Annotated in this window: 31 protein-coding genes (2 of these 31 cut by a window edge); 16 read left to right on the top strand and 15 right to left on the bottom strand. The window is 47.1% G+C overall.

What is annotated here, in order from left to right:
* Together KUA49_RS03050 and KUA49_RS03045 are read right to left on the bottom strand one after the other, a co-directional pair.
* Positions 1-261, bottom strand: the beginning of a protein-coding gene (locus tag KUA49_RS03050; RefSeq protein ID WP_218413415.1) for an NADP-dependent isocitrate dehydrogenase. The gene continues 951 nt to the left of window position 1, outside the view; the window shows 261 of its 1212 coding nt (coding positions 1-261); the start codon lies at positions 259-261; its stop codon lies off the left edge, out of view.
* A 260-nt stretch (positions 262-521) separates the two neighbouring features.
* Positions 522-1370, bottom strand: coding sequence for an OmpA family protein (locus KUA49_RS03045; RefSeq protein WP_218413416.1), 849 nt, complete (start codon positions 1368-1370; stop codon positions 522-524).
* A 355-nt stretch (positions 1371-1725) separates the two neighbouring features.
* On the opposite strand from KUA49_RS03045, the gene purL reads away from it, so the two are divergent.
* The 15 genes from purL (at position 1726) to KUA49_RS02970 (ending at position 27253) form a co-directional block, all read left to right on the top strand.
* Positions 1726-5451, top strand: coding sequence for a phosphoribosylformylglycinamidine synthase (gene purL / locus KUA49_RS03040; RefSeq protein WP_218413417.1), 3726 nt, complete (start codon positions 1726-1728; stop codon positions 5449-5451).
* The gene (locus KUA49_RS03035) at positions 5452-5991 is read left to right on the top strand and encodes a chromate transporter (RefSeq protein WP_218413418.1); all 540 of its coding nucleotides are present in this window, start codon (positions 5452-5454) and stop codon (positions 5989-5991) included. It abuts the gene before it with no gap.
* 3 nt (positions 5992-5994) lie between these two features.
* The gene (locus KUA49_RS03030; protein ID WP_218413419.1) at positions 5995-6567 is read left to right on the top strand and encodes a chromate transporter; all 573 of its coding nucleotides are present in this window, start codon (positions 5995-5997) and stop codon (positions 6565-6567) included.
* 13 nt (positions 6568-6580) lie between these two features.
* Positions 6581-8305, top strand: coding sequence for an ATP-binding protein (locus KUA49_RS03025; RefSeq protein WP_218413420.1), 1725 nt, complete (start codon positions 6581-6583; stop codon positions 8303-8305).
* On the top strand, positions 8302-9015 hold the full coding sequence (locus tag KUA49_RS03020) for an outer membrane beta-barrel protein (protein ID WP_218413421.1): 714 nt from the start codon (positions 8302-8304) through the stop codon (positions 9013-9015). The genes KUA49_RS03025 and KUA49_RS03020 overlap by 4 nt, the downstream gene beginning before the upstream one ends.
* Positions 9016-9074: 59 nt before the next feature.
* On the top strand, positions 9075-10817 hold the full coding sequence (locus KUA49_RS03015) for a S41 family peptidase (RefSeq protein ID WP_218413422.1): 1743 nt from the start codon (positions 9075-9077) through the stop codon (positions 10815-10817).
* Positions 10818-10843: 26 nt separating this feature from the next.
* Positions 10844-12304, top strand: a complete 1461-nt coding sequence (locus KUA49_RS03010) for a sulfatase-like hydrolase/transferase (RefSeq protein ID WP_218413423.1) — start codon at positions 10844-10846, stop codon at positions 12302-12304.
* A 482-nt stretch (positions 12305-12786) separates the two neighbouring features.
* The gene (locus tag KUA49_RS03005; RefSeq protein ID WP_153093847.1) at positions 12787-14010 is read left to right on the top strand and encodes a transposase; all 1224 of its coding nucleotides are present in this window, start codon (positions 12787-12789) and stop codon (positions 14008-14010) included.
* A gap of 179 nt (positions 14011-14189) precedes the next feature.
* Positions 14190-14771 carry a DUF3575 domain-containing protein gene (locus tag KUA49_RS03000; protein WP_412178593.1) on the top strand — a complete coding sequence of 194 codons (582 nt, stop codon included), beginning with the start codon at positions 14190-14192 and terminating at the stop codon, positions 14769-14771.
* A gap of 60 nt (positions 14772-14831) precedes the next feature.
* Entirely contained in the window at positions 14832-16190 is a 1359-nt protein-coding gene (locus tag KUA49_RS02995; protein WP_218411874.1) for a DUF3868 domain-containing protein, read from the top strand.
* A gap of 32 nt (positions 16191-16222) precedes the next feature.
* Positions 16223-17971 carry an Mfa1 family fimbria major subunit gene (locus KUA49_RS02990; protein ID WP_218411875.1) on the top strand — a complete coding sequence of 583 codons (1749 nt, stop codon included), beginning with the start codon at positions 16223-16225 and terminating at the stop codon, positions 17969-17971.
* Positions 17972-18114: 143 nt separating this feature from the next.
* Positions 18115-19296 carry a FimB/Mfa2 family fimbrial subunit gene (locus KUA49_RS02985; protein ID WP_218411876.1) on the top strand — a complete coding sequence of 394 codons (1182 nt, stop codon included), beginning with the start codon at positions 18115-18117 and terminating at the stop codon, positions 19294-19296.
* Positions 19297-19356: 60 nt separating this feature from the next.
* Positions 19357-22122, top strand: a complete 2766-nt coding sequence (locus KUA49_RS02980; RefSeq protein WP_218411877.1) for a hypothetical protein — start codon at positions 19357-19359, stop codon at positions 22120-22122.
* 57 nt (positions 22123-22179) lie between these two features.
* A complete protein-coding gene (locus KUA49_RS02975; protein WP_218411878.1) occupies positions 22180-24561 on the top strand; it encodes a BACON domain-containing protein in 2382 nt (793 codons plus the stop codon).
* 250 nt (positions 24562-24811) lie between these two features.
* Positions 24812-27253, top strand: coding sequence for an alpha-L-arabinofuranosidase C-terminal domain-containing protein (locus KUA49_RS02970; protein ID WP_218411879.1), 2442 nt, complete (start codon positions 24812-24814; stop codon positions 27251-27253).
* 162 nt (positions 27254-27415) lie between these two features.
* On the opposite strand, the gene KUA49_RS02965 is transcribed toward KUA49_RS02970, so the two are convergent.
* The 13 genes from KUA49_RS02965 to KUA49_RS02905 all read right to left on the bottom strand — a co-directional run bounded on the left by KUA49_RS02965 (position 27416) and on the right by KUA49_RS02905 (position 55162).
* The gene (locus KUA49_RS02965; RefSeq protein ID WP_218411880.1) at positions 27416-28720 is read right to left on the bottom strand and encodes an NCS2 family permease; all 1305 of its coding nucleotides are present in this window, start codon (positions 28718-28720) and stop codon (positions 27416-27418) included.
* Positions 28721-29360: 640 nt separating this feature from the next.
* Positions 29361-30332 carry a family 43 glycosylhydrolase gene (locus KUA49_RS02960; protein ID WP_218411935.1) on the bottom strand — a complete coding sequence of 324 codons (972 nt, stop codon included), beginning with the start codon at positions 30330-30332 and terminating at the stop codon, positions 29361-29363.
* Positions 30333-30466: 134 nt separating this feature from the next.
* Complete coding sequence (locus tag KUA49_RS02955) at positions 30467-33118, bottom strand: glycoside hydrolase family 43 protein (protein ID WP_218411881.1); 2652 nt, start codon at positions 33116-33118, stop codon at positions 30467-30469.
* Between the two features lie 130 nt (positions 33119-33248).
* On the bottom strand, positions 33249-35045 hold the full coding sequence (locus KUA49_RS02950) for a hypothetical protein (RefSeq protein ID WP_218411882.1): 1797 nt from the start codon (positions 35043-35045) through the stop codon (positions 33249-33251).
* Positions 35046-35079: 34 nt separating this feature from the next.
* A complete protein-coding gene (locus KUA49_RS02945) occupies positions 35080-36837 on the bottom strand; it encodes a RagB/SusD family nutrient uptake outer membrane protein (RefSeq protein ID WP_218411883.1) in 1758 nt (585 codons plus the stop codon).
* Between the two features lie 49 nt (positions 36838-36886).
* Positions 36887-40093, bottom strand: coding sequence for a SusC/RagA family TonB-linked outer membrane protein (locus tag KUA49_RS02940; protein ID WP_218411884.1), 3207 nt, complete (start codon positions 40091-40093; stop codon positions 36887-36889).
* A gap of 370 nt (positions 40094-40463) precedes the next feature.
* Positions 40464-43421 carry a two-component regulator propeller domain-containing protein gene (locus tag KUA49_RS02935; RefSeq protein WP_218411885.1) on the bottom strand — a complete coding sequence of 986 codons (2958 nt, stop codon included), beginning with the start codon at positions 43419-43421 and terminating at the stop codon, positions 40464-40466.
* Positions 43422-43543: 122 nt separating this feature from the next.
* Positions 43544-45469 (bottom strand): glycoside hydrolase family 13 protein, encoded by a 1926-nt coding sequence (locus KUA49_RS02930; RefSeq protein ID WP_218411886.1) that lies wholly within the window; start codon positions 45467-45469, stop codon positions 43544-43546.
* Positions 45470-45521: 52 nt separating this feature from the next.
* Positions 45522-47492 carry a type I pullulanase gene (pulA, locus tag KUA49_RS02925; RefSeq protein ID WP_218411887.1) on the bottom strand — a complete coding sequence of 657 codons (1971 nt, stop codon included), beginning with the start codon at positions 47490-47492 and terminating at the stop codon, positions 45522-45524.
* Positions 47493-47612: 120 nt separating this feature from the next.
* On the bottom strand, positions 47613-49748 hold the full coding sequence (locus KUA49_RS02920; RefSeq protein WP_218411888.1) for a glycoside hydrolase family 97 protein: 2136 nt from the start codon (positions 49746-49748) through the stop codon (positions 47613-47615).
* A 187-nt stretch (positions 49749-49935) separates the two neighbouring features.
* A complete protein-coding gene (locus KUA49_RS02915; RefSeq protein WP_218411889.1) occupies positions 49936-52611 on the bottom strand; it encodes a 4-alpha-glucanotransferase in 2676 nt (891 codons plus the stop codon).
* Positions 52612-52776: 165 nt separating this feature from the next.
* On the bottom strand, positions 52777-54090 hold the full coding sequence (locus KUA49_RS02910; RefSeq protein ID WP_218411890.1) for an MFS transporter: 1314 nt from the start codon (positions 54088-54090) through the stop codon (positions 52777-52779).
* Between the two features lie 46 nt (positions 54091-54136).
* Complete coding sequence (locus tag KUA49_RS02905; RefSeq protein ID WP_218411891.1) at positions 54137-55162, bottom strand: LacI family DNA-binding transcriptional regulator; 1026 nt, start codon at positions 55160-55162, stop codon at positions 54137-54139.
* 286 nt (positions 55163-55448) lie between these two features.
* Between KUA49_RS02905 and KUA49_RS02900 the strand changes: the two genes are divergently transcribed.
* Positions 55449-57671, top strand: partial view of a SusC/RagA family TonB-linked outer membrane protein gene (locus tag KUA49_RS02900; RefSeq protein ID WP_218411892.1) — the 5' portion only. 861 nt of this gene lie beyond the right edge of the window; the window shows 2223 of its 3084 coding nt (coding positions 1-2223); the start codon lies at positions 55449-55451; the stop codon falls past the right edge of the window.

Genomic DNA, 57671 nt, shown 5'->3' with positions numbered 1-57671 from the left:
CTTATACTCATCCATGCGCTGTGCATTTGGGGTGATGGTAGCACACTTCACAGCCACGCCATATTTCTTGGCAGCCTCGGCAGAGTCGATGGTTACCTGGTCGTTGGTCTGGTCGCGGTAAGGCAAACCAAGGTCATAGTACTCTGACTTCAAATCTACGAAAGGCAGGATCAGTTCATCCTTGATCATCTTCCAGAGGATTCTTGTCATCTCATCGCCATCCATCTCTACCAATGGAGTCGTCATCTTAATCTTTTCCATAACAATACTATTATATAAATTAATAATTTGCAATATACACTTTATCAAGCCATCACAGGCTAATTTGATAATTTGCCTGCAAAATTACGAAAAATATCCGAAAAAAGAAAGGAATTTAATATTATTTCTAGCAAAATGATTAAAAAGAGTCTATTTTTGATATAAAAACACAAAGGCACCAGCAAGCCGGAGCCTGCTGGTGCCTTCTATATCTGCTATCAAATTATGATTCTAAAAATATCAAATTATGATTCTAAAAATTAGTTCTCCTCTGGAGCCTTGTCGATCAAGTCCATGAACTGGTCGAGCTTAGGAGTGATGATGATCTGAGTACGACGGTTGCGCATCTTGCCCACCTCTGTACTGTTGGTTGTTACAGGGTTGTACTCACCACGGCCACCAGCTGTCAAACGCTTAGGGTTCACGCCGAAGTGATCCTGCAAATACTGAACAACAGAAGCTGCACGGAGAGCAGAGAGGTCCCAGTTGTTACGGATGTTCTTCATCTTGGCACTTGTTGTGCTTACAGGCACGTTATCAGTGTTACCCTCGATGAGTACATCGTAGTCCTTGTAGTCCTGGATAATCTTGGCAATCTTGCTCAAGGTCTCCTTGGCACGGTCGTTCACCTCATAGCTACCACTCTGATAGAGCATATTGTCAGCCAAAGAGATGTAAACCACACCCTTCAACACCTGAACATCTACCTCCTTCATCTCCTCACGGCTGAGAGAACGGGTCAAGTTGTTGGTAAGAACCATGTTGAGCGAATCGCTCTTGCTCTTCACCTCAACCAAGTGGCGGATATACTGGTTGCTTTCGTTAATCTGATCAACGAGCTTCTCAATGCTGATGTTGTTCTGGTTAGCATTGGTCAAACTCTTATCGAGAGAGTTCTGCAACTTGGCATAATCCTTCTTGGTACCAGAAAGCTGCTCCTGAAGTGAAGCGAGGCGAGCCTCAGCAGCTGCCAACTTCTCCTTAGTATCCTGATAATTCTGAGTCAATTCTCTATTCTCACTCTGGCAATTCTGAAGATCCTTCTTCAATGCACAGCTTGACATCATCAAGGTGCTTGCCATCAATGCCATAATTAAAAACTTATTCATATTGCTTTCTTAATTTTAATTTCTAGTTACTATTCTATTTATGAACTCACAGTTTCGCATCTGAAAGGAAATCTTTCGAAATTCTGTCATTTGCTTTCAAAACACCGCTTTCGTGGTGCAAAGTTACTGATAAGACTCAACAAAACAATATTTGTCTAAACCATTTATAGAATTTTAACCTCTAAATCACTATTTATCACCTTTTTAACTAAAAAAAGAAAATTATTGTGTATTCTTTGCGGCAAAGTCAGAAAATTATAGTACCTTTGCAGTCGGAAAGCCAAAACATGTATCATGTGGGCTTTTTACCGAGGTAGAATGAATACATTAACAAACTTATAAAAAGAGAAATAGTATGATTCTTTTTTTCAGAACTCCATCTAAGAGTGTGATTGCGACCGAGATTGATCACAAACCATCTCAGGACGAAATCAATGAACTTTGTTGGCTTTATGGTGACGCGACTTTAGAGGACGCCCAGCAGTTGCAGGGCTTCTATGTCGGTCCACGCCGTGAAATGATTACTCCTTGGAGTACGAATGCCGTTGAGATAACTCAGAACATGAGTCTTAACGGCATTTCGCGTATTGAGGAGTACTTCCCTGTGGATAGCGAGGACGCTGAGCACGACCCTATGCTCCAGCGTATGTACAACGGTATCGGACAGGATGTGTTCACCGTGAACCACCAGCCAGAACCTATCAAGTACGTCGATGACCTCGAAAAGTACAACGAGGAAGAGGGTCTTGCCCTCAGCGAGGACGAAATGGCTTATCTCCACAAGCTGGAGAAAGAGAACGGACGCCCTCTCACCGACAGCGAAATCTTCGGTTTCGCACAGATCAACTCAGAGCACTGCCGCCACAAGATCTTCGGCGGCCAGTTTATCATCGACGGCAAGGAGATGGAGTCTTCTCTTTTCAGCATGATCAAGAAGACCACCAACGAGAACCCTAACAAGATTCTCTCTGCCTATAAGGATAATGTGGCTTTCTCTCAGGGTCCTGTTATCGAGCAGTTTGCTCCAGCCGATCAGACTACCAGCGATTTCTTCCAGGTGAAGGATATCGAGAGTGTCATCTCGCTGAAGGCTGAGACTCACAACTTCCCTACTACTGTAGAACCTTTCAACGGTGCTGCTACCGGTACGGGTGGTGAGATCCGCGACCGTATGGGTGGTGGTGTTGGTTCATGGCCTATCGCAGGTACTGCCTGCTACATGACCGCTTATCCTCGATTGAAGGATGACAACGGCAAGAGCGATGCTGAGCGCGACTGGGAAGACATCATGCCAGTGCGTAAGTGGCTCTATCAGACTCCTGAGCAGATTCTGATCAAGGCATCTAATGGTGCATCAGACTTCGGTAACAAGTTCGGCCAGCCTCTCATCACCGGTTCTGTGCTTACTTTCGAGCACGAGGAGAACGGCGAGAAGTATGCATACGATAAGGTAATCATGCTTGCTGGTGGTGTAGGCTACGGCAAGAAGCGTGACTACAAGAAGGGTGAGCCACAGAAGGGCAACAAGGTTGTCGTAGTAGGTGGTGACAACTATCGCATCGGTCTTGGTGGTGGTTCTGTTTCTTCCGTAGATACAGGCCGTTACAGCAATGGTATCGAGTTGAATGCTATTCAGCGTGCCAACCCTGAGATGCAGAAGCGTGCCTACAACCTGGTTCGTGCACTCGTTGAGAACGATGAGAACCCAGTAGTCAGCATCCACGACCACGGTTCAGCCGGTCACTTGAACTGTCTCTCTGAGTTGGTAGAAGAGTGCGGTGGCGAAATCGACATGTCTAAGTTGCCTATCGGCGACAAGACTTTGAGCGCCAAGGAAATCATCGCCAACGAGAGCCAGGAGCGCATGGGCTTGCTCATCGACGAGAAGTATATCAGCGAAGTTCAGAAGATTGCCGACCGTGAGCGTGCTCCAATGTACGTGGTTGGTGAGACTACTGGCGATGCTCACTTCAGCTTCAAGCAGGCTGACGGCGTGAAGCCATTCGACCTCGATGTAGCTCAGATGTTCGGTCATACTCCTAAGACTGTAATGGTAGATGAGACCGTAGAGCGTAAATATGAAGATGTAACTTATTCTGCAGATAACCTCGACGAGTACTTGAAGCGTGTTCTCCAGATGGAGGCTGTGGCTTGTAAAGACTGGTTGACCAACAAGGTGGACCGTTCCGTAACAGGTAAGATTGCCCGTCAGCAGGGACAGGGTCAGATTCAGTTGCCACTCTCAGACTGTGGTGTCGTAGCACTCGACTACCGTGGCGAGAAGGGTATCGTAACAGCAATGGGTCATGCTCCTCAGGCTGGTCTTGCCGATCCTAAGGCAGGTTCAGTACTCTCTGTAGCAGAGTCATTAACTAATATCGTATGGGCTCCATTGGCAGATGGTATGGACAGCATCAGCCTCTCTGCTAACTGGATGTGGCCTTGCCGCAGCCAGAAGGGTGAGGATGCCCGTCTGTATGAGGGTGTGAAGGCATTGTCTGACTTCTGCTGCGCCATCCACGTAAACGTACCAACAGGTAAGGACTCTCTCTCATTGACCCAGCAGTATCCTAACGGCGAGAAGATCATCGCTCCGGGTACCGTTATCGTAAGTGCCGGCGGTGAGGTTTCAGATGTCAAGAAGGTGGTTAGCCCTGTTCTCGTTAACGACAAGAACTCTAGCCTCTATCATATCGACTTCAGCTTCGACGAGCAGCGCCTCGGTGGTTCAGCCTTCGCACAGAGCCTGGGCAAGGTGGGCAGCGATGTTCCTACCGTAAAGAACCCAGAGTACTTCGTTGACTGCTTCAACGCCGTACAGGAGCTCATCAACCGCGGTTGGGTAATGGCTGGTCACGATATCAGTGCCGGTGGTTTGATTACAACTCTCCTCGAGATGACATTCGCCAACGTAGAGGGTGGTATGAAGATCAACCTCCACGACATCGCAGATGCCGACATCATCAAGACTCTCTTCGCTGAGAACCCAGGTGTTGTAATCCAGGTAAGCGATGCCCACAAGGACGAGTTGAAGGCATTCTTCGATGAGAACGGTATCGGTTATGCCAAGATTGGTTATCCAGCTCCTGAACTCCGCAAGATTATCATCAAGAAGGAAGGCTTCGAGCACGAGTTCGATATCGATGCATTGCGTGATGACTGGTATAAGACATCTTACCTCCTCGACCGCAAGCAGAGCATGAACGGTATGGCCAAGAAGCGTTACACCAACTATAAGAAGCAGCCTATCGAGATGAACTTCGGTTACGGCTTCAAGGGAACTCTCGCTAGCTACAGCCTCGACGCCAACCGCCGCAAGCCATCTGGCATCAAGGCAGCTATCATCCGTGAGAAGGGTACCAACGGTGAGCGTGAGATGGCATACTCTATGTATCTCGCTGGCTTCGATGTAAAGGATGTGATGATGACCGACTTGATTTCCGGTCGTGAGACCTTGGAGGATGTAAACTTCATCGTATTCTGCGGTGGTTTCTCTAACTCCGACGTTCTCGGTTCTGCCAAGGGTTGGGCTGGTGCATTCCTCTACAATCCTAAGGCTAAGGAGGCACTTGATAAGTTCTATGCCCGTGAGGATACCCTTTCACTCGGTATCTGCAACGGTTGCCAGCTGATGGTTGAGTTGAACCTCATCAATCCTGAGCACAAGCATCGTTCACACCTCTGCCACAACACATCCAAGAAGTTCGAGAGTACATTCCTCGGTTTGACTATTCCTCAGAACGACAGTGTGATGTTCGGTAGCTTGAGCGGTGATAAGCTCGGTATCTGGGTAGCTCACGGCGAGGGCCGTTTCTACTTGCCAGAGCCAGAGGATCACTACAACATCATTGCGAAGTACAACTACGCTGAGTATCCAGGTAATCCTAACGGCAGTGACTATAACGTAGCAGGTATCTGCTCTGCAGATGGTCGCCACTTGGCAATGATGCCACACTTGGAGCGTGCCATCTTCCCATGGCAGAATGCCTGGTATCCAGCAGATCGCCGCAACGACGAGGTAACTCCTTGGATTGAGGCATTTGTCAATGCACGTCAGTGGATTGAAGAAAGAGTAAAATAAATGAAATATACAGATTTATTTAAGACATTTTTGAAGATTGGCATAGTCACCTTTGGTGGTGGCTATGCCATGATTCCTATTATAGAATCCGAAGTCGTTGACAAGCATCATTGGATGACGAAGGAGGAATTCTTGGATGCCATCGCCACTACCCAGGTTTGTCCGGGAGCCTTGGCCATCAACATGAGTTCCCTGCTCGGATATAAGTTGGCAAAGATACCGGGAGCCATCGTCTGCACCCTCGGCGCTTCGTTGCCATCATTTCTTATTATCTTGGCGATAGCTATATTTTTCCATCAGTTTGAAGACAACAAGGTGGTGGCTGCCCTGTTTGCAGGCATCCGTCCTGCCGTGGTGGCATTGATAGCCGTACCTACATTCTCGCTAGCCAAGAGCGCCAGGATTTCGCTCGTCAACTGCTGGATACCTATTCTCTCCGCCCTTCTGATATGGCTGGTAGGTGTCAACCCCATCTGGGTGATTATCGCCGCTGGCGTGGGAGGCTACATCTATGGACAATTCATTCAACCAACAGAATAACATATGATATTTCTTCAGCTTTTCATCGTATTTCTTCAGATAGGCATCTTCGGATTCGGAGGTGGCTATTCCATGATATCCCTGATTCAGGGACAGGTGGTAACGCAGTATCATTGGATGACGATGAAGGAGTTCACTGATGTCGTTGCCATCTCGCAGATGACACCAGGACCTATCGGCATCAATGCTGCTACCTATTGCGGCTATACCGCTGTGCACAATGCAGGCATGGGCGGTATGATGGCCATACTCGGAAGTGCCGTGGCAACCTTTGCCCTGGTTCTCCCCTCTTTGATTTTGATGATTCTTATCAGCAGAATGCTGTACAAGTATATGAAAACCTCAGCCGTTCAGAGCATCTTCATCGGTCTTCGTCCTGCCATCGTCGGCTTGGTGGGAGCCGCAGCCCTGCTCCTGATGAACGGCGAGAACTTCTCTACGCCAGCCAATCCCTGGCATTTCTATATTTCCATCGCCCTCTTCCTTGCTACCTTTATCGGCGTGAAGGTGATGAAGATCAATCCCATCCGCATGATACTCTATGCGGCATTTGCGGGGCTAGTTTTATTATATTAAACAAAATTAGACAATGACATACCCACAGGCAGATATTACCGTTCCATACGCTGTGGCGAACTTTGCAGAGATTCGCCACAAGGGATATTATTATGTGGATAAGACCAACTATATTCCACTGCTTGAGCGTTACAAAGCACCTGTTTTCCTCCGTCCTCGCAGATTCGGAAAGAGTCTGCTCGTTTCCATGTTGGCTCACTATTACGACCGCAACATGGCAACACAATTCGAGGATTTATTTGGTGGAACTTGGATTGGCGAACACCCAACAAACGAGCACAACCAATATCTCGTAGTAAGATATGACTTTTCCACAACTTCCGTTGCCAGCAAGAAGGAAGACATCGAGAAGAACTTCAATGCCGTGAATTGCAGTCCACTCCGTACATTGGTGGAACGCAACAGAGACCTTTTTGGAGATTTCAAGTTCAGAGAGGATGGCAATGCCTCCAACATGCTGATTGAAGTATGCGAGTTTATCGCTTCCCATAATCTTCCACCTCTTTATATATTAATAGATGAATACGACAACTTTACCAACCAGCTATTAGTTGTCTATAAGGATTCGCTGTACCAGAACCTGACCACAGGGGAAAGTTTCCTGCGAACATTCTTCAAGATTATCAAGGCTGGCATTGGTGAAGGAACCATCCGCACCTGTTTCTGCACAGGAGTACTGCCTGTCACCATGGATGACTTAACCAGTGGCTACAACATCGCAGAAATGTTGACACTGAAGCCTGAATTTACCAACCTATTGGGCTTTACCCATGAGGAAGCAGCCCAATATCTGAAGTATGTCATCAAGAAATATGGCCCTCAAGCCTCTTTCGAGGAATTATGGACTCTGATACTCAACAATTATGACGGTTACCACTTTTTGCCAAATGCAGAACCGTTGTTCAACTCTACCATCCTGACTTACTTCCTCAAGAACTTTGCAGAGCTGAGAGGTGGCATCCCTACGGAAATGGTAGATGAGAACCTGCGCACCGACACTAGTTGGATAAGAAGATTGACCATCACGCTTGACAATGCCAAGGAAATGCTCGACAGCCTGTTGATGGATGGAGAATTGTACTATTCACAAGCCGATTTACGCAGCAAGTTCAACAAGCAAAAGTTCTTTTCCCCAGAGTTCTACCCTATCAGCCTCTACTACTTGGGTATGACCACCCTGAAGGACAATTACAAAATGGCTTTGCCAAACTTGACGACCAAGAGCGTATATATGAGTTACTACAACGAATTGAATAGTATCAGTGACTATGCCCGTAAGTTTGTTCCTGCATACGAGGCATTTGCCAGAGACCGAGAACTGGAGCCATTATTCCGTAACTATGTTAAGGAATACTTAGGTCAGCTTCCCGCCCAGGCCTTTGACAAGATGAACGAGAATTTCATTCGCTGTTCATTTTTCGAGTTACTGAGCCGCTACCTGAGCAATTGCTATACATTCGCCATCGAACAGAACTTGCCATCAGGTCGTGCCGACTTAGTCTTGACCGGCATTCCTGGCACATCATTCCACAACGACTGCCGCATCATTGAGTTTAAATATTTCAAGTCTAAAGACGCAGGCATCGTTGATCAATTGGAAGAGGCACGCTTAGAAGATGCCCAACAAGTGAAGGCTTACGCCGCAGATATGCAGAAAGCCTATCCTCACTATCAAATAAAAGCATACGTAGCTTATATCGCAGGCAACAAGGCTTGCAAGATTTTTGAAAAGAAATGAGAAAGGTATATTTATCCATAGCCCTTGCCTTCTGCAGCCAGGGCATTCAGGCTCAGCAGACCTCCTACCGATGGAAGGTGGAGGCAGAAGCAGGCGTCAGTTGCAGCGTGCTCGATACGGATGTATCGGGCTTGTCCACCACTACCTATAAGGTGAGACCGGGAGTGGCGGCTGGTATCGGGGCGGAATATCTGGCAGTTGACAACCTGGCTGTGGGAACCGGCATCCGATTCGTACAGCGCGACTACCTGTACCAGAACCTCGGCGGCGACTCCTGGAACACCCGATACAACAACAATTTCATCAGCATCCCACTCAACGTGGGATATTATCTGATTCATAATCCCTACCACGAAAAGGGATTGTGGATCAAGCCACAGGTGGGCGTATATTACGAGTACTTCACCTCCATGCACACCAAGGGCATCTATCCGATGAACATCATGCAAGGATACAAGGGCGACGGAACCTACATCAAGTATAACACCGCCTACGATTTCAAGAAGAACGAGAACCATCTGCGCCGCAGCCTCTTTGGAGGAGAAGCCGGCATCAAGATAGGTTATTCCTTCGGAAAAATAGACGGTTCCATCGGGTATAACTTCCAATACGGTTTCTCGCATATCTACGAGGAGAAAGCCCGTACCAGCAAGACTGCCCGCCGCAACTCCAGCGTCATCACCGCTGGCATTGCCTACAAACTATTCTAGCTCCACACGCCCTGAAAGGGCAGAAGCCTTAAAAAATTCATTTAAAAGTAACAGCAGATATGAGAAGCCCTATATATAAAATAGGTGGAATCCGATTCTTCCTGGTTTTCCTGTTGTCGGCAGCATCCCTTGCGATGTCGCTGACCAGTTGTGTATCGGATAACGACGCCAACTCAAAGTCTATTTCCGATTATACCGATGCCAACGTCCGTTCATACGGCGACTTGTTTGAGATATTCTGGAGGGTGATGAACCAGCGCTATTGCGACCTCAACGAACAGGCGGGGGTCTCTTCCCTCTCCTGGGAACAGGTGTACGAAATGTACAAGCCGAAGTTTGAAGCTCTGAAAACCTTCAAGCCTTCATCAGAAAATACACAGGCTGAAATCCTGACAGACAATGCCAAGGCAAAGCAGTATTTCCAGGAAATCATGAATCAGATTATCGACCAGCATTTCTTCGTGAAAATCACCCTTCCGGTTTCCCATTCATCCACAGAAACGGTTCGGTTTGAAAGCAAACTCTACGAAAGAGAACCTATCTTCCCGATGGCTTACCACTGGGATTACACCCGCAGCCAATTAAAGGATGACGGAACAGCCTTCGGCAGTCTGGCCGATAACTTCAGCATGATGGGCGGTTTCGTGAAAGATGCCCCAGGTGTCTTCTATCTGGGATTCAGCAATTTCTATATCTCGGAAAACTGTGTCTATACCTATCATTCTGATTATCTGCCTACGAATGCTGAAAACAAGTATCATATCGACGAACAGATGATTGCCACGAAAGCCAGCGAACTGGTAACTGACCCTAATCAGATAGACCAGGCAAAGGAAGAAGCCGACCAGCTCCTGGCACAAGCCAACCAGTATCTGACTTCAGACCAGGTGAAGGCTGCCATCGCCAAGATGGAGGCTTACAATGCAAGCAAGAACTATCAGGGACTTTATCATCTCTCGTGCGCTGCCTATCAGAGCGCCCCATCTTTCATCCAGTCACTTCCAGCCTCAGCAGATAACACCGAGGCGGTAAGCATCCTGAAAGACTATCTTACCCAGAATTCCCAATATCCGGCTCTGGCTGAGGAAAAAGCCTTCCGCAACTGGATGGCGCAGCGATTGGCAGATTATCTGTGGCACGAAAGGGAATTCACCAATTTCTGGGAAGACTTGAAGTTTACCACAGGCCATGAACTGGTAGAGACCTACCGCAGCAAATTCCTGGAGCCACTGGCTAAGGGCGATATCAAGAAGCTTATTCTGGATGTGAGAAGCAATGGCGGTGGTGCCGTGGCTGATACCCGACTGCTGACCGACTTTCTGGTAACCCAGCCAGCCGTCTATGCCTACGTTCGCAAGAAGGAAGATAACAACCCATATAGCTATACCCCATGGATTCCGCAGCGAATCGCCGTTACCGGAAGCAGTCTGAAGCGAGAAATTCCTACCGCCATCCTGTTGGATAACCACAGCGCCAGTATGTCGGAGATTACCTCGCTTATTCTGAAGAGCCAGGGCAACCACGTGAAGCTCATCGGAAGAAACAGTTGCGGAGCCCAATCCATGCTGATGGATAACTCGGCAAGCAACGGCGGCTGGAAGGGAAACGTAACCAGCTATCTGTATTTCTATATGCCAACCTGCATGACCAAGGATGCACAGGGCAGACTGCTGGAAGGCGTGGGTATCACTCCCGATTATCTCCTCGACCCAATGACGGAGAATGAAATCAAGGAAATCTATCAGAATGCCGCCGGAGCCACCGACAGGGCTTTCCTGAAAGCACTCGAAATTCTGAAATAAATCAAAACAATATAAAATAAACTATCATGAACAAAACGAAACTGATCTATTGTAGCAGTTGTCTGGCTGCCGCCCTTCCGGGATTGGCAGCCAACGCAGCCTCAGCTACCCCAGAAGCCAACGGAAACAGCATCCAGAAGGCTACCCCCGACCGCCCCAACATCGTCTTCATCCTAGCCGATGACCTCGGATTGGGCGACCTCTCCTGCTATGGCAGTCAATGTATCAAGACTCCGAACATCGACCATCTAGCCGAAACGGGAACCCGATTCACGCAGAGCTATGCCGGTTCGGGAATCAGTTCGCCTTCCCGCTGCGCCCTGATGACAGGCAAGAACACGGGCAACACAACCATCCGCGACAACACCTGCACAGCCGGCGGACTGACCGGTTACAAGATTAATCCGAAAGGCGATACCACCATTGTGCGCAGAGCCAACATCCTGCCCACCGATACCACCCTCGCCACCGTGCTGAAAGCCGCAGGCTACAAAACCTGTCTGGTCAACAAGTGGCATCTCGACGGATACGACCCGAAGGCATCGCCTATCTACCGTGGCTTCGACGAATTTCACGGCTGGCTCATCAGCACCGTAGAGTCGAACTCACCCTATTATTATCCCTACAACCGGTTCGACAACGACAAGCTCATCCACATCAAGGCAAACGAGCACGACAAGCACGTGAAGCACAACACCGACATCTCTACCGATGATGCCATCAGCTTCATCAAACGCAACAGGAACCATCCATTCTTCCTCTATCTCGCCTACGATGCCCCCCACGAGCCATACATCATCGACAACACTTCGTGGTATGACGACGAAGCGTGGGATATGAACGACAAGCGATATGCCTCGCTCGTTACCCACATGGATGCAGCCATCGGCAGACTGCTGAAAACCCTGGATAAGCTGAAGCTCCGCGACAACACGCTCGTCATCTTCGCTTCGGATAACGGCGCAGCCGTGCAAGCCCCACTGAAGCTGTTCAACTGCAATGCCGGATTCCGAGGCAGAAAGGCACAGCTCTACGAAGGCGGCATCCGCGTGCCGTTCATCGTGAACCAGCCCAACCGCGTACCCGTGCAGACGCTCGACAACATCATCTACTTCCCTGATGTGATGCCTACCTTCGCAGCCCTCGCCGGTTCAGAGCAGGCACTGCCTCAAGGCTACAGCGGCATCAACATCCTGCCCCTCTTCTACGGCAAGCAGACCTATCAGGACGGTAAGCCTATCAACACCGACAACCGACTGCTCTACTGGGAATTTCCAGGCAAGCAGCGGGCAGCGAGAAAGGGCGACTGGAAATGCGTAACCATCAAGAAGAACGCTCCGCTGGAACTCTACAACCTGAAGAACGACCCTACGGAGAGTCACAACCTTGCCAAGGAACTGCCAGAAATGGTAGAAGAATTCGACAAGGAGATGAGAGCTGCCCGCAAGCCATCACCCAACTGGCCTTTGCCAGATGATGGCAAGTAACAATTGTGCATTCGTCCAAAAGACAATGAATAAGAAAAGACAGTTTTTGCTTTCGGCTGCGGATAGAGGTCTGAAGAAGGCGATGGAAGTTCTGAAATAGCCCCCAAAAGCCGGATTTTCCCGGTCTTTCATTCCTCCAATCACAAAAAAGAAATTCATCAAAAAAACAACGTTTCATAAGCGAAGGTGTGCAACTTACACCCTCGCTTTTTATTTTCTATATATCAGGCACTTATATCATATTCACAAATTTTGTGCTCCCACACATTTTGCACAGCGATGCAAACGTTTGCATTTCATTTCCCTTGATTTCCATCACTTTTTTGAAGCATCTTTGAGAACAATACTGCGTTAAATTAATATTTAATCGTCTGTAAATCAATAACTTATATTAAGAAATGCTTATGAAAACTTAACTATAGAAAGTTGGTCAAGTCGCTGATTTTCAGTAACTTTGCAAATCACGACAAACGCAAAATTATATGAATACAGGACTTGACCAATATATGGATATCTTTAAAGATGCAGTTGAAGATTCGGCTGCAAAGTTAACAAAAAGTTTCGAGAAAATACTCATCGAGGTGATAATTTTGTTCATGGTAATACCAAGAAAGATAAATTTCACCCAAATGGGGAGGTATGGCTCGCATGTTGAGCAAACCTATCGCAACGCATTCGGCTTAAAAAAGTCGAAAAGCATTGACTGGCTCAAACTTAATGTCTCACTTGCCAAGCGCTTCTTTGGTAAACAGGGAAGATGGGCTATTGCCATTGATCCCAGCTACATCAGCAAAGCTGGCAAGAAGACTCCACATATCGGTCGTTTTTGGTCGGGATGTGCACAGTCTGTTAAACATGGTCTCGAAATCATGGGTATTGGCCTCATTGATATTGATGCCAAAGACTGCATGATGTTAAAAGCACACCAGTCGCTAAGTAATAAAGAACTGAGTCTTAGAAACAAGACTATGGTAGATTTCTATATCAGCGTCATTAAGCGTTACCGCAAGGAACTTCTTAAACTCTCAACCCTCATAGTTGCAGATGCTTACTTCTCTACAAGTACATTTGTTAATGGGATAAAGAAAGAAGGGTTCTCTTTGATAAGCCGCTTTCGTGACAATGCTTGTCTCTTTTATGTCTATGCTGGTCCACGTACTGGAAAACGTGGTCGCCCCAAGACCAAGGATGGCAAGATTGATATGAAGAATCTTGACCTCACTCGAATGGAGAAGATGGAGATGAAAGATATAGAAGGAACAGCTTATACTTTGATAGCCTATTCCAAGGCACTCAGGTGTAAAGTTAGACTTGTCATCTGGCAGATGCCGAATGGCAAGAAGAAACTATTCTTCTCTACAGACACCTCACTTTCGGGTGAAGAAGTACTTCTTTATTATAGAACCAGGTTCCAGATCGAATTTTGCTTTCGTGACGCCAAAGGCTATACTGGTCTTATGGACTGCCAGGCTCGCGATAAGTGGAAACTCGATTTTGCTTTCAATGCTTCGTTCACATCACTAAATGTTGCCAAGGTAACTATGAAGGAGATGGGAATGGAATATTCTATGTCTTCATTCAAGTCACTGATGACCAATATTTATCTGGTGAAACGAATTTTTAAAGCAAGCGGGTACACCCCGAACCGAACTTTAATTAGCAAGATTTTCAAAGATCTCTCGTGCTTACAGCGTATAGCTGCTTAGCACATTATTGAATTATTAACGAACTATTGTGAGAAAATCATCCTATATTTGCAACCGAAAAGGAAACCCGGCGACATTCATTTTGTTACAAGGGTAAACCTGAGATAATAAGTAAATGACAATAATAAGAATAAGCAACTAACATTATCCTTAAGTAAGAAAATCAACAGAGTAAAAATATGATGAAGAAGCAGAGATTGTTCAAACGAACACCGATGTTATTGCTGCTGATTCTCTCAACAGTAGTAACCCGAGCGCAGGAGGTAGCGCTGAAGACCAACCTGCTTGGTCTGGCAACCACCTCGCTCAATGCTGGTCTAGAAATAGGCACGGGCAAGAAGAGCACTTTTCAGCTTTTCGGCGCCCTGAATCCCTGGAAGTTCTCAGGCGACAAGAAATTGCGCTACTGGAACGTAATGCCAGAGTACCGCTGGTACACCTGCCAGAAATTTGGAGGCCACTTCTTCGGCATCCATGCCCTTGGAGGTGAATACAACGTAAAAAATGTGGACCTGCCTTTCGGCATCTTGCCAAAGACAGAGAAAGGAAGACATTACGAAGGCTGGTATGTCGGTGGTGGTCTCACCTACGGATACCAATGGCTGCTGTCTGAGCATCTCAATCTCGAAGGATCCATCGGATTAGGATACATCTACAGCCCATACAAGCTTTACGGAAGATGTGACAAATGTCTTAACGAGGACCACCGCAACTATGTAGGTCCAACTAAAGCCGCCCTTTCCCTGATATACGCATTCTAGAAACAATATCACCGAGATAGCGAAAAACAAAATCAAACCCTCTTTTACAAGATGAAGAATATGAAGAAAATGAAGCTTTATGCGGTCATTTCGCCCCTTTGCATTCTGTTTGCACAGAGCGCATTGACTGTCCAAGCCCAGAAGATAGATGATTCGCAGCTACGGTTGGCTGGAGGCAAGATTCTGATAGACAGCGTCTTGACACAGAAGAAGAGCGACAGTCTGAAGGTTGCTTTCCGACTCCATCTCGATAGTCTGCAGCTCAAATCAGAGCAACAGCTGGTTTTCACTCCGCTTATTGCCGGAGAAGATACCATCGCCCTGAATCCCATTATCATCAATGGCAAAAACCAGAACATCAGATACCTGCGCAAAAGCAGCAAACTGAAAAACAGCCAGGCAGTGGTAGTGAGACGCAGGAATGATACCGAACAGCAGGTGCTCTTCTCGCAGACCCTTCCCTACAGGAAGTGGATGAAGGCTTTCAACCTCTCCATGACGGAAGACCTCTGCGGATGCGGCAACCTGATGGATCAGGATACCACCCAGATGGCGGTCATCAACCCAATACCCAAGATTGGTCGCGACCATTACGTGAAGCCAAAGGCTGAAGCCATCAAGGTGAGAGCCGAAAAGGGTGAAGCTTACCTGAGCTTCAAGCTCAACAAGAGCGATATCCTCGCCGACTTCCGTGAGAATGCCACAGAGCTGAGAAAGATTACATCCACCATCGACCTCGTAAAGAACGACAAGGATGTGAGCATCACCAATATCGATATTCATGGCTATGCGTCGCCGGATGGTCCTTACGACAACAATGTGCGACTCGCCAACAACCGTGCGGCTGCCCTGCGCAATTATGTATGCAATCTCTACACTATCGATAAAAAGCTCTTCACCTATCACGCCACCCCGGAAGACTGGGAAGGATTCAAGAAGAAGGTGGGAGCCAGCAACTTAGCCGATAAGTCTGCCATCCTTGCCGTTGCCAACTCATCCTTGGCACCCGATGCAAAGGACCAGAAAATCAAGAAGCTTTATCCGGCTAGCTATCGCTACATCATGAGTGAGATTTATCCTCGTTTGCGCCACAGCGACTATACGGTAACCTATACCGTTCGTCCTTTCGACATTGAGGAGGCAAAGGTAATCCTGAAGACCAAGCCTCAGCAGTTGTCATTACAGGAGATGTATCTGGTGGCACAGACCTATGAGCCTGGTTCTCCAGAGTTCAACGAGGTATTTGATATTGCCGTCCGTCTCTTCCCGGATGATGAGACAGCCAATCTCAATGCCGCCTGCACAGATTTGCAGAAAGGCGACCTCGTAACTGCCGAGAAACATCTTGCCAAGGCAGGAAACTCGAAGGAGGCTGAGCGTATCAGAAAGATCTACGAGGAAATGAAGGCGGAACAATAAAAGTAATAACTAACAATAAAATCACATCAATTATGAGAATTAAACATTTCTTTGGATTGGCAGTTTTGGCTGCTATGACTGCTAGTTGCTCTAGCAACAACGACTTAGTAAATGGTGGTAATGGTTCAAGTGAGAATGTATCAGGTGCAAGCTATGCATCTTTCTCTATCAACTTGCCTACAACAAGTGGAACACGTGCAGATGATACACCATCAGGTTCACCATCATTTGAGAATGGTGACAAGAATGAGTATGCTGTTAAGGATGCAACTCTTCTTCTCTTCCAGAAAAATGCTACTACTGGTGCCTATGAATACAAGGAAGCTGTAGAACTTGGTAATATGGAGCCTTGGACATCAAGCGACGCAACTGGTATTACCACAACAGCCAAGTTGACTGCCAAACTTAATAATGCTAAAGTTGGCGCAAATGATTATTATGCTCTTATTGTTCTTAATAACCATACAACAACAGCTGCAAAAATCAATTTTCCTACTAAAAACCAATCATTTGCTGAGTGGAGCAAAATAGCTGCTAACGCAACTGACAAATACTCGGAGTATGACAATGGTTTCTTTATGGCTAATGCTCCTATGTATGTTGCCAATGAAACTCCTACAACTCTTGTAGCGATTAAGAATATTTGTGCTTCTAAGCAGCAAGCTGAGAATTCAGAGGCTACTACAGTATATGTAGAGCGTGGTCTTGCTAAGGTTTCTCTTGAAGATGGTTCTGAAAAAAAGCACGTTGATATTACAAGTGGCAACTATAATGGTGACAAGGTTGACATTACTGGTTGGACTCTTGACGTTACCAACACCAAGACATTCCCTGTACATGTAACTGCTTCTGATGATTTGTGGCCAGATATTTGGAAGGAAACTGTTACTCCTGCTGCTAAAAATGGTGCAACAATGGATCGTTTCCATGACAAGCGTGGAGAGTTCCCACGCGTATATTGGGGAGTAGATCCTAACTACAAGAAAGATTTAGCTAATGTTGCCGCTTGCGAAGGCGAGTTTAACCTGGTAGCAAACCAAACAGACCTATCAAAAGCGTTTAAGACTGGTGAGGAAGCCAAGAAGCCTCAGTACTGCCTTGAGAATACTTTCGACATTGATCACATGGTGCAGGGTCAGACAACACGAGTTTTGTTCTCTGCTAAGTACACACCTGATGGTTTTACAGATGGAGAGACTTTCTACAAGATGGGTAACAGCTCTCAGTTGTGGAATGCTGATAAGGTAAAGGCTCAGATTCAGGCTAAGGCTATGGAGGTTCTTAAAGAGGCTGAAGCTTCAAAGGTAACTGTAACGCTTGATGCTACTGAAAATGACTTGACAAAGCCAGGAGTTCATTTTGTTGCCGCTGCTAATGTTACTCATGTTGGAGGAGATGCTCTTAAACCTGCTGAGGTTAATCAGCTCAATGAAAAGCTCGGCTTTAAGGCTGCAACTCCAACAGAAGCAGCTGTTGGTTTGTCTACTTTCGCGAGTGGTGTTTCTTACTACATAGCACGTGTAAAGCACTTCGGCGATGACCTTACTAAGTGGGAAGCCGGTAATGATACATACAACAGTAACAATGCCAACTGGCTTGGTCGCTACGGTGTTCTCCGTAACAACTGGTATGAGCTTTCTGTACATAGCGTTAGTGGTCCTGGTTATCCTGACGTTCCTAAGGTTAATCCTACAGATCCCGACGACGTTAACGATCAGTACATCAACGTAGAGGTTAAGATCCTCAAGTGGGCTAAGCGTTCACAGAAGATAGATTTGTAATAGCGTAATAACTACGAAAGGCGGAGCTTAGGCTCCCGCCTTCGTTAAAACATACGAGTTGTGTTTTCTGCTTCACCATAGTGGAAGCTAGAAACACAACCTGATATTCTGAAACATTATATTGATAATAACCAAAAAGCATCATGGCAAACAATAAGTTACATAGTTGGATCAAGAATATACGCATGGAATGGGGATTCGACAGCTTGGCAGCTATCAGCCGCACGGCAGCATTCAGCAGCATCGTCGCTCTCGGCAGCATGCTCAGCAGCTGCAACGACTTGATGCACGACGACCTCCCTTCTTGCGATATGGGAGTTGACCTGCAGTTCAAGTACGACTACAACGTGCAACGTGCCGACATGTTCAATGATCATGTAGGCGGAGTTAGCGTGTTCGTATATGATCAGCAGGGTAAATTCATCACTCGCCAAGATGCCTACAACAGTGCGACATCGCAGCCGCTGAAAGACCATAACTATACCATGCGCCTGAATCTGGAACCGGGCAAATATCGCTTCGCCACCTTCGCCTTCCAGAAGAAATACGAAGAAACCCGTACGCATAATGGAGCCAAATTCCAAATCGCCATTCCCCAGGTAGGCAGCGACATCAAGGATTTGAATGTAAGGCTCGACCGCACCAGTCCGAATCGCCAGAATGCCCAAAGCCCTGACGGCAACGACCCGGAGGATAATCCAGCTGTCGTAGAGAATCAATCTCTCCCACTCGACACACTCTGGCAGGGACTCAGCGACCATCTCGTAGAAGTAAAAGACTTACAGGTAACAAAACATACCATCAGCCTCGTCAGAGATACCAAGCAGCTCACCGTCCGACTGCACCAGCTCAACGAGCCTACCAACATCAATGCCGACGACTTCAGTTATCAGATAACCGATGCCAACGGCTACATCAACTACGACAATTCCCTCCTCCCCGACGAGGAGTTAAGATACACTCCATACAAGACATGGACCACCGAATTCAAGGATCAAGATGGCAAAGTAACAGAACGAACAGCCATCGCAGCCCTGATGTTCAGTAGAGTCGTACTTCATCCCGTAACCGAGAATGACAAGAATGCGATACTGAGCATCTGGAATAAGAAGACGGGCGAAGAGGTGGTCCGCATCAACCTAGCCGATTGTCTCGCCCAAGGCAGAGGAGCCTTCGAGAACATGAACTATTCGGCACAGGAGTTCCTGGATAGAGAATACGACTACAAGCTCGACTTCTTCCTCAAAGGCGACCAGTGGCAGTATATGCAACTCGGCATCTCCATCCTCGACTGGAGCAAGCGCATACAGCGTGTCGACTTATAATCGTAAATCATTCATCGAGATGGAAGCATCGAGATGGAAAAAGTAAAAGGTAAAGTTATCATGAGAAGATTTCATATCTATATAGGTTTCATAGTTTGGTTGTTGACTAGTTTATTTGCAGTTAGTTGTAATGACGAGTTGGAGGGTAACGGATATACCCCCAACTCGTCAAGCAACCTGCACGTGCTGGTACCAACCGTGCTCAGTGCGAACGGCAAGGCTTTCAGCGGCAGTTCCTCTGATGTACCTACCTATAATGCCACAGTAGATGAATGCCAGATCAATGATCTTCGCCTCTACGCCTTTCCTGTAAATAATCACGGAAAGCTGGTAGCAGAGAATCTTCCTGCGCCATTGGCAAGCATGATGCTGGATGAGAACATTGCCAATTACCAGCTCACCATCGAGCCAGGAACTTATCATATTTATGTAGTTGCCAATATGAGTGATGTATTGAGCAATCAGACTATTGAGAAAGAAGATGATCTCAAAAAGGAAATACTGAATTATGGTTTCGGAACAAAGCCAGGTATGCCTGTTTGCACGAATATCCCGATGATATACGAGCCAAAGGATATCAACGGCAAAACTGAAGAAACAGAAATCAAGGCAACAGATAAATCAGCAACTGTTATCGCAAATCTGAAGTTCACCTGTGTCAAGGTAAAGTTGAATCTCATTTTCGATCCTGCTGAAGCAACTGTATTCAGCGGCAAAAGTTTTTCAATCAAGAACATTCTTGCGCAGCAGTTATCTCCAAGCACTTCTCTCTGCTGGGACGGAAAATTCAGCCAGTCTCAGGTTTCTGATGACTATGCAAAAGGCTTTGATAGCAAGGAATATGAGGTTAACTCTACCAGCAACAGCAATGGCCTTTACTATCAAGGTGATGCGTGGACACGAAATGATGATAACGCAAATATAAACGACCAAGATGTAATCACCCTTAAAAAAGGAGTAACAGGCTCTGCCAATCCAACAAACGCCGCAGCCAAATGGCTTTTCCAGGGTACTTACTATTTGCCGGAGAGATACATCGCCAATGCTTCCCAGCAGTCACGACTGGCTATTGGAGGAAGCATCAATGGAAATATCGACAACAAGTATATCATTCCATTAGGTCACAAGCAGAATGAAAGTTCTACTACAGAGCTTCCAACCTTCCCTCGTGGCACCTACTACGAGATTATCGGCAACATCAAGAGTCTGGGAAACGCGACCCTCGACTGTAATGTGAGCGTAAAGGACTGGACTCCTGTAACGATAGATGCCGACTTCAACCATACTACTTTGTGGGTAAGCAAGACGAAGGCGAGCGTAACATCTACCACGGCAGACTCCATCGACTATAAGTCGAACGTAATGCTGACAGAGGCTAATTTCGGTTGCGATGAAAAGGTAACAACATCCAGTGGTGAGAAAGATGTGATTGTGTTGAGCAAGCTAGATGCAATGAAGAATCATAGAATCACATTCAACATCAACAAGGACATTCAGTTCTCCGACTATAAAGGCAACTACAAGGGTACGGCAAAGGTTTGGATTAAGGCAGGTAACATCAGGAAGTATCTCGATGTAGCCTATGATGCCTCTCCTTATTTTGAGGTAAATCCACAGGAAGTAACCATCTATTGGGGTAGCGACAACAACACCAAGATAGTACAGTTTAAGACCAACCTCGGCGGTTTGGTTTTCACCAATAACGTAACCTCCACCGTAGGCAAGTCAACCATTCAGGCATCTTGTGACAATCCTTATACTCCAGAAGGAACCTTCAAGATTGTGGCAACCAGTGACCCTATTACCACGACTGTACATTACCTCACTGTGCAGCCAAAGGAACCTGCAGAAGGCTTCGACTTTGTCAAGAAAATCAAGGTAACGGTAAAGCCTGCCGTAGGTAACTATCGTATCAACTTCCGTGCCATCAACGACCGCGCACATTATAAAGGAGGTAATGGAACTGATAATTATGAGGGTACACTTGAAGAAAAAAAGGAAGAGACTTTTAATGGAAATACCAACTGGGCAGATGGATGGTTTGAATCTGCATGGGATAAGAACCGAATTTACACATCTCAACCAGACAATCATTATGTCTATGTCTATACCCAGATTGGTGAGACTACTGGAAATGAAGTCAACTCTCCTGTTTGGAAATTTACAGGAAACTGGCCTGGTGATAAAATGAATCCGGATAATACGAATGTGGGGTGGTATTACAAGGACTTCAAGAAGGATGTCAAGGCGGAAAATACAGATTTTGGAGCTACGGGAACAAAACCCATCAAGCCTGGTGAAACATTGATTATGTTCAGTAACAATCACAATACGAACGTAGGTTATACGCTTCATCGTTGCCCTCACCACTTGGAACCAGGTATTCCTCTCTTCGACTATGAGGATCGAGAGGGTTGGATTGTCTATGTTCCAACATCAGATCCTATTTGGAACATATATGATGTCATGCCAACTATTGAGAACATCAAGTTTACCATTTACACCAAATTCCAGACTTACGGATGGTTCAATGTATATGGTGTCGCCAATGGCAAAAATGGTGATGACAATAATAAAGAGCGCGAGTCTTTTACCATCTATGATACAGCGGGTAAAAGTTGGTCATGCGAGAATTTGAATAATGGTTGGTATAAGACTGTGATTACCCTCAAGGCTGTTAAGGGAAACCACGAGAAGGACATCAGAATCAAAAAAGCCGATAATGATGAACAAGGCGTCCTGCTTTTCAATGGCAACAGCTATGAGAAGCATAGTGACACAGGTTATTACGATGGCTCCTCTTGGCACGCTGGCAAGCCATTCTGATGTGAAATAAATAAGATTAGTATCAGATTTGAACACTGTTATAAATCAGTTTAAGCAATGAAGAAGATCAAACATTTAATGATATGGATAGGATTGCTCCTCAGCCTTGTTTCCTGCAAGGATACGATGGAGGCTATCGGACTCGGCGGGGATGAAATCCCTGCCGAGGGACTTGTCTTGACCCTTCAATTGACCAACTTCACCAAGCAACAGATTGGTACAAGAGCGGGGACCTCGGAGACAGTCAAATCGCTCTGCGCTGTGTTCTATGGAGATAATAACGAATACTTAGGCAAGGCAGATTGCAATTCTACCTTATCACAGCAGTCTGATGGCAGCTACAAGGTAAAGATAACCAATGTACCTGCTGGTACCAAGAATGTACATCTTGTAGCCAATGCCAGCGACATGACGGAGAGCGAGGCACAAGACTTGCAGTCTCTCACTGCTGCTAAGGAGAGAGACCCTCAGCTTGATGCCCCTATTTGCTGGGGTGAAATTTCAATAGATAAACTTTTGGAAGCTAATCCTTCTGTGACGATGTTGCGCCAATGCGCCAAGATTAGTTTGGAGATAGACAATAGCATCCAGAGTAATTTCACCAATGCAGGCTTGTACGTCTATAACATGGCAAACAAGGCAGCCATAGCTCCTGCCAAATATATTGAGCCTACGACCGATGACTTGGCAGAATCTACTGATCTCAGTGAGGAAGCCAACCCATTGGGCGGCGGTACCGCAACCACCGTGGCAGTAAATGAAACTTCTGCAGGCAAGGCAATGGTGATCATCAAGGCGAAATATAAGAAAAGTGAAGAAGAAGATTATAGAGAAGGATATTATAAGGTGGCACTCTACAAGAATGACAAAAAGGCCCAATATGCCTTGCTCCGCAACCACCATTATACCATCAAGGTAACCAAGGTAAACGACTATGGCTTCTCTACGATTGATGAGGCTAAGAAGAGTCAGCCAGAGAATAGACTGGAAGTAGAGGTGCGGGACGATAACCCTGAAATCACCCAAATGATAGCTTGCAAAGACTATGAACTGGGAGTGAGCGATTATCAGGAGATAAATGCAAACACAACAGAGGCTACCGTAACCATTGTTACTACCTTGCCAAAGGCAACGAGTAGTGATGGTAAGCTATATGGTGTCAAGGAAAATAATGCTTGGATAACCGCTTGGCAGCAAGAGACCGAGAATGATATATCAGAGACAAGCAGATCTTCTAAAGGCAAGAAATATACCTTGAAGCTTACGCTTAAAAAGAATAACCAATCAGAGAATCCACGTACAGGAACCATCACCGTTACTTCTGGCGACCTTTCTCTTGATATAACCATCAAGCAGACGGGCTTCGATTTCAGAAAAGAAGATCCTGATAGAACCGTTACCATGCAGTATAATAACTCCCCCGTAGCTCCCAACTATTTCAAATGGTTGGACGAGGATGTGCAAGGCATCACTCCTGAAGAAATGCAAGGGGCTGTGAGAAATGATGGTTTGCATTTCTGCGTGGGAACAGCAAATATCACGTATCTTATCCCTAAACTAGATAAAGATATTATTATTAAAAAGGATAATAAAATCAATGTGGAAGAAGATAATGGTAAATGGAAGGTAAGCCTTACCAATACTACGGCAAGCAAGGATTTGTGGAAGTCTTCATTTACCATCATCAACAAGGCTGGCATCAAGATCACCTATCCTGTTTATCATACTGGTATCTTCCATAAGATAGATGAGTCTTCCAAGATATATACTGATTATCAGCTGACAGAAAACGGGGATAACACGAAGAAGGTGAAGGGCTGGTTCTATTATGGTGTGGTAAAGGTACAGGGAAAGAAGGCCGATGAAACCACCACTACTTATTATATGTTAGACCGCAACCTAGGTGCATCCAACAATGGTTACTATGCCCCAGATGTGGTGGCACTGGAAAAGAACAACAAAGCCATTGGTGGCTATTTCTGTATCTCTGAAAAAAAGAGCACCAGCGATGCCACTCAGGATCTCTCCAGCACCTTGGCACCAACAGGCTATACCATTCCAACTGATGCCGTGTTCGAAGAATTAGTTAATGCAGGCAATCTGGAGGTGGTACCACAGTCCACATCGTTAGGAGAAACCTACAACTGCGTGCGTATCAAGACGGTGGATTCCGAGTTGCCATACATCTATCTGCCTATGGGTGGATTCTTGGAGGGCGAGAGCCATAAGAACCCTATCCATGTGAATCTCTGGACCAAGACTTTGCTGTCAGGTACGCAGGGCTTCAGTGCCGATAGTCCTGAATATGGTTTCTGGTATAGATACTTTGATGTTTACAACAAGAGGATAGGATTATCCAATATGAGATTCGTGAGTGGTAGCAACGGCAATAACAATGGCCGCTACAAGGCGATGCCAATACGCCTGATTCTGGAATAAACGAAAGCGAATTATGATACTAGCGTACTAATCAACCTGCAGAGAGATAAAAAGGTGGATTTTCAGCAGAAAATCCACCTTTTACACTATATTCTCCGTTTTGTCCACCTCTTTTCTGTATATTTTGTGTACTTTTGCAGCTGTGTATGAATCGCAGCAGGAAGTAACTTCCAAAAGCTGCAGCTTCATACTACCAGCAAATAACAAGCAACAAAATAAAAACAAACCTGAAAATAAACAATTAATGACAATGAATAAGAAAAGACAGTTTTTGCTTTCGACTGTGCTCGCCACAACGCTGGCTGCCAACGCCCAAGTAACCATCCATGTAGATGCCTCAAATCCAGGCGTCAAGGTTTCACCTAATTTATATGGTATCTTCTTCGAGGATATCAACCATGCTGCCGATGGCGGTCTCTATGCCGAACTCATCAGCAACCGCTCCTTTGAGGATGATGACAAGAACATCCCTACCTGGAAGACTGCGGCTCAGGAAGGTGCAAAGATCCAGACACAACTCATCAACAAGGGTCTGCTCAACAATGCACAGGGCAAGGCTCTCCAGCTTACCATTGCGACAAAGCCTGCTGCCACAGCCTCTCTCATCAACGAGGGTTTCTGGGGCATCAACGCCGTTCAGGGCAGAACCTATAAGCTCTCTTTCTGGGCAAAGGGTAGCTACAAAGGCGGATTGAAGGCTCGACTCACCAACGCCAAGGGCGACAAGGTGTATGCAGAAACTGCACTTAATGCCAAGGTTGGCAAGAAGTGGACTAAATATACAGCAGAACTCACAGCCAATGCCAACGATGCAAAGGCACAGTTTGAACTCGTAGCCAACGGAAAGGGTACCATCGTTCTGGATGTGGTAAGCCTCTTCCCTCCTACTTTCAAGAATCGCGAGAACGGCTTGCGCCCTGATTTGGCTCAGCTTCTCTATAACATCCATCCTAAGTTCGTCCGCTTCCCAGGCGGTTGCTACGTAGAGGGACAGGAGTCTCCTGAGAATGCATTCCACTGGGAGAAGACCATCGGTCCTATCGAAGAGCGTCCGGGACATAAGAACGTGAACTGGCGTTACCGCACCAGCGACGGTATGGGATTCGATGAGTATCTGCAGTTGGCTGAGGATTTGAACGCCAAGCCTCTCTATGTAGTAAACGTAGGTTTGTGGCACGGCGGCATGACTCCGGTAGATAGCATCCAGCCTTGGATTGACGAGTGCATGAATGCCCTGGAGTATGCCAACGGTCCTGTTACCTCTAAATATGGTGCCCTGCGTGCCAAGAATGGTCATCCGGAACCATACAACATCGAATATCTGGAGATTGGTAATGAGAACAACCAGCCAGACCCTCGCCAGCAGAGCGACCATTACTACGAGCGCTTCAAGAAGTTCAAGGATGCCGTATTGGCGAAATATCCTAAGATGCACCTCATCGGCAACGTGGTAGCCTGGGGCGATGACAACCCTAAGTGGGAAAGCCAGGAGAGCGTGGAACTGCTCGATGAGCACTACTACAGAAACCCAGCCTGGTTTGCCGAGAACTTCAACAAGTATGATAACTACGACCGCAAGGGCAGCGAGATTTATGTAGGCGAATATGCCGTAACCCAGGGCTTCGGCAATATGGGTTCGCTCGATGCAGCACTCGGTGAGGCTGTCTATATGATGGGCATCGAGAACAACTCCGACATCGTGACCATGGCATCCTACGCTCCTATCTTCGCCAACCTCAACAACCGTATGTGGGCACCGGACATGATTCAATATACATCTGATAAGGTATTCGGAACTCCATCTTACTACGTTCAGAACGTGATGGCGAACAACATCGGTACCCGTGTATTGAAGGTGAACCAGGAGAATCCATACAAGTATGAGCAGACCCAGGTGAAGCCAGCCATCTGCCGTGTGGGTATGGGAACATGGGGCACCCAGGTTTCTTTCGAGGACAAGGGCTACAGCGATGAGAACGGCAAGGCACTGCCAATGACGATGCAGGAGTTGCCTACCGATATCCGTGGACAGTGGAAGGCAGACGGCAGCCTCATCAAGCAGACCAGCAACGAGGAAAGCTGCATCCGTCTGAATCCGGGCGAGATTACCAGCAACGGTTATATATATAAGGTACGCGCGAAGAAAGATGCCGGAAACGAAGGTTTCCTCATCATCTTCAACTACGTGGATAAGAACAACTACTGCTGGTTGAACCTTGGTGGCTGGAACAACACCCAGCACGGCGTGGAGTCGATCGTGAATGGTGCCAAGAGCCAGATTGCTACCTGTCCAGGCAAGATTGAAACCGGCAAGTGGTATGATATCGAGCTGAAGGTGGTAGGCGACAGCATCTATGCCAAGTTGGATGGCAAGGAGGTATTCGCCACCAAGTTGAAGGCGAACACCCTTCCTGGTATCTTCTCTACAGCCACCCTCGATGAGAAGACTGGCGAGGTAATCCTGAAGATTGCCAACACCAGCACCGAGCACACCACAGCGAAGATCAATCTTCAGGGCAAGGAGATTAAGGATGGCAAGCTCATTCGCCTTTCTGCCAAAAACGGCTTAGAGGAGAACACCATCGATAATCCTACCAACATCTATCCTGTAGAAAATTACGTAACTACAGAAAAGAATGGTGCCACAGTAGAGATTCCAGCTAGCTCTCTGAACATCATCAGATTGAAGTAAGCAACAAGATTAAAACAACAAACTACATCCAGGGCATCAGCCCTGGATATACCCAATATATTGATACATTTTTTGAATAGTTGATAGATAGTTAGTTAGAAATGAAGAAGGCGGCAACCTGCGTGATGCAGATTGCCGCCAATTGTTTTATCTATCGTTGATTTATCCGAAAGCATAATTGATGAGCAGGAAGACGCTCAGGATATAGAGCGTAAGATTCAAATCCTTGAACTTACCCACCATCATCTTGATCAATACATAACTCAGAATGCCGAGGCAGATGCCATCGGCGATGCTGTAGCAGAGCACCATCGTAATCATCGTGATGAAGGCTGGGAACGATTCTGAAATATCCTCCAACTCAATCTTCTTGAACGAATCAATCATCAATACACCCACCATTACCAGGGCGCCACTGGTGGCTGCACTCGGAATCAGCAGGAAGATAGGAGCTAAAAAGATGCTCAGGATAAACATCAAACCCACAAAGAAAGATGTCAAACCCGACTTTCCACCCTCGGCAACTCCCGAAGCACTCTCCACATAAGTGGTAATGGTAGAGCTACCCAGCAGGGCACCGGCTGTGGTACCGATGGCATCACTCATCATCGCCTCCTTTACGCCCGGAATCTCACCCTTTTCATTCTCCTTGATACCCAACTTGGAAACCAGTCCCAACACCGTTCCGATGGTATCGAAGATGTTGACAAGCAACAGGGAGAAAACCACCATAAACATCTTTGGTGTAAAGAAGCCCGAGAAATCGAACTGGCAGAAGATTGGAGCAATGCTGTGAGGTGTAGATACCGGCATCCAGTTGTCAGAGAACTGGGTTACACCCATCGGAATACCAATCAAGGTAGAGATGATGATGGCGATGAACAGGGAGCCCTTCACTCTTCTCGCCATCAGACAGCCACAGAGCAGGATGCTGATGAGACCCAGGATACTAACTGGTGTAAACTTGCCAAGCTGCACGAAAGTATCCGCATTGGCAGTAATGATGCCCGCATTCTTCAAACCGATAAAGGCGATAAACATACCAATACCTGCCGAAATGGCGAATCGAAGGTTCTTCGGAATACACTCCAATATCTTATCGCGGATATTGAGGAAGGTGATGGCAAGGAAGATGATACCCTCTACGAGCAACACTGCCAATGCCTGCTGCCAGGTCAATCCCATTGCCTGACAAAGGGTGAAGGCGAAGAAGGCATTCAGTCCCATGCTGGGAGCCTGGGCAAAAGGCAGTTTTGCCATGAAAGCCAGCAGGAAGGTGGCGATGGCAGAAGCGATGGCTGTGGCAGTAAAGAGAGCGCCCTTGTCCATGCCTGTGGTGGCAAGGATGGTAGGGTTTACTGCCAGGATGTAACACATGGTCAAGAAGGTTGTCATACCAGCTATCAACTCAGTCTTAACCGTAGTAGTCTTCGGGTCGAAGCCCAACAATGCTTTTAATTTATTCATTTCTTATATTGCGATTGATTTTTCTCTATTTTATTTATTTCCTCTATTTTATTCTTTTTTTCTCTATTTTCTCTATTAACTCTATTTTTCTCTATTTTATTTTCCCCATTTCCACAACCCAGTCGCGTTATTTTTCGGAGCGCACAAAAATAAGAAAAAATAATGAAGAACGCCTTATTTTACATAAACAAATCATCCAGAGTTACTGATGCCTTGAATATATCGGAATAGTCATTACCCACCAGTTCTGCTATTTCCTTTTTTTCTACCTATAATTTCACACATAATCATACCCAATTGGTTCGCTGCAAATATACAACTAATTTCGGAAATAGCGAAAGAAAATAGCGTTTATTTCGCTACGAAACCGTTTTTTTATCGCTCGTAGCGGAATAAACACTATTTTAACCCGGTTTTAACACTTCAATTCTATACTCATAGAAATCTAATCATAAACCGATAAAGATTGGTGAACTTCCAAAAAGCTTTTATTACCAATAAAAAAGTTCTTATCCTTAGTAGAAAGTTATGTTCAAAAGCTCTGAACTTATGTTCAAAGGCTTTGAACATAAGTTCAGAGCTTTTGAATACACATTCAAAGGTTATGAATATAACTTTCTACTATGGATAAGAACTTTTTTTATTCTAATGTTAACCATCCATCATTAGTCCAATTGATTTTCTTCTGAACCAGAATGCTGGCACCATTCTTCGGCACACTGTAACCATGGCAGAAGAAGTAATCGCCATCGGGGAAGGAGTAGGCTGAGCAATGACCCATCGCCTCATATTCCTTCTTATCACCTTCAAGCAGCAAGGTGCCACCGCCATTGCGCATATCCTTGCCTTCTTTATCCAAATAAGGACCAGCCACCTTCCTGCTCCTGCCTACGGCAACACGATAGTTGCTCTTGATGCCACGGCAGCAGTAATCCCAGCTCACGAAGAGATAGTAATAGCCACCATGCTTCATGATGAAAGGAGCCTCGATGGCATTGGTGCCGGCAAACTTAGAGGTTGGATTCGGTTCTGCTGATGCATCGCCCACGGCATGACGGCGGGCAATGGTCTGAGGCTTGGCACCCTTCTTGACATGCATCGTCTTCTTATCCAACTTAATCATCTGGATACCATCCCAGAAAGACCCCCAGGTAAGCCATGGATTTCCCTTCTCATCAACGATGAAATTTGGGTCGATGGCATTCCAGTTGTCTCTATCACCCTTAGAGGCAACGAGGCAGCCCTCATCCTTCCATCCATCCTTATCAGATAAGGAGGTATTGCTCAGCAAACCGATGGCAGAAGTATTCTTGCCAAAAGTGGAACAGGAATAAGCCAAATACCATTTGTTCTTGAAACGGATAACATCCGGAGCCCAGATATGGGTTTCAAAGCCCGGCACACTATCATGCGTCCATGCCGGAATTTCCTCATTCTTCAGCACGCCTTCCCTACTTAAAGTCCAATGCTTGCGGTCGGTGGATGTCATCTGCGTGATGCCATGTCCCGTACAGTAGAGATAGTACTTGCCATTCTCATACGCCATCACGGGGTCGTGTACCATCGGTGTATCCACTACAAGGGGGTTCTGGGGAGCCAGCTGCGCCTTCATTTCGGCATTCGCGTTAACAGCCGCCTTCATTTCGCCACCCTCTTTAACAACAGGAGCAGCAATGATCATTGCTGCTCCCAATAGAATTTTAGATATCTTCATTTGATCTTTTATATAATTCAAATATAAGAGATTTACTTGTTCACGAATTTTCTGCCGTTTACAACAACTACACCCTTGTAGCTCTTGTCTACCTGCTGACCAGCCAGGTTGTACCACTTGCCATCCGTCTTCTTCTGGAAGATGATAGGGCTTGCAATGCCTGTATCTACAAGACTAGAGCCATCGATGTAAGAGCCCTCGTTTACGAAGAACAGGTTAAGCTGGCTAGGCTTGCTGGCAATGGTGGTTGAAAACGAGTAGTTATATACCTTCTTGCTGGTAGTTGTGATTGTGGCTGTCATCTTGAAGACACCATTAGCAGCATACTCCACAGTCATTTCAACCAAAGACCCGTTCATATCATTCTTGAAGGTATCCCAAACATAATTGCTTACACACCCAGTGTTAGAATTGGTGGTATTGTTCCAATTATCACAACGGATACCGAAATACTCGGTATAGCCAGCCACACCATGTGTCTTGTTGGCACCATACAAAGCCCAGTTGCACCAGTTGTTTGTGGCATTACTATAGTTATAGAACTTAAACTGAGCCTTCTTACCAGCCTGCAACTTATAATCTGCCGAGAAGTTGGTCCACCAAGCAGAAGTTGTATTCTTCAGTGCAGAAACAGGATAATAAACCGGAGTACTTTCCTCAGCCTCAGCATCGATATTCAGGTTATAATCCTTCACATACTCATAGTCGTCCTTGCTGATGGTCATGGTCAGGGTGACCTTGCCTTTACCCTTCACCTTGCCGTCATCGGTCAATACAGAAGTATCGCTCGATTTCCAGGCAATCTTTGCGCCCATCTTGCCCTGGGTAGGCAAAGTAGGAGCCGCATTCAAGGTTGCTCCATTAGAGAATGGCACTGTCAGCTTGTTGAGGGTGTACTTGATGGCTGCCTTGGCATCAGCCTTTACTGCCCAAACCTCCTGCTGATAGGTAAAGCTATTCTGTCCGATAGTCAGACTGCCGCTTGATGATGAGAGAGCAGAAATGGCGATGGCTGGGATATTGGTATAGTCGATGGTCTGCTTCACCAATACACCACGATAAACCACATTGTTGATGGTCAGGTAGATGTAATCAGTACCCGCCGTACGCTTCCAGGTTCCCTTTTCAGCACCAGTGATGGTTCCATCGGCATTGAGGGTGATGTTGACTGGTGTCTCGAAAGCCTTTGCCTTGGTATTCTGACCATACTGATGACGCATGAACTGATAGTCACCTGCAATGTCTGCATCTGCGATAGATGCCTTGGATGCAATCGCCTCATCGGTGATGGTCTCACCGTCAAACTCGAATGGAGCTGCCATCAACCAGCCCTCATCGTTGAGGAAGAGCTGATGAACACGCACCTGATGACCTTCACCACCATTGCTGAAACGGGTGTGATAAACCACGAAAGAACGATTCAGCTTGTCAACGAACGCAGAGTTATGCCCCTGTGCAATCTCAGCACCGCTCATCGCATCCCACTGGTAACCGCCAAAGAGCAATACGCCACGGTTGTCGGCTGTAGTAGAACTATAGTTCATCTTATAACTCTTGAAGAGAGCCGATGTGCCATAGCAATCCTTGTAAGGTCCATCCGGATTCTCAGAACGGAAGATGCGCATCTGGTAACCGCCATCGCTGGTCAAGCCACCATAGCTCATGAAGAGGAAGTAGTACTTGCCTATCTTCTGAATATAGCTAGCCTCGCCTGATACGTAATATCCGCCTGCAATCTTTTTGCCGAAGTAAGGGTCGCTGGTACAGTTGGCACTGGCAGCACCCGGAGTGACAGTCTTGCCATTCACCTCATAAGGGAAGGTATAGGTATAGTCGCGGAGTCCATTGGTCTTATCCAACTTAATCATAAAGATACCGCCCGACCATGAGCCATAGCTCATCCAGAGATTATCGTTGTCATCGTAGAAGACGCATGGGTCGATGCAGTTTGGCCAATAGGTTCCCCAACTCTTGCCTACCTTATAGCGGGTAGGAAGAGCGGTTTCGCCAGTGGCGATGGCATAGTCGGTATGCTTCCAGTCATCCGCAGCAGCGTATGAGTTGTGAGCGTATGACCCCTGGAAACCGGAGAAGACCACCGGACCCTGATAAGCCCAAGGACCTTCAATGTTATCAGAAACAAAACATACGATGGAAGAGCACCAGTTATCACCATTCAGACTCATATACATGCACCATTTCTTCATGGTCTTGTTGTATACGATGTCTGGTGCCCACTGCATGCCCTTCACGTTATTGCCCTTATACTGCCAGCCGTGGGCATTGAAGTTGCCGAACTTCACGGTTTCGCCCTTGCAGTTCTTCACCTCTGTGATGAGATGAGAAGCATAAGCATTGGCATAGTTGACCAATGTTCCCTGCTTGTTGGCAAAGAGGCTGTTTACATTGCTTGTTGCCTCCTCGCCAGCCTTGAATGTGGACCATTCCTGGTAGTTTTTGGCAGCAGTAGTCTTGCCTCTACCCAGGTGAGATCCATATATATAATAGGTAGGCGCGCTAGGGTTGGTGATGTCATCCACCACGATGGATGGGTCGTGGCAAACCACACGCTTACTATATGATCTCGACGTATAAGCATTCGTCAGGTCGTTATCGCCGACCTGTGTCTGGGCACTTGCACCGATGGCAGCAAGCCCCAACATAGAGAGTATTAATTTCTTCATGAATGATACTTGTTAATTGATTGCATTTATTCTAAGACTAAGAAAGCCTTGAAAATTAAGCAAAAAGGCAGACCTACGTGGAAACGTGTTTTCACATAAGTCATGCCTTTTATACTATTTCAGAAAATTCTTATCTGCGATGAGCACGTGTATAGTGCTTGCGGGCAGCAGCTGAACCGAACTTCAAATGGCTGCTATCAACGGTGAATGCCACATTCAGATCGCTAGGGTCGATGGTGTTGATACCCAAGTAATTCTGTACAGTTACGCTGCCATCAGTACCCGTTACGATAGCCTGAACATCTGCAGTACCATTGTTACAGTTGGTTACGAACATCTTTACCTTTGCACCGTTCATGGTTGCGAGCCAGGTAGCCCAATCACCCTGTGTTCCGATAGGAGTACAAGCAGCATAACCATTACCCCAACCATAGTTATCGGCACGAACCACAGCGTATTCTGCCAAATCAGCCTTGCGGAGGATGAGCACATAGTTGTTCCAGTTGCCTGCACCGCTAGAATAGTTGGTGAAGTTGAACTCGAATGTCTCACCAGCAGGAATCTTCATATTCTCTGTAAATTCTGTCCACCAGGCAGTAGAGCAATCCTCAGCACCGAGAGAAACCGGAGTAGGAGTAACCGCCTTGACAGCAGACTCAGCCACATTTACCTCTACGGTAGCAGTACGGCCGTTTTCTGTAGTGATAGTCACCTCGTGCTTACCCGCAGTAGCAGGGATTCTAGAGAAAGTCAACTTAGAGTTGTCGATGACACCAGGCTCACCCTCTACGTATGTAGCATTAACCACCATACCTGTTGGGTCGAAAGCCAAAGTATGATTTACTCCATCAACTGCAGCTGAGTTATAATAGTAGTAGTTGGTGCGAGTTGGTGCCTGAGTAACAGTAATAGTCTTGATACCAGCCACTACATTAAACTTTGCATTGGCAACGATAGGAGTAGCCGCATTCTCACCCTTGAATGTCTTGTTATAGATAACGATGAGTGTCTTTTCACCCACCTTATCCATATCATTGATGGCAGAGAAGAGCAGTTCGCTGGCAGGAATCACCTTGGTCACACCCTCTTCGAAGGTAACCGTAGCAGAAACATTCTGCATCGCCTCTTCAAGCGTTGTACCCTTGTCAACCTCGGCAGGAACATTGTTCAACACCATAGAAACCGGAGCCTTATCCTGGGCAGATGTATATCCGCCGATAGGCTCTACGTTGCTCTGCTGGAAATCAATGAAAGATCCCTCAGGAACCAGGAAGCAGCGGATGTTGGTATTGCTCTCGTCTGCATTCAGATTGGCAATCTTAGATGGCTGAATGTAGGTCTTGGTAACAGTACCATTGGTAATCTTCACCATGAAAGTATCTACACGGGAACGGTCAACCGTCAATGTTACCTTACCACCCAACTTATCTACACCCTTGTCTGTATCAGTTTCAAAGGTGAGATTACTCTGCACGCAGCTTCTGTCGATATGGTCACCCCACTCAGAGTTACCGCTTGGCTGGTTATCAAAACGGATAGCACCATACTCGGTATAACCTGTTCCGCCACGATCCACATCATTGGTGATGATGAGGGCGAAGTTCTTATAGGTGTTAGTCGCAGAAGGATTGATGTTCAGATTGAACACGGCATTCCACTTCTGGTTGTCTTGAACCACATAATATTTTGAGAAGGAACTCCAGAATCCTGAAGAGAAATCTGTGTTACCCACTGTATAAACATCCTCGTTCATACCCACGAGCACCTCCTCGGTTGAAACCTTTGACTTTTCGATTGAGTCAATCTTTTCAGAAAGCCAATCAGGAGAGTTGACACTAAACATGTCACTTCCCTCGCATCCTGTCAGCGCAGTCAAGCCCATGGCTGCTACGCAGAAGACAGATGCTAATTTATTTAGGTGTTTCATATTGTTATTCTATTTTATATGATCATGAATATTGTTACTTGCTCAAATTTACTACAGGATGAACAGTCCAACCTCTTCCAAGGAAATCGGTTGAGTTATCTGTATTTGTATTGGCTGAGTTACCTGTCAGGTTAGGGTTGTCGTTCAGCAAGCCCTGAAAAATAGGCAAGAACTCATGACCTGGTACGTATGTATCGTAAGAGCTCTTCACCTCAGAGTCAACACCTACCAGCTGGTAGCTTACTGGCTCTTTGGCATTGTGGATAGAACGGCGGAAGGTTCCGTGCTCTTTCAACTGAGCCAAACGACCCTCATCATAGAAGAATCCCCAACGAATCAAATCGAAACCACGACCATACTCGCAACCGAACTCCTTTGGACGCTCTACATTGGCAATCTGTTCGAAGAGCTTATCCTTGGTATCGAAGTCTGAGAGACTCAAATCCTTCAGGTTGGCACGCTCACGAACCTGGTTAATCCAGTCGATAGCCTGCTGTGTAGGACCGTTCACCTCGTTCTCGCACTCTGCAGCACGAAGCAAAACGTCAGAGTAACGCATCATACGGAGGTTGATACCGCAATGAAGACCGGTTGTTACCTTATCATAAAGGTTGGTACGGAAATTGGTCCACTTAGCGATAGGAAGGCCACCATAGTTATTGTTGGTTACGATGGTATCAGTAGCCGTCATCTGGGTGGTGTAAGCCACGTTGCCATTCTCAAATCCTTCCCAATCACTCTCATAGGTACCGATGGTCCAGTAAAGACGTGGATCCAACTTACCAGCTGTGGTACGCTCCTGCTTGAAGAGGTTGTACAACCATGGAGATGCAGAGAGGTCTGCCCATCCACCGAATCTACCTGGAGCGAAGTTAGACTCTACGGCATGACCCTGTGTAGCATTAGGACTGGTATTAACAGGAGTCCACTCATCATCTACACCCTGTGAACCGTAGTCGAGATACTGGATTTCGAAGAGGCTCTCGGCATTGTTCTCGTAAGCAGAACCCTCACGGAAGTTGTCGCCATAGTTGGCCATCAGCTTGTAAGAGCCATACTTCTTGTTCATGATGTCCTTGAGTACAACGAGTGCATCGCTATACTTATGGCGCTGCATCAGAGTGCGGGCATAGTAGCCAGCAGCAGCACCGCAGGTAGCACGGCCCTTGGCCCACTCACCACCCTCATCACGTGATGGGAGGAGCGTCATCGCCTCAGAGAAATCCTTCTCCACCTGGTCGAGCACATCATCATAAGTACTGTTCTTGCCATAGAGACCATCCAGAGTAGAATAGTTGGCATAATCAGTAATCAACGCAGGATTCTGGTAATAACCTGCCAATGTATAGTATGAATAACCGCGGAGGAAGAGAGCCTGTCCCTTGATGCGCTTCATGCTTTCGCTGAGCGAAGCATCATCACCTGTGGTACGTGAAAGGATGAAGTTACATACATTAATAGTATAGTAAGCCTCACGCCAAGGCCACATGGAGATTTCGTCTGTCACAGGGTCGTCCATGTCATCGAATGGCATGTACCATACCTGTGATGAGTTCCATACCTCATCGCCACGTGTCACATCGAGGGTATAACCCACACGTGCCGAAGAACCTTCCATACGAATATGGTTGTATGCTGCAATAACGCACTCTTCCAGATCATCAGCATTGAAACCGAAGGTACCGGTGGTCTGCTGGTTAGGATTGGTAACATCCAACTTGTCCTCGCAAGATGTGGTAGCCATAGCACCGAGGCCAAGGAAGAGAGCTAATGATAATTTATATAGTTTCATATCAAATGTCCTTTTAAATAATGATTTTTATTCTTGTTAATTCTCATTATTAGAATGTGAAGTGGAGACCTGCCATAAATGTTCTAGCACTTGGGAAAGAGCAGAAGTTGTAACCTGGGGTAAAGGTACCGCCGGCGTAGTCCACATTATATCCATGATAGCCTGTGAAGGTGTAGAGGTTCTGTGCTGATACATAGAGACGTACACCACTGACATATCCACCAAACCACTTGTCTGGGAAGTTGTAGCCCAACTCTACGTTGGCAATCTTCCAGTAAGCTGCATTCTGAATCTTGCGAGAGCTGAAGAGGTCGTTCCATGCCAAGGTAGCGTTGTTGGCTGCATAAGTGCGTGGAACACTAGAGAGATAAGTAGAACCATCCTCTGACCAGCGGTTGGCATCCAGCATGCCTACTTCCTTGTTACCATAGCCGTAGCAAGAATTCAAGCTATTATAGATATCATCTGATACATGATAATTCAAAACTCCGTAGGTTGAGATATTGAGGTCGAAGCCCTTATACTCCATGTGAGTGCTCAAACCAAAGTTTACCTTTGGAAGACCACTGCCCAATACGGTCTGGTCGTAAGCATCGATTACGCCATCAGGTTCTCCGTTAGGACCTGAGATATCCTCATAGAGGCAGTCACCGATATTGGCTCCCTGCTGAACAGCATTGTTGTCCAAGTCCTCCTGGGTACGGGCGATTCCCTTATAAACCCAACCGTAGAACTGACCAATCTCCTGACCTACGTAAGTAGCATATGCACCCGTAATGTATGAATCCTTACCGATACCCAGAGAAGTTACCTTGTTCTTCAAGGTACTTACGTTGGCGCTGATATCATACTTGAAGGCGTGGTCGCGGTTGCGATAGGTTGCACTGAACTCGAAACCACTGTTCTCCATAGAGGCAGCGTTCATGGTTACAGAGGTGTTGGATACACCAGTCTGTGCTGGCACAGGAACAGAGTAAAGCAGGTCTTCTGACTTGTTCTTATACCACTCTGCAGTGAACTCCAAACGGTTGTTGAACATTGCCAGGTCGATACCCACGTTGGTAGTCTTCTTCTTCTCCCAGGCGATATCGTTGTTCACGAAGGTAGAAACGGCAGAACCGGTTACAGGACTGTTGCCGAAGCTGTAAGTCATGTTGTTACGGTTCATGGTAGCCATGTACTGGTACTCACCGATGTTCTCGTTACCGAGTTCACCGTAGCTGGCACGCACCTTGAACATATTAACGATGTCGCGACTGATAGGGAAGAACTTCTCCTTATCGAAGCGCCAACCCAAAGATACAGATGGGAAGGTTGCCCAACGGATGTTCTTGCTCAAACGGGAGCTACCGTCACGACGAACCACTGCAGAAAGCAAATACTTCTCATCATAGTTATAGTTCAAACGACCTACGTAAGAAGCCAGACAATGCTTGTACTCGTATGACTCAGAGTAAGTATTCTTGGCATTCTGAAGCTGGAGGAAGTATGGCTCTGTGAAGTTGATACCCCAACCTGTCAGGAGGTTGGTATTCTCCTCTTCGTATGTCATACCGGCAAGCAGGTTGATATTGTGCTTGCCAATCTTTCCATCGTATGTAATGGTATTCTCAACCAAGGCATCGCTGTAGTTGCGTGAACCCTTGGTAAGGCGCTCGTTCTCCTTGGCAAGATATACACGGTTACTCTGAATCCAGGAAGGAATCCAGGTCTTATCCTTTGCCTCAGTCTTGCTGTAAGAGAGGTTTACATTATAGTGAAGACCATGGTTCTTGCTCTTGATACCTACCATACCCAACAGGTCAACATCAGCAGAAGCTGTACCTACGAAGCGGTCAACCAAGGTGTTGCGCTGCAGGAGGTTATTAACCAGCAATGGGTTAGAAGCTGAGATATCTCCGTGGATGCCGTCATAGTAAACACCATAACCATAGGCATCGTAGCGATAAGCGTTGGCTGCACCCACCTGACTATCGAGAACCCATGTAGAGTTATCATAAGCCTTGATAGTTGGCTGCATCAAGAGTGTACCACGGAGCACGTTGGTTACATCACCATAAAGACCCTGGACATACTCTGAGGCATTGGAAAGACCCATGTTGTCCTGGTTAGAGTGAGAGTAAACCATGCTGGTACGGAACTTCACGAACTTGGTGTCCATGGTATTGTTCACACGGGCTGTGTAACGCTCGTAGTTAGGACCTGCACCTTCCAAGGTACCCTTCTGGTTATAGTAGTCGAGAGATACATTATAAGTACTGTGAGAGCTACCACCGCTGAGAGCTACGTTGTGGTTCTGGCGGATACCGGTCTTGAACACCTCGTCAAACCAATCAGTGTTGGTTGCATCCTGGAAGTGGTACTTGCCATCCTCACCCATCTTGTAGCCACCAGGGATAGGAGTGTTGGAGTTGGTGCAAGCAGTACCAAGATACTGGCTATACTGGTCGGCGTTCATCACGTCATATACATCGCTAGGAATCTGGTCAACACCGAAGTAACCCGAGTAGTTCACCTTCAGAGGCTGGTCTTTCTTACCATTCTTGGTAGTGATGATAACGACACCATTGGCAGCACGGGAACCGTAGATGGCACCCGCAGAAGCATCCTTCAAGATCTGGATGGTCTCGATATCATTAGGAGAGAAGTCACGGATAGTGGTACCCATTGGCACACCGTCGATGACATAGAGAGGAGCCGTGCTACCGAAGGAGCCGATACCACGGATACGTACGCTAGGGTCGGCACCAGGCTGACCGTCGGATGTAATCTGTACACCAGCCACCTTACCTTCGAGCATGGTAGAGATGTTGGAGTTAGATACCTTCTTCATCTCCTCAGCGTTCACGATAGAAACGGAACCGGTAAGGTCGGCCTTCTTCTGCGTACCATAACCTACTACAACCACCTGGTCGAGCAAGTTATCGTTTGTAGAAAGTTGGATAGGCTCGAGGATGGCGCGTCCGCGTACAGCGATTTCACGCTCCTTGAAGCCCAAGTAGCTTACGATAAGAGTTGCGTTTGCCTTGACGCGGATTTGGAAGTTACCGTCCAAATCGGTAACTGCGCCGGTCTTGGCATCCTTTGTCTTGACTGTTGCACCGATCATAGGTTCACCCTGATCATCTACAACTTGTCCCTTTACTGTAATCACCTGATCTTGTGCTACAGCAGCCATCGCTGTCATTGGGGTAGCAAAAGAAGCACCACCAACAGCTCCCAGGCATAGCATCATAGAGAATAATTGTTTCCTCATTGCTTATTATTTTTAGGTTTATGATTTTGTTTATTCTTGCCAGTTTTTAAATCGATTGCTCGATCCAGTTTTTAAATCGATTGCTCGATATCAAACGTTGTTTTGTGGTGGCAAAAGTACAATTAATCACAAAATAGCGGGTGGACAAACGCATTTTATAGGTGGACAAATTGCAAAAAGGGTGGATTTATACTATATTTCTTTAGTTATCCACTTTGTGTGTGCCCGCACATACACTTTCACAACTTGCAACAGAAAAAGAAACAAAAAAATATCTGCTAAGTCTGATTTTGCTATGCAGACTTAGCAGATACACATTTATCCACCCCAGAAAGAGGAAACATTTATTCCCTGAAAGGGATAAGAACCGCTATTCCTTGAAAGAGGAAGGAGATGCCCCATACTGTTTGGTAAAGCAACGGGTGAAGTATTTCGGGTCGTTGAATCCCACACGATAGGCAATCTCGGTGATGTTGCGATTGGCCACATTCTCCATAATCAGTTTCTTGGCAATATCCAGGCGATAGTTACGGATAAACTGCGCCGTAGGCAATCCACACTCCGCATTGAGTTTCTTGCTCAAGATGCTCCGGTTCATTCCCATCGCATCGGCGAGTTCCTGAACGCCAAACTCGGAGTTATCATAGTTCTTCTCCATCACTTCCATGATGGAATCCATAAACGGTTTGGTGTGTTCAGCCACCTCCTTCTTATCCGCCTCGATGGTTTTCTGCTGACTTTCCTGATAGCGCTTCTGGTTTTCTAGAATCATCTGGATACGACTCTGAAGCTTGCCAGGCTCGTCACTATCCTTCAAGGCAGCCTCGATAGGACGGTATAAGGCTTCCACCTCACGTTCACGCATCTTATCCAACTTGCGGATATAGGCATACTGAGCCAAAGCGATGATGCCGATGACTATTATGGTAATGAACCACCAACTCTTCCAGAAGTAAGGCGTCACCTTCACGGCAATGGAGATGACCTGCTCGTTGCTAGAATCGATGGAAGGGATGTATTTCACCTCAAACTCATACTTGCCTGCCGGCAAAGTGGAATAGCGTACACTATGCTGCCCCGGCTGCAGCTGAACCCATTCGTTCTCATATCCCTTCATGCGATAGAGATACACGCCCTGGGTCTCGCTGCCATAGTTGAGTGCAGAGAAGTAGATGGTGAACGACTTATCGCTCTCATGGATGCTGATTCTCTTAGCGATAGAGATATCATCATCCAGATAATCGCTGCCTGCAAAGGTAGGCTGGTTATCTACCAGGAGTTCGGTAAAGCGCAATTTGCCTACCTCATGCACCGTAGGATTAGCTCCCATCACCGCCATCATGCCTCCATCCGTACCCAGGAATATCTCGCCCTTTGCATTGCGGATGGCTCCATTGAAATAGAACTGGGCACTGAGCAGACCATCATTCTTATAGAAACTGGTAAAGGTCTCCGTATCCGGATTGAAAACCGAAAGTCCGTTGTCCGTAGCAATCCACAGCATGCCCTGGTTGTCCTCCACGATACCCTTGACGGTATTGTTGGCCAATCCATTGCTGGTGGTGAATGATTTCACTTCCGCTTTTCCCTCCTTATTATATTGGTAGCAGTATAAGCCATAGCCATTGCTGCCCAGCCAGATCTTACCATCCTTAGCCTGGCAGAAGGAGATAATCTTATCTATCACCCCACTCTCAGGATGATCAAGCTTATAAGGATGATACTGCACGTCAAAGGCATCCTTGCCATGGCGGGATTTCAGGTTCACCTCTACCATACCCTGCACACAACCCAACAGAAGCTTGCCATTTCGGGTAATGAGACTTCCGATGCAGCCACGCACATTGAGGCATCCCTCAAATGGCTCGATAATCTGCTGCCGCTTCATGTCGTAGAAGAAGAGACCGTCGTTGGTGCCAAGCCACATGCCATCATTGATAGGGTCGTAAGCCATGGCACCGGCAAACAGGAGCAGACGCTGAAATCTTCCATCCACCACAAGCGGCGTAATCTTAACCGGCTGCTTGAGGTTCATCACGGCAAAGCCCGCACCCCAGGTTCCTATCCAGAGGTTGCCACGGTTGTCGGCGGCAAGAGTAGAAACGCTGTTATGAGGCAAACCGGAATTGGCAACGGTATAATGGGTAAAGCTCTTGCCACCAGGAGCCAGAGAGTTAAGTCCGCCTTCCACGGTTCCTACCCACAGCGTACCATCGGGTGCCGCATACATGGCATTGACGGCATTGGGAGAAAGACTTCCTGGATTCGCCGCATCATGGCGATAGAATTCGAGCAGCAACTGGCGGGGAGCCAACTTGGTGACACCACCCGTCTCCGTGCCCACCCATATCTGTCCGTTCTTGGCAAAGAGACTGTTCACGAAGTTACTGCTCAACGGATTAACCGCAGAAGAACTATTCCAATGCTCAATCTCGCCAGTTTTGTCATTGATGATTTCCACGCCACAGAGCGTACCCACCAGGAGTTTATCATCCGGAGTGACAGCAAGACTCGTCACCACTTCGTGCTGGAGTGAATGGTCGGTAGCCGAGCAATGATATTGCTGCTTGGCACTATTGAAGAGACCACGGTTGGTGGCAATCCAGATTTTACCATGATAAGAGATGATTGCACCGGCATAGCGTCCATCGAGCGGTGGAAACATAGAGGAGATATCCCTGGCAACCAACTTATTGTTCTTTACCGAGAACTCGCTCACCACACCATTGTTGCACAACACCACCGTTCCCCGGCGATATACATCGCTAAGTCCCAGGTCGGGCGCATTGAAAGGATAGTCAATGGTCAAGACGCTGTTGACCTCGCCCTTTTCATTAAAGCCGAAACGGGTAAGGAGATTGATGGAAACCATCCAGATATTGCCCTTGGCATCGCAATACATTCGGGTGCAAAGATTCTTCAATGCCTTCTTGAGCTGCACCTCCACCTTCTCGCTTTCGCAAGGAGGAACGATGGGTTGCATCGTATTGAGGTCGAGCACCTGCGGACCTTCCTCGAAGGCAATCCAGAGACGACGGAAATGGTCTTCGTATACATTGCGACAACTGTTGCTTCGCAAACTGATGCCATTGGAACCCAATCCGAAGTTCACGAAGTTGAAACCATCGTAACGCACCAGACCACCACCATGGGTACTGATCCACACAAAGCCGTAAGAATCCAGAAAGATATCATCGGCAAAATTATTAGGCATTCCTGCTGCCATGTTGAGGTAGCTTACATTAAAGCGACTAGGCAGACCACCTTGCGCAAAACTGCTCAAAGTTATGAAAAATGCTACTATGATGGTAAAAATGTATCTAATCATTTGTCTATATAGGTTATGCGTGCAAAAGTACAAAGAATAATTGAAACGAAAGAATGTTTAGGAGAAAAAAAAATACCTATCGGTGTAAATTTACACCAATAGGTATGAAATGATTGAATATTTTAGAATTCGAGTATCATCGCCTGACGTGGACGGAGTTTGATGTTCTTGTTGACCAAAACGGTACGTCCGGTGGTTACGTCGACGGCCTTCTCTGCATTTCCAATGATTTCCGCATAGCGGGAAACATTCAGTTCGTTGGCTTCCTTCTTGCCGTTGATGATGGTCATCACGCTCTTTCCCTTGTACTGGCGGGCAATGACATACACACCCTTCTGCGGACAGAACTGGGTCTGCTTGCCTTTGGTGATGACCTCGTTGCCCTGGCGCCAATGCAATAATCGGCTGAGCCAGTCGAACATCTGGTTTTCAGCCTGTGTTCTTCCTTCGGCAGTAAAGGCATTGTGCTTGTCACCTGCCCAACCGCCAGGGAAGTCCTTGCGCACGTTGCCATCGGTTACACTCTTGGTACCATTCATCAGCACCTCGGTTCCGTAATAGAGCTGTGGGGTACGGTTGACGGTGAGGAGAAGGGCCAGCGCCTGCTTCAATGCCAGGGTATCCTTGCCTTCACCCAGGAAGCGGTCGGTATCGTGATTTTCAACGAATGCCATTACGCTCTTTGGGTTCGGATAGAGATAGTCGTAGCAGAACACGTTGTAGATGCGGTTCATGCCGTTCCACCAGTCATCAGTCTCCTCGTTCTTCGCACTGTTGATGCGGTCGAAGAAGGCGAAATCCATCACGGTAGGCAGATAGCTGTTCTTTTCTGAGAGCTTGCTGTCTTTCTGCCATGCGGCGGTATAGGCAGGCTCGGTTACCCAAGTCTCGCCCACAGTATTGAAGTGAGGATATTCCTCGCCCAGCACTTTCATCCAGTGTGCCATCGCATCACGGTCGGCGTATGGATAGGTATCCATGCGGATGCCATCGATGCCAACGGTCTCTATCCACCACTCACTGTTCTGAATCAGATACTTGATGACGTGCGGATTGCGCTGGTTCAAATCTGGCATACTTGGCACAAACCAGCCATCTACGGTTTCCTTGAAATCTACCTTGCTGGCGTATGGATCGAGCACAGGAGTCAACTTATAACTTGTTTGCAGATACTTGTCGTTTACCTTGGCTGCACCATCCACGGTACCTATCTTCTTCTGATGCTCCGGTGTCTGATTTTCCGGAGCAAGCCATTCTGGAGCATTGAACCAATCCTTTGATGGCATATCGGCTACCCAAGGATGATCGAAACCGCAATGGTTGAAAATCATATCCATCACCACCTTCAATCCCTTCTTGTGAGCCTCAGCAATAAGCTGCTTGTACTCCTCGTTGGTTCCGAAGCGTGGATCTACACGATAGTAGTTGGTGGTAGCATAACCATGATAGGTACTGTTCTTGCCATCATTAGGACTGTCGTTCTCCAAAACCGGAGTAAACCACAGGGCGGTTACGCCCAACTGGTTGAAATAATCCAGATGCTGGCGGATTCCCTCCAGGTCGCCACCATGACGAAGACTAGGTGCCGTGCGGTCGCAGGTCTTGTCACGCATATTCTTAAAGGCATCGTTCTTCAGATTGCCATTGGCAAAACGGTCGGGCATCAGCATGTAGAGCACATCCTCGTTAGAGAAACCGATACGCTTGTCGCCCGCCATCTCGCGGTTTTTCAACACATACTTCACCTTCTTCGACTGCTTGCCCTGCTTGAAGTTGAGTATCATCTCTCCAGCCTTGGCACCATCGAGATTGAGATACACCAGGAGATAGTTAGGAGAATCGAGGCGGGCGATGCTATCCACCTTCACACCCGGATAATCCACCGTAACATCAGCATTCTTGATATCCTTGCCATACACCATCAGCTGGAGCGAAGCATCCTTCATACCCACATACCAGTCGGTAGGTTCAATGCGGCTTACGTTGACTGCCGCATTCATACTTATTGCGCTACCCATAAGCACTAATGAAGCTATTATCTTTTTCATAATTACACCTTATTATATATATAGACTATTCTGATACCTTATTATATATAGACTATTTCTGATAAAGAATCAAGGCAGACTGAGGGGCAACCTCTACTTCCTTTCCGGAGATGAAGCCCAAACCTTCCTCGTTGATAACACCATTGCAGCAAGCCACGGTGTAATTGCCCTCAGGAATCTGCATCTTCTTTGCCTGCTTGTTGAAATTATAGATAACAATGATCTGCTTCCAGGCATCGATGCCCTCCAGGTTCTTGAGCTGGAAACCTACGAGGCAAGTCTGCTGGTTGCCCTTGGCATCCTGACTAGGCAGGAACTCCAGATGCTGACGTACCTTATCGCCTGTAGAAAGACGGAAGGCTGGATGGTTCTTGCGAAGCTGAATCAGATTCTTATAGAAGGTGAACGCCTGTGGATACTTCTGCAGATTGGTCCAAGTAAACTGGTTGATGCTGTCAGGAGAGTTGTAGCTGTTGTGAACACCCTTCTTGTCGCGAAGCATCTCTTCACCGGCAAGGATGAAAGGCACACCCTGCGAAGTGAACACACAGGTCTGGGCAAGCTGGTCGATGCGGAGCAACTCGGCAGTACGCATCTCTTCAGGAATATTCTTATCTGTCAGGGATGGGATGCTTGCCTTCAATCTATCTACCAGACACATATCATCGTGGCAGCTTACATAGCTGATCTGCTCGGTTGGGTTGTTGGTCCAAGGCTTCTTGTCATAATTCACCTTGTTCATATCCACCTGCGGATGAGCGATGCCACCCACGATACCGAACTTCAGACTCTCCTCCTCGCCAGAAAGACCAGCCAGGAGCGCACCCTTATGGTCATCAGAGAAAGGACCACGGAGGGCATCACGCATATCATCGCTGAAGGCACCGATACCATTCAACTGATGGGTATTCGCCTTCATGGCGAGTTTCTCCGTAGGATAAGCACAGCTGCCTGCACTCCATCCCTCACCATAGATATAAATGCTAGGATCGATGCGGTTCACCATCTCACGGATAGCCTGCATGGTCTCTATATCGTGAACACCCATCAGGTCAAAGCGGAAGCCGTCAATATGGAATTCATCAATCCAGTACTTCACGCTCTCCAGCATAAACTGGCGCATCAAAGGCCTTTCTGATGCGGTCTCGTTGCCGCAGCCGGAACCATCACTATACTTTCCATCTTTATTCTTGCGATAATAATAATCAGGATAAGTACGCTGGAAGTTGCTGCCATTGATATCGAAGGTATGATTATACACAGCATCGAAAATCACTCGGATACCAGCCTTGTGAAGCGCCATCACCATCTCCTTGAACTCCTTGATGCGGGTTCCCGGAGTATAAGGGTCGGTGCTGTAACTGCCTTCCGGCACATTATAGTTCTTCGGATCGTAGCCCCAGTTGAACTGAGGCTTGTTGAGCTGGGTTTCATCTACGGATGCATAATCGAATACCGGCTGAAAATGGATGGCATTGATGCCGAGATTCTTGAGATATTCGATAGCCTTAGGTTCGGTAAGGGCGAGATACTTGCCCTGATACTTCAAGCCCGATGTAGGAGAAACGGAGAAATCACGTACGTGGAGCTCGTAGATAACGAGGTCGGCTGGCGACTGGATGGCTGGGCGCACATCCTTGTCCCATCCCACAGGGTCGGTATCATACAAATCAACGATAGCACCACGGTTTCCGTTGACACCTACCGCCTTAGCAAATGTACCTGGAGTTTCACCCTTACCGATATCGAAGGTATAGAACTTACCCTTCAGGTCGCCCTTCACGGTAGCCCCCCATCGTTCATCGCCCATCTTCTTCATCTTCAGCGTCTTGTAAGCCTTACCTTTTTGTCCATCCTTATAAAGACGGATAGTAACAGAAGACTTGCCTGCTGTTGGGGCATTGAGAACGAACATGGTTTTCTCCTTGGAATACATCATCTCATTGAATGTCTGCTGCGCACTCAATGAAGTTGGTAAAATCGATGCTGTCAATGCTGCAATTATTAGTTTTTGGATTTTCATTATCTATTATTGTTAATTGAATCTATATTCAAATGGATAGTTGCCAAATAGAACAGAAAAGGAGTTTAGGGAAGAAATATGCATCTTCCCTAAACTTCTACTTCTCTATGTTCCTAATCATTATTTAGCAAGCAATGAGATGGCGAAACCACCACCACGTGCTTCTTTAATCTTCAATACATCACCCTTCTTCACAGTCTTGCGGATGATCTGGTAAGATTTAGGATTCTTCTCGTAATCGGCATTCTTGCCGTCCTGATAGATGGCGCAAGCATACTTCTTTCCCTTATCGAGGAAGTCGAGCTTTACTACAGATGTGCGGGCTGCATCGGTCTTGCCACCAACAAACCAGTTGTCTGTGCCCTTTGCCTTGCGGGCTACGGTGATATACTTAGCTGGCTCTGCCTCCAGATACTTGGAGTCGTCCCAGTCGCAAGCTACGTCGCGGATAAACTGGAAGGCATCGTCATACTTCTCATAATGCTCAGGAAGATCGGCTGCCATCTGCAAAGGACTGTACATGACGAGATAGAGAGAAAGCTGACCACAGAGTGTGGTATGAACATAGCTTGGGTTGTTGCTCCACTCAGAAAGCTTGGTCTCGAAGATACCAGGGGTATAATCCATCGGACCACCCTGCAGACGGGTAAATGGCAACATCACGGTGTGATAAGGCTTGCTGCCGCCAAATGCCTCGTACTCTGTACCACGGGCACTCTCGTTACCCACCAGGTTAGGCCAGGTGCGGCAGATACCAGTAGGACGGGTTGCCTCGTGGGCATTCACCATGATATGATGCTTGGCTGCAGTTTCAACCACACGCTGGTAGTGATTGTTCATCAACTGGCTGTAGTGATACTCACCTCTTGGGATGATATCGCCCACATAACCGGTCTTCACGGCATCATAGCCATATTTATTCATCAGGTTGAAGGCATCCTCCATGTGGCGCTCGTAGTTGAGAGCAGCAGAAGATGTCTCGTGATGCATCATCAGCTTCACACCCTTGGAATGAGCATAGTCGTTGAGCATCTTGATATCGAAGTCAGGATATGGAGTCACGAAATCGAAGACATCGAGCTTCTGATGACCGAACCAGTCTTCCCAACCTTCGTTCCAGCCTTCTACAAGCACCTCCTGCAAACCGTTCTTGGCTGCAAAGTCGATGTAGCGCTTTACCTCCTCGTTGGTTGCACCATGGGTGCCATTAGGCTTGCACTTGCTGTAATCGGTTACACCGAGGCGAACTGATGGCAGGTCGTTGGTATAGCTCCAGGTCTTGGTGCCAACGATCATGTTCCACCATACACCGCAGTACTTGGTAGGATGAATCCATGAAGTATCCTTAATCTTGCAAGGCTCGTTGAGATTCAATGTCAACTTGCATGAAAGCATATCACGGGCATCATCGCTCACCATCACGGTACGCCAAGGAGTATTGAACGGAGTCTGGATGAATCCCTTTCTGCCCACGGCATCAGGAGTCAACCAAGACTCAAAGGTCAATGTCTTCTCATCCAGGTTGAGGTGCATGGTTGGATAATCCAGACAGGCAGCCTCGTGAATATTGATATAGAGACCATCCTTGGTCTTCATCTGGAGCGATGTCTGAACACCGGTATCCGAGAAGACGGTGGTAGATGAATTACTCTTGTAAGATTCGCGGTTCTTGGCGATGACTGGACGGATGCCGGTCAATGGAGTAATGTTGTAGTCATACTCCTGGGTGTCGTAATCGCCCGGAATCCAGTAGGCAGTATGATCGCCTGCCATGGCAAACTGGGTATGCTCCTCCTGAATCACAAAGTAGTTCAGACTTTCCTGCTGAGGGAACTCATAGCGCAAGCCCATACCATAATCATATACACGGAAACGGATGGTGATGTTACGCTTGGAGGAAGCCTGGTTCAGGTTTACCTCCATCTCGTTGTAATGGTTGCGGATGGTAGCAGTCTCGCCCCATACTGGCTTCCAGGTTTCATCGAAGGTCGATGTCTTGCTGCCGGTTTCTGTGAAACCATCCATCAGGCTGGTTTCCTCCATACCCTTAGAGGCGTGCTTATCCTTCGCCAGCTCCAGTCCGAGATGCGATGGCTTACATACAGTCTTTCCCTTATAGCTCATCTCGTAGGTAGGCTGTCCCTTTTCGGATAAAGAGAAAGTTACCGAGACGTTGCCGTTAGGCGACTTAACGGTCTGGGCTGCTGCCAACATCGGGAGCAAGAGGCCCATCACTAATACATTCAGTTTCTTCATACTGTTCAGTTATTGCTTATTCTTGTTTTTTTGAATCCTTGTTAGTTAACCTTAATCATAATCTGTTTATTCTTAAGACAGTGCAAAGATACAAAAAACAAAAATACCCTCCGCTAAATGGGAGGGTATTTTTCCGTATATCAAGGTGCAAACGTTTGCACGATTTTGCATTTGCTATTGCAACATTTTAGTTGCGGCCACCCTGAGCTATCAGTTCGGAGATGTTCTCCATGAACTCCTTGCTGGCAGCCAACTCTTCCAGACTCAGGTGCATGCGATAGCGCCAGTAGTGCTTTGGATTGGCTGGGATGTTGATGCGCTCGGCATCGGCATCTGGCAAACGGAGCTTTTCATCGATGGCAAGCCAATCCTGTACGCTCAATACGCAGAGCATGGATGGAGAGGTAAGATGGCGGGAGATGATGTCTCTTGCCAACCAACCTGGGAGCGGATGAGGAGCTGGTCCTTCACGATAGAGCATCGTATTGTAATACTCCTGGGTACGGGAGATGTTCTCGTCCCACCACATACGCAAGGTAGGCATATCATGACTGGAGATGGTGCAGACAGAGCGGTATGGGTTACGGCTCAGATGACCAAACTTAACCGATGGATCCTTTGGCATGCTCTGGAGTTCCAGACTCAATATCTTCAATTCGTTCATCACCCATGGCACACAATCAGGTACCATACCCAGGTCTTCGGCACAAACCAGCATGCGGGTAGCCTGAACCAGCTTAGGCAACTTCTTCATCGCCTCGCCATACCAGAACTGGTTGTTTCGGCGATAGAAGTAGTCGTTATAAAGACGATTGAATGCTGCCTTGTCAACATCATAGAGCGACTCGTAGACAAAGTCGAGCTGTGCCGAGATACGTGGATGGAAGAGTCCTGGGTTCTTGCGGTCGCGAACGAAGAGCACGTCGCTGATCAGGGCATACAAGCCATCACGCAACCAGATTTCCTTCTCTTCTGTCACATCAGCAAAGAGAGCCTCCACCTTGCGCTGGGTATCTACCTCAGTCTTCATCTGATAGCGTTCCTCATCCAGGCGGTCGAGATACTTCTCCTTCACTTCGTCGGCACGCTCATGGAACATACGGTCCAATATCCAGTCGGTAATGAACGGACGGAGGAATCTGTCCTCCTGGAAGTTCAAGCCGTAGCTCTGAATCTCCTCACGGGTCATGCCGAGGGCTGGGGCAAACTGTCCGAGCAAACCATGCACGCTATCCACAGGGATTTCCCAGATGCGGAAGAAGCCGAGCACATGGTCGATGCGATAGGCATCAAAGAACTTCGACATATTCTGGAAGCGGCGGGTCCACCACTGGCAACCGTCCTTCAACATCTCATCCCAGTTGTAAGTAGGGAATCCCCAATTCTGACCATTCACAGAGAAATCATCAGGTGGAGCACCCGCCTGACCGTTCAGATTGAAGTACTTAGGCTCCATCCAGACATCGCAGCTGTGGCGATGTACGCCAATAGGAATATCACCCTTCAGGATAACGCCCTTCGCCTTGGCATGTTCGTGCGCCTCCTGCATCTGCTTGTTCAGGATGAACTGCACGAAGTAGAAGAACTCCACATTCTTGTATGCCTCGGCTTCTGGGTTGGTCAAATCCTTGCGCTCAGCCTCATCCCAGATGTTATGGTCTGGCCACTGAGTGAAGTCGGCAGTGCCATTCTTGTCGCGCAGGTAAGAATACTGTGCGTAAGGCACGAGCCACTGTTGTGTATCCTGAATGAAAGCCTTGAAATCGGCTCCCGACATCATCTTTTTACCTTCCTGTGCAAATATCTGTTGCAGATAATTCTGCTTGTAATCATTCACCTTCTCATAATCAATCTGATGCAAGGCATTGAGTTCCTTGCGGGTCTTCTCTGCCTCCTCGCGAGCCTTCTTGTCCTTCAACGCTGGCAACGCATTCAGATCGGCATACATCGGATGGATGGCAAAGACGCTGATGCAGCTATATGGATAACTGTCCGTCCAGGTATGGGTGATGGTAGTATCATTGATTGGCAGAAGCTGAAGAACTTTCTGACCGGTAGAAGCCACGAGGTCTATCATGGTCTTCAGGTCGCCGAAGTCGCCCACGCCGGCACTCTTCTCGCTGCGCAAGGAGAATACTGGCACCTGCGTTCCGGCAAGCTTGCGGTTGTAGAGGGCAAAGAAAGCCTGGTCCAGATCATAAGCGATGGCATCACCAGCCTTCATCTCCGGCAGGTCGATGGTGCGGTTCATGCCTGTTTCCCAGAAAAGCAGGTCCTTCTTCTCGTTGTAAGCCACAAACTTGAACTCCATGTGAGCGGTCTGCAGATGAACAGCATCCACATCTGCCACCCATTCGTTATAGGTGTGCTGTGTCATCTTCAGCATTTTTTCTGCATTCCATGCACCCAGCACATTGTCGGCACCCACCACTCCGAGTCTTTCTCCATCACGAAGCTGAGGGGCACGCACGATGAGGCGTACGGTCTTGGCACAGTTCTGCATCGCCAGTTCTTCTGGAGCCTGGTGATTGATGCAATCGGTAAAGGCACTGCTGTAAAGATAAGCATCCTCAGGTATCACCTTCCAACTGTCATAGAGGGTGAACTCATCCGCCTTGGTGGCGTTCAGTTCCAGGCAATGCTTCACGAGAAGCCACTCGGTCTTGAGCACCCTGCCATCGCGCTCTACACTATAATAATAGGTGTAAGCCTTTGCTGGCTGTTCTACACACCAGTCAAACGACCATCTCTCGCCATTGAGAGTGGTCATCGGGAACCTAAGTTCCTCATCCTCCTTCTGAATGTTCAAGACGAGCTGCTCGCCGAACAAGGTTCTGTATTCTATGTTAAAATGAATTGTCATAAGACTCCATTTAGAGGTTAGTTATTTATTATTTTTATTTCCGGTGCGAAATTAGCAAAAATATCCGTAACAAGTACGGTTCTTTTGCACAAATCGAGGAAAAACAAATGCAAACGTTTGCATTTGTTTTCCTTGACTGGCATTATTCATGGTTCTTGATAAGCCTTATTTCTTTTCCTTGATGATGCTGACAGATAAAGCACCGGCGATGAGCAATACACCAGCCACTATCATCATGTCGCTCTGATGAGAACCAATCAAGCTCAGGATGGTGCCGCCACAGATGGCTGCCACAATCTGAGGAATACAGATGGTTCCGTTAAACAGGCCCAGATAAGCGCCCATGTGACCATAGCCCTGCAAGGCGTTGGTAACAAAGGTGAATGGCATTGCCAGCATGGCTGCCCAACCCGCACCAATCATCAGGAATGGGATAAACTGCAAGTATTGGTCGTGCAGGAATGGAATAAGAGCGAAGCCCACACCACCAATCAGCAAGCTCACGCTATAAGCCATTTTGGTGTTTTTGAACTGAGGAAGCACCACAGCCCAAAGCACGCTGCCCACAGCCTGTACGGCAAAGAGGATGCCCACCCAGTTGCCTGCCTCCTGGAATTCAGCCGACTTAGGGTCGGTGGTATTCCAAACGGTTTCGGCGATGGCACCGGTAGAATAGTTCCAGAGATAGAGGAAGCCAGCCCAGCAGAAGAACTGTACCAGTCCCACCTTCCAGAAGGTAGATGGCGCATTCTTCAAGAGCGTAATCCAATCGGCCTTACCCTCTTCTTCCTTTTCCACATCGCCAGCTACACCATTATACTCCGCATACTGCTGCGGATTCCACTCCTTTACCTTCATCGTGGTGTAGATAACACAGAGAATCAGGATGGCAGCACCCACATAGAACGACCAGATAACGGAATCAGGCACAACGCCTTGTTCTGCCACATTCTTGATACCCAGGAAGGTAAAGAGGAACGGGAAGATGTATCCAGCCACAGAGCCGGCATTGCAGAGGAAACTCTGGATAGAGTAAGCCTTCGCCTTCTGCTTCTCGTTCACCATATCGCCCACCAGCATCTTGAAAGGCTGCATCGCCATGTTGATGCTCGTATCCAGAAACATCAGGGCAATCAAGCCGAAGAGCATGGCTCCGCTCACGGTAAGGCCCAGCGAACCGGCATTCGGCAGCAGGCACATCACGAGGACAGCAATCGTGGCACCCACGAAGAGATAAGGGATGCGGCGACCGAATCGGCACCAGGTCTTATCACTCAGCGTACCTACGATAGGCTGTACCAGGATTCCCATCAATGGAGGGAGAATCCAGAAATAACTCAAGTTGTGTGGGTCAGCACCCAACGTTGCAAAGATTCGGGAGATGTTGGCGCTCTGAAGGGCGTAGGCAATCTGTACCCCGAAGAAACCGAAGCTCAGGTTCCAGAGCTTCCAGAAACTCAAATCAGGTTTTTGTGTCATATTGTTGTTATTTTAAATTTCAATGTTCGGTGTTCAAAGTTCAAGCTTATCTCGTAGTTCCTCTTACCACAAGTCGGGTTCTCACCACTCTTTTCTCCACATCATCCTTCTGGATGGATCCCTCCACCTGTCCGAAGAGGATATTTGCTGCTTCCTCGCCCACTGCTACGCCTCGCTGTTCCACGGTGGTAAGCATCGGGTCGCTCGCCTTGGCACGGTCGCCATTGGTAAAACCGCAGATACTGATGTCATCAGGCACAGCGTATCCCATGCGCTTGGCGGTATAGAGGATGCCGATGGCGGTATCGTCATTGATGGCGAAGAAAGCATCCGGCACTTCATCCTGCTCCAGGATTTCAGGCGTGATAGCCTCAGCCTGCGCACGGTTATCGCAGATTCTCACCCAGTCAGGGTTCTCGGTAAGTCCATGCTTCACGATGGCATCATGGTAACCGTTGTATCTGTTTTTGGAAATCTCCATGTTCATTGGCGAACCATAGAAGGCTATCTTCTTGCAGCCCGTATCAATGAGATGGGTCACGGCGGTGAAGGCACCCATGTAGTCATCCACCACCACTCTGGAGCAGTTCACCCCCGTACAGATTCGGTCGATGAAGACGAGCGGCACACCATTGTCCATCAACTTCTCGAAATGGTCATACTGCTTGGTATCCTTTGCCTGCGAAACGATGATGCCACACACCTTATTCTTATAGAAGTCTTCACAGATAGCCACCTCTCGGTCGTATCGTTCCTTGCTCTGCGCCACCATCACACGATATCCCCTGGCTCTCGCCTCCTCCTCTATTCCCGAGAGGATAGACATAAAATAATAGTGAACCATCTCGGGGATGATAACTCCGATTACCTTCATCGGCTGCACCCTGCTGTGGCGAAGTGCCTCGCCGATGATGTTCGGATAGAAGTTATGTTCACGTGCGTATGCTTGAATACGCTCCTTCTGGGCAGCACTGATTCTCGGACTGTCCTTCAATGCTCGGCTCACCGTGGCGATGCTTACCCCCAGGTCGCGAGCAATATCCTTCATTGTTATATTGTTATTTTCGTTCATGTTGTTTCTAAGTTACGCTGCAAAATTAGACAAATATCCGTTATCTTGTACCTTTTTACTTGATTAATATCAAGCAAATCAAGTGCAAACGTTTGCGCATAAGAAATAACGGAATTAACTAAAAAATAGTGCATTGTATCGAAAAACACTGTAAATTTGCACCCAGAAAGAATAAGCAACGCAAAACCTCGACCTATTTTTTTATAAAACAAGGCCAGAGACTAACAATGATATTCAACTACGAATTTAAATATAATTATAAACATAAACTTAAAAATCAAGCAAAATGATGAAGCAGGTAAAATTTAAATTGCCTCTCAGAGCATTGACCCTCGCAGGTGGTCTGCTTCTGACAGCAAGTTCCTTTGCGCAGACTAATGCGATTAAGGGACACGTGAAGGATGCTTCCGGTGAACCAGTCATGGGTGCTACCATTACAGTGAACGGTAAGGCAGTAGGTATTACCGACATGGATGGTAACTTCTCTGTTGACGCAGCTCCAGGTACCAACCTTACTTTCACCTATCTGGGAATGACTCCACAGACCGTGAAGGCTTCTAAAGAGATGAACATTACTATGAGTGATGATTCAAAGGCTTTGAACGAAGTCGTTGTCATCGGTTATGGTGTGGCTAAGAAGTCTGACTTAACCGGTTCTGTTACAGCTATCAAACCTGATTCTAAGAATAAGGGTGTGGTTGTTAACGCACAGGATATGCTTACTGGTAAGGTTGCCGGTGTAAACATTACCAGCAACGATGGTACCCCTGGTGGTGGTGCCAAGATCCGTGTTCGTGGTGGTTCTTCTTTGAACGCATCTAACGACCCATTGATCGTTATCGATGGTCTGGCAATGGACAACGATGGTGTTAAGGGTCTTTCTAACCTCCTTTCTGTAGTTAACCCACAGGATATTGAGTCTTTCAGTGTCTTGAAAGATGCTTCTGCAACTGCTATTTATGGTTCCCGCGGTTCTAACGGTGTCATCATCATTACAACCAAGAAGGGTCGCAAGGGTCAGAAGCCTACCGTTTCTTACTCTGGTAGCGTAACCATCAGCGAGAAGAAGAACACGGTTGATGTTCTTAGCGCTGACGAGTTCCGTGCAAATGTGGAAAGACTGTATGGCAAAGACAGTGAAGCTTATAGCGCACTGGGTACAGCCAACACCAACTGGCAGGACCTGATTTACCGTACAGCTATCAGCCACGACCACAACATTACAGTTTCTGGCGCAGCTAAGTCTCTCCCATACCGTGTTTCTGTAGGTTATACAGACCAGCAGGGTATCATAAAGACATCAGACTTCAAACGTGCTACAGCATCTTTGAACTTGAACCCATCATTCTTCCAGGATCACTTGACATTGAACCTGAATGCCAAGGGTATGTATGCAAGAACCTTATATACTGATGGTTCTGTAGTATCATCAGCTGTAAGAATGGACCCTACTCAGGATCCATACAAGTTTACATCTCAATACCACAAGAATCAGTTGGGCAGCTATATGAAAGAGACTCTCTACAACTATGGTTGCTATTTCCAGTGGTCAAAGAAAGCAGAATTTGGTGACAATACATGGCCTTTCACTTATGACAGCACCACACAGATGCCTAACCCTCTGTCTTTGCTGGATCAGGGCAGTCAGATTGCTCACAGCCGTTCATTCATCGGTAGTGCAGACATCGACTATAAGGTACACGGTTTCGAGGACTTGAGATTGCATGCAACCTTGGGTGCAGATATCTCAAAGGGTCGCCAGAGCCAGTCATTTGCTTCATCTTGCACAAGCGCAATGTACTATGGTAGCTACGGTGGTGAGGAAATTCTGAAGCGCAACCTCTCTTTGAGTGCTTACGCTCAGTACTACAAGGATTTCAACAAGATTCATCACTTCGACATTATGGCTGGTTATGAGTGGCAGCACTTCTGGCGCAGCAAGAACAATGACTATGTAGGCTATTATCAAGATACAAATAACGATGCAAGTCTTGCTGGCACAGAGCGTCCTCATACTCCATATAGCGAGAAGAGCGAAAGCTACCTGGTATCTTTCTTCGGACGTGCCAACTACACATTGCTCGACCGTTACTTCCTGACAGCAACCGTTCGTGATGATGGTTCTTCACGTTTCAAGGAGCACTGGGCATGGTTCCCATCATTCGCCTTTGCATGGAAGGCTAACGAAGAAGCATTCCTGAAGAACGCTAACTGGTTGTCTGACTTGAAACTCCGTCTGGGTTATGGTAAGACAGGTCAGCAGGCTGGTTCTATCGGTGACTATGAGTGGATTCCTTCTTATTCTATCAGCACTGGTACAAATGGTTTCTATCCAGTTACTGGTGAGGGTGAACTTTACAGACCAAATAACTACCGTCCTGACTTGAAGTGGGAAACAACCTCTACCTACAACGTAGGTTTGGATTGGGGCATCATGGATCAGAGATTGTCTGGTAGCGTAGATTGGTACTACAGAAAGACTACCGATCTGTTGAACTATGCTCCACTT

The sequence above is a fragment of the Segatella copri genome, assembly GCF_019249655.2.
Taxonomy (GTDB): domain Bacteria; phylum Bacteroidota; class Bacteroidia; order Bacteroidales; family Bacteroidaceae; genus Prevotella.
Note: the sequence above shows the minus strand (reverse complement) of the source record. Positions and strands in the feature narration are given on the sequence as shown.

What these genes read in the sequence shown, in the direction of transcription:
- KUA49_RS02960 (WP_218411935.1), bottom strand. Translation starts at nt 30,332, where the DNA reads ATGAAGGCGCAGCTGGCTCCCCAGAACCCCCTTGTAGTGGATACACCG.
- KUA49_RS03045 (WP_218413416.1), bottom strand. Translation starts at nt 1,370, where the DNA reads ATGAATAAGTTTTTAATTATGGCATTGATGGCAAGCACCTTGATGATG.
- KUA49_RS03015 (WP_218413422.1), top strand. Translation starts at nt 9,075, where the DNA reads ATGAGAAGCCCTATATATAAAATAGGTGGAATCCGATTCTTCCTGGTT.
- KUA49_RS02930 (WP_218411886.1), bottom strand. Translation starts at nt 45,469, where the DNA reads ATGAAAAAGATAATAGCTTCATTAGTGCTTATGGGTAGCGCAATAAGT.
- KUA49_RS03000 (WP_412178593.1), top strand. Translation starts at nt 14,190, where the DNA reads ATGATGAAGAAGCAGAGATTGTTCAAACGAACACCGATGTTATTGCTG.
- KUA49_RS02950 (WP_218411882.1), bottom strand. Translation starts at nt 35,045, where the DNA reads ATGAAACACCTAAATAAATTAGCATCTGTCTTCTGCGTAGCAGCCATG.
- pulA (WP_218411887.1), bottom strand. Translation starts at nt 47,492, where the DNA reads ATGAAAATCCAAAAACTAATAATTGCAGCATTGACAGCATCGATTTTA.
- KUA49_RS02965 (WP_218411880.1), bottom strand. Translation starts at nt 28,720, where the DNA reads ATGAATAAATTAAAAGCATTGTTGGGCTTCGACCCGAAGACTACTACG.
- purL (WP_218413417.1), top strand. Translation starts at nt 1,726, where the DNA reads ATGATTCTTTTTTTCAGAACTCCATCTAAGAGTGTGATTGCGACCGAG.
- KUA49_RS02970 (WP_218411879.1), top strand. Translation starts at nt 24,812, where the DNA reads ATGAATAAGAAAAGACAGTTTTTGCTTTCGACTGTGCTCGCCACAACG.
- KUA49_RS03020 (WP_218413421.1), top strand. Translation starts at nt 8,302, where the DNA reads ATGAGAAAGGTATATTTATCCATAGCCCTTGCCTTCTGCAGCCAGGGC.
- KUA49_RS02995 (WP_218411874.1), top strand. Translation starts at nt 14,832, where the DNA reads ATGAAGAAAATGAAGCTTTATGCGGTCATTTCGCCCCTTTGCATTCTG.
- KUA49_RS02980 (WP_218411877.1), top strand. Translation starts at nt 19,357, where the DNA reads ATGAGAAGATTTCATATCTATATAGGTTTCATAGTTTGGTTGTTGACT.
- KUA49_RS02955 (WP_218411881.1), bottom strand. Translation starts at nt 33,118, where the DNA reads ATGAAGAAATTAATACTCTCTATGTTGGGGCTTGCTGCCATCGGTGCA.
- KUA49_RS02985 (WP_218411876.1), top strand. Translation starts at nt 18,115, where the DNA reads ATGGCAAACAATAAGTTACATAGTTGGATCAAGAATATACGCATGGAA.
- KUA49_RS03005 (WP_153093847.1), top strand. Translation starts at nt 12,787, where the DNA reads ATGAATACAGGACTTGACCAATATATGGATATCTTTAAAGATGCAGTT.
- KUA49_RS02940 (WP_218411884.1), bottom strand. Translation starts at nt 40,093, where the DNA reads ATGAGGAAACAATTATTCTCTATGATGCTATGCCTGGGAGCTGTTGGT.
- KUA49_RS03010 (WP_218413423.1), top strand. Translation starts at nt 10,844, where the DNA reads ATGAACAAAACGAAACTGATCTATTGTAGCAGTTGTCTGGCTGCCGCC.
- KUA49_RS02905 (WP_218411891.1), bottom strand. Translation starts at nt 55,162, where the DNA reads ATGAACGAAAATAACAATATAACAATGAAGGATATTGCTCGCGACCTG.
- KUA49_RS02935 (WP_218411885.1), bottom strand. Translation starts at nt 43,421, where the DNA reads ATGATTAGATACATTTTTACCATCATAGTAGCATTTTTCATAACTTTG.
- KUA49_RS03030 (WP_218413419.1), top strand. Translation starts at nt 5,995, where the DNA reads ATGATATTTCTTCAGCTTTTCATCGTATTTCTTCAGATAGGCATCTTC.
- KUA49_RS02975 (WP_218411878.1), top strand. Translation starts at nt 22,180, where the DNA reads ATGAAGAAGATCAAACATTTAATGATATGGATAGGATTGCTCCTCAGC.
- KUA49_RS02910 (WP_218411890.1), bottom strand. Translation starts at nt 54,090, where the DNA reads ATGACACAAAAACCTGATTTGAGTTTCTGGAAGCTCTGGAACCTGAGC.
- KUA49_RS02990 (WP_218411875.1), top strand. Translation starts at nt 16,223, where the DNA reads ATGAGAATTAAACATTTCTTTGGATTGGCAGTTTTGGCTGCTATGACT.
- KUA49_RS02945 (WP_218411883.1), bottom strand. Translation starts at nt 36,837, where the DNA reads ATGAAACTATATAAATTATCATTAGCTCTCTTCCTTGGCCTCGGTGCT.
- KUA49_RS02920 (WP_218411888.1), bottom strand. Translation starts at nt 49,748, where the DNA reads ATGAAGAAACTGAATGTATTAGTGATGGGCCTCTTGCTCCCGATGTTG.
- KUA49_RS02915 (WP_218411889.1), bottom strand. Translation starts at nt 52,611, where the DNA reads ATGACAATTCATTTTAACATAGAATACAGAACCTTGTTCGGCGAGCAG.
- KUA49_RS03035 (WP_218413418.1), top strand. Translation starts at nt 5,452, where the DNA reads ATGAAATATACAGATTTATTTAAGACATTTTTGAAGATTGGCATAGTC.
- KUA49_RS03025 (WP_218413420.1), top strand. Translation starts at nt 6,581, where the DNA reads ATGACATACCCACAGGCAGATATTACCGTTCCATACGCTGTGGCGAAC.